This window comes from Butyrivibrio sp. (assembly GCF_015056685.1).
GTDB lineage: Bacteria > Bacillota > Clostridia > Lachnospirales > Lachnospiraceae > Butyrivibrio.
This window is the reverse complement of the sequence record NZ_SVFW01000033.1, coordinates 1-44,075: the sequence shown is the minus strand read 5'-3', so window position 1 is coordinate 44,075 and position 44,075 is coordinate 1. Positions and strand designations below refer to the sequence as shown.

The window sequence follows — 44,075 nt, the reverse complement described above, 5'->3', positions numbered from 1 at the left end:
ACAGCTAAGAAGAACAACATTCCGTTCAAAGCAATCAAGATCCAAAGTAGAGACGAAGCCCAGAATGCGCCTACTCCAATCACAAACTATGCACTGTTCCATGACGGAGAATATATTACCAACGAGCAGATGAACGATAAAAAGTTCCTGAAGCTTGTAAACGGATAAGGCAGTACATCATACAAGGAGCTATTTAGCTTTGCGATAAAAGAACTTCCCGTATGGAACGTGTGCACTAAATTATGATAAAATATTTACATGAAGACGTGGCTTGTTGATTCCCTGAGAAATATACAAAAACGTTTTGTGTCATGGTTATCAATAGTGACAATAGTCCTGATAGGAACAACGCTCATATTGGGACTTTATTTTGCGTCGTCCACAGTCAGGAGAGCTTCTCTTTACTATATTGATGAGCAGAATTTCAGGGACTTTGATATATCAAGCAGTATCGGTATAAAACAGGAAGATGTCGACAAGATAAAATCTCTTCCGGAGGTAAAAGATGCTGAGGGGCAGATTACCTTCTATGGAATCGCAAGCTTTTTAGAAAACAATTCATCAGTTACTATCGTCTCAATTACAAAAAATGTCAGCATACCTACAGTTACATCCGGGGCTCTTCCAACCGCCCCAAATGAATGTGCCATTTCCTACAGCGCAAGCCAAAAAATCGGAGCCGGTATAGGCGATGAGATTGCCCTGGAGGTTTCCTCTGCACGTTTTTCTGATGTTCTCCCAAACAAAACTTATAAGATAACAGGCATTGCATCCCACCCTGATTACATGGTAAATACGTCCACAGACTATGTTGTACTGCCCCCGGATTCTTTTGATGTTGCCGATCTGTCTTTTGACTATTCAAATATCCTTGTGGATGCAGATGTATCTGTGAGTTCCTTTGATCACGCATATCAGGATCAGATACAGGAAATAAAGGAGGTTTTGGAAAAAGAATCTGTGTCAATAGCTGACAGGCGAGCAACGTCCATTCTGTCAGACTTAGAACAGGAATATGATAGCGCTGAGATAAAGATACGTGATGAGCTTGCCAAGGGAAAAGCTGAAATCGACAAGAACAGAAAGACATATGAGGATGCTATAGCAAAGGCTCTTGAAGCATTGCAGTTAGGAGAAAAAGAATTTGAAGAAAAAAAGGCCACTGCAGAAAAAGAGCTTTCGGAAGCAGCTAGAAAGATAAAGGAAGGTGAAGAAGAGTATAACACCCAGATAGCTGATGGACAGGCGCAACTTGAGCAAGGTGAAAAAGATTTGGAAAAAGAGCTTAACGATACCAAATACAAGCTCTTTTATGGAATGCTCGAGCTTGATAAGGCTGAGCGTTTTCTTAAAGAAAAAGAGGAAGAATATAGTAAAGGCCTTGATAAGCTCTGTGAAGCCCAGGACCAACTAAATGAAGGACGCGAAAAATATAATGCGGCAGCAGAAGAAGTAAATAACATATTATCATCTGATGTTATAGATGTCATGATTGTGGTTTTAGAAGAACTTGGCACGGATTCAGACGGTACAATAGCAACCCTTGAAGAAGCGTCTGCCTGCAGTGACCCTTGTGAAAGGTGTAAGCTTGCCATTAAAGCTTATGACGAAGCTCCAAACGATGATATAAAGACAGTGCTCTTTTTAATTGATGAAAACAGATCCTATATGGAAGAATTCATCAGTGGCAAAGAAAAGCTTGATGAAGGCGAGCAGCAGTTTAATGATGGAAAAGCTAAACTTGAGGAAGCCCGCAAGGAACTGGATGATGGGTGGTATTCATTCCATAAGAGTCAGGAACAGCTTGCTCAGGCTGAAGCAGAATTCGCAAAAAGAGAGCCGGAGGCAAGGCAGAAGCTTGAAGATGCCAAGGCTGAGTTTGAGCAAAAAAAGACTGAGGGAGCAAAGCAGCTGGAAGATGCCAAAAAGGCTCTTTCTGAAAAAAGCGTAGAAGTTAAGGAAGCTCTAAAAATTGCGGAAGAAGAGCTTTCAAAAGGAAAAGCTGAATATGATGTTCAGATAGCTGATGGAGAAAAAGCTCTTAAAGAGGCAGATGAACAGTATGCAGAAGCTAAGAAAGAAGCAGACGACAAACTTTCAGAGGTGCGTGACCAGATCGAAGCATTTAAACAAAATCCATGTATATATATGGTCAGAACCAGGGATGTTAATTTTCCGTACGTCCAGACGAACTCATTCATAAAGGCTATTAGTGGGTTCTTTGGGGTTTTCACGCCTTTATATTCCGCGATAGTAGCTATAGTGTGTTTCTTCACAATGACAATCATCATTGAAGAACAGACAAGTCAGATAGGTACCTGTAAAGCCTTCGGAATGTATGAACATGAAATCACGCGCAAGTACATAGTATTCGGCACTACAGGTGCTCTGCTGGGTGCTGTACTTGGTGTGCTTGGCGCGTTCGCCATAGAAAAACTGCTCATAGACACTATGCGTTCCACTCTTGCCTTTTCTTTGGAGGGCATACCTCATGATGTACCGATGATAATACTTCTTCCTGCGCTTGAGGTTTTGATAACTGTCATTGCAGTTCTTTGGTCCTGCCGCAAGTATGTAAAATGCTCAGCAGTGGGACTGATAAATGGAAATGAACCCGCCAAAAGGTATAGAAGTAAGGCTATCGCCTCACCTATTAAGGGCGTTTATTTTAAACTGATATTAAGTAACCTGATGACAGACGTAGGCCGTGAGACAGTTTCCATAGCCGTTATCATTATGTGTGTTTTTCTTGTGGGATTTGGAATTGATATCAAGATGGCTTATGAAGGTGCCTTATCAAGACAGATGACTAGTATCTGGCAGTATGATCTGGCTTTGACAGAATCCGGTATCATAACAGATGAAGAAAGGAAAGCCATAAAAGAAGCCCTGTCCGGGTACGATACTATCTATCTTCCCGTTACTGCCAGCGTGATAGGAACAGGTGATTCACAGATAATCACCACTATCATCTGCGTAAATGACAAAGAAAACTTTAGCAGATTTTATTCAGTTATAGATGAACATGGAAAAGAGATCCAGGTTCCTGACGAGGGCGTTTTAGCCACAAAAGAAATGAGTGATAAAAACCACATTTCTAAGGGAGCTACAATAAATCTCGTAGGCGGAGATCTGCGTGTTTCATCTGTGGATGTAATGGGGAATTTCATGCTCTATGCAGGGAAAACTTTGATAATGACAAGTGAGTTTTATGAGGAAAAGCTGGGTATTGCTCCGACATCGAACACCTATTACATCAAGGCCCAAAAAGAAAGTATAGAAGATATCAGATATAAATTAGAGCAGCTTCCCGGAGTTTCATCTGTTTCACCGGTTAGTGATCTAAGAGAGAGTAATATGGCTGTAGTAACTGTTTATAATGCAGTAGTAGCTATTGTAATTATCTTTTCAATTCTTCTTTCATTTATGATTCTCTTAAATCTGAGCAATATACTGGTTGCTCATAGAATGAGAGAACTTCTTACCATGCGCGTCAATGGCTTTTCAAATATGCAGGTAATCGGATACCTTGTAAGAGAAGTCTTACTTACAACTACGCTAGCCATGCTGATAGCGCTGGCACTTGGAGTTCAACTTACAGGTAAGATCATTCAGAGCCTTGAAACTGATGCCTTCATGTTTGTAAGGGAGCCTTTTGCAATGGCCTGGACTGCGTCAGTTCTGATAAATACTCTTTTCTCAGTAGTGATCAATTACTTGGCCTTTAGTAAGGTTAATAAGGTTCCACTTACAGATATAGCAAAATACTAAGCTGCCCAGATCAGATAAGTCCTGCGAAGACTGATGCAAATATGACAGTCAGGATGCCGGCTACAGCTATTGAAAGTGAACTCATGGCACCTTCTATCTCGCCGATCTCCATAGCTTTGGCAGTTCCTATTGCGTGAGCTGCAGTACCTAGGGCAAGGCCTTTGGATATAGGCTCATGTATCCTAAAGAGTTTAAAGATAATTTCAGCTAAGATATTTCCTAAAACTCCGGTGATGACAATAACTGCAACTGTGATAGTTACATATCCTCCAAGCTCCTGTGAAACGCCCATTCCTATGGCTGTTGTGATTGACTTTGGAAGGAGTGTTACATAGCTTTCATGAGAAAGCCCCATGAGCTTGGCAAGTACAAATACTGTCACAAGGCTTGTTATAACCCCTGAAAAAATACCGATAACAACGGCTTTGGCATTGCTTTTAAGAAGCTCCCATTCTTCATATAAAGGAATGGCAAGACACACAGTAGCAGGTGTCAAAAGCCAGCTAAGATATTTGGCTCCTTCGTTGTAGGTGCTGTAATCGATTCCGCATCCAAGCAAAACCAGCATTGTCACTATCATTGAAATAAGAAGCGGATTAAAAAGTCCAAGGCCTGTTTTCTTTTTAAGGAAGTTTCCAAGACCGTAAGAAATAAGGCTTATTGTTACGCCTGCATAGGCGCTGCTTTGCATAAATTCGTTCATAATGTTTTCTCCTTCTTGTCCCTACGGATGATAAACTGTGATACTAATCCGGTGGCAGCCATTACTGTAAAGATCGTGATCACAGTAATAACCGATACGGGGATAAGAACCGGCTTAAGTACATTCCATGATGACATAAGGCCAACGCCGGCAGGGATAAATAAAACAGGCATGATCTCAATGAGAAATTTACCTGCGTCCTTTACCTGATCGAGTTTGAGGATTCCTGTGAGGAGAAAGACAAACATAAGGACCATTCCATAGATACTGGCTGGTATTGGTAGCGGGAGAAGAGTTTTTAATATCTCACCCAAAAGAGAAATCGCCAGAATAATAAGAAACTGTTTTAAATACTTCATTAATTTTTCCTCGATATTACAAAAAAAGTACCTTCCTATTATACATAATGATCTTAAAGAAGCAAGAGGCGGAATTGACAGTATTTTTCTTTTGTGTTAGTTTGACATAGAAAAAAATAATAGATTTCATGGAGCTTAGGTGTCCATCATTGCGGATGGGTGAAAAGGGAATCCGGTGAGAATCCGGAGCGAAGCCGTCACTGTGTTAGGGAGTCTGTGCTTGTTATCACTGAGAAATTGGGAAGATAGCACAGATGTTGATCGAAGTCAGGAGACCTGCCTAAGTTTTGCAATTTTGATTTGCGGACTTCGAATCAGATTCATGTGAAATATCTTTTGATATATCTATCTGAATTTGAAGACCACTACGCATGTGGTCTTTTTCTTTTTATTGCGTCAAAGTTGCAGAATGAAATCCCTGTAAAGGAGAGGAAAAATGAAAAAGAATCTAGTTACTACACTTGTTCTGACAGCTTTGACAGCACTTGCAGTTTGCGGTTGCGGCAGCAGTCAGGCAGGTAATTCCGAGAGTGCTGCTACAGAAACATCAGCCGCAGCAGAAACACAGGCAAGCACGGAAGCAGCTACTACTCAGGAAACATCTGATCAGGAAGCTGCTGATAAGGTAGCTGCTTTAATTGATGCTATCTATGTTCAGACAAGGACAGATGAGACAGATGCTCAGTGCGCTGCTGCCAAGGAGGCTTGGGATGCACTCACTGATGCACAGAAAGAAATGGTCGAAGGAGAATTTGCTGATCCTGATTATTTTGGAAGAGATACAGGTGATGCTTCATTGGATGATCCGCTTAATCAGGACGAAATAGGTGAAAATGAGATCCTTGTTGTAAGCTTTGGTACGTCTTTTAATGACAGCCGCGTTGAGGATATTGGCGGAATTGAAAAGGCAATTGCTGCAGCAAATCCTGATTATTCAGTAAGAAGAGCATTTACAGCTCAGATCATTATCAACCATATTCAGGCAAGAGATGGTGAGAAGATCGATAATGTGGATCAGGCTCTTACAAGAGCAGTTGATAATGGCGTAAAAAATCTTGTGATCCAGCCTACACACCTTATGCATGGTGCAGAGTACGACGAGCTTGTTGAAACAGTTAATAAATACGCTGATTCTTTTGAAACAGTTAAGATCTCAGAGCCACTTCTTGGAGAAGTTGGCGCTGATGCAACGATCGTCAACGAAGATAAGCAGACTGTAGCAAAAGAGATAACAAATGCAGCTCTTTTGGATGCTGGCTTTGAGAGTCTTGAAAAGGCTGCAGATGAGCAGACTGCTTTTGTATTCATGGGCCATGGCACAAGCCATGCTGCAAAGGTTACCTATTCTCAGATGCAGACTCAGATGAAAGAACTTGGCTACAAGAATGTTTTCATCGGAACTGTAGAGGGTGAGCCTGAAGAAACATCATGCGAAAATGTGATCGCTGCAGTTCAGGAAGCAGGTTATACAAAGGTTATCTTAAGACCACTTATGGTTGTTGCAGGAGATCATGCCAACAATGACATGGCAGGTGATGACGAGGATTCATGGAAGTCAATGTTTGAGGCAGCAGGCCTTTTGGTTGATTGCCAGATCGCAGGTCTTGGCCGAATCGAGAATGTTGAGGCTCTTTATGTTCAGCACACAGCTGATGCAATAAAAAAAAACAGTGATTCAGTAAAATCAGAGGAATCTGGTATAGCTCTTGAAAAAGGTACTTACGAAGTTTCTTTTAACACAGATTCAAGTATGTTCCGTGTCAATGAAGCCAACAATGGAAAAGGCACACTGACAGTAAATGAAGATGGAACAGCGTATGTTTCAATTGCGCTTGTTTCCAAAAAGATAGTTAATCTCTATGTTGGAACAGCAGCCGATGCTGAGAATAATGAAGCAGACTGGCTTCAGCCTTATGACGTTGAGGTTACTTACAGCGATGGAAGCAAAGAAACCGTAAATGGTTTTGATGTTCCTGTAGAGAAGCTTTCAGAGGAGTTCGACCTTGCCATTTTAGGTGAAAAGGGCAAGTGGTACGATCATAAAGTTTCTGTAACACAGTAATATTTTCTAATCCGGAGGCATTTATTTTGAAAAAGACACTTGCAATGATCATAGCTCTTTTGCTCATAATTACGGGTTGTGGCCAGAATACAGAAAACAAAATACTTGCCGACGGAGAATATGTTTGCGAAGTTTCTTTAGAGGGAGGAAGCGGTAAAGCAACAGTTGAATCTCCGACTGAAGTAGTAGTGAAGGATGGAAAGATCAAAGTAGTGGTCACATGGTCCAGTTCAAACTATGATTACATGATAGTTGATGGGCAAAAATTTCTTAACGAGGCTTCGGCCGGAGAAAAATCAAAGTTTACTATACCTGTTCCTGAATTTGATCGGGAATTTACGGTGATTGCGGATACAACTGCCATGAGTACGCCCCATGAGATAGAGTATAGGCTTAACGTTCATGGAACAGGAGAAAAAGACATCTCTTCAAAAGAGAGCACAGCCCCGGTAATAAACTTAGGAAGCGCTTCGACGGAAGGACTAAGTCTTACAGGAAGCCTTGAACTTAAGTATGCAAAAGAGTTTAAGGTCGACTTTTACGAGGATAGCGAGAAAAACAGATACAATTTCATAACTATTGGAAGTGGAGATTTAGAGCAGAGTTTTTTGCAGAGCTGCTCAGATGCGGCTTCCCAATATGAAACAATAAAGACTGATAAAACTTATCTGGTGTCAACATCTGTAATGGACCTTATTGCTTCAATAGGAGCTCTGGACAGTATAAGACTATCAGGCACCAAAAAAGAAGACTGGTCAATAGAAGAGGCAAAAAAGGCCATGGAGAGCGGCAGCCTTCTCTATGCGGGGAAATATTCGGCACCTGACTATGAGCTTCTTTTATCGGAAGGCTGCAATTTTGCAATAGAAAATACGATGATCTATCACAACCCGGAGGTCTATGAGAAACTTAAAAGCCTTGGAATCACAGTTATGATAGAGCGCTCAAGCTATGAGAGTGACCCTCTTGGAAGACTTGAGTGGGTAAAACTCTACGGAGTAATTTATAACAAACTTGATGAAGCAACAGCTCTTTTTGATGAGCAGGAAAAAAGAGTAAATGAGGTTAAAGTAAAAGAAAAAACAGGGAAATCGGTAGCAGTTTTTTCTATTAATTCAAATGGAACAGTGACAGTCAGACAAAATGGAGATTATATAAGCTCCATGATAGATCTGGCGGGAGGCATTTATGTTCCAAAAGGTTTGACTGACGAAGAAGATAGTAATCTTTCCACTATGAATATTACAGTGGAGGATTTTTATGCAGGGGCAAAAGACGCAGACCTGCTTATATACAACGGCACCATCGAGGGAAATATAGACAGGAAAAAAGAACTGACGGAAAAGATGCCGCTTCTTGGAGAGTTTAAAGCTTTTAAAAGCGGCATGTTATATTGCCTTCCGGAGAGCTTTTTTCAGCAGAGCACAAGCGCTGCTGATTTTATAGAGGACGTTAATAATATACTTGAAGGCGATACAAAAAAACTTAGCTTTTTGTACAGGTTAGAGGAATGATTTTGCAAAAAAGAACCGCTGATCAGATTCTTATTATTTTCATATTGGTAGTTCTACTTGTGATCCTTGGGTGTATTTCTGTGCTGACAGGAAGTGCAGATATAGGCATCAAAGAGCTTTATGCTCTTTTTAATGGATCAGTAGATGAGTTTGCCAGGAATATTTTACTGACAATAAGACTGCCAAGGATCCTTGCGGCAGTTATCATGGGCGGAGCGCTGGCTGTTTCAGGCTTCTTATTACAGGTATTTTTTGGAAATCCCATTGCAGGGCCTTATGTGCTTGGTGTGTCTTCATCAGCCAAGCTCTTTGTCGCACTTGTAATGGTCTTTTTATTAAAAAGCGGCAGGGTATTTTCATCTTTTGGAATGATAGCTGCAGCATTTTTGGGGTCACTTCTTTCCATGGGGATTGTCCTGATCCTGGCCGGTAAAGTTCGCAGTATGTCTCTTTTAGTAGTATGCGGCGTTATGATCGGATATATATGCTCTGCAATAACTGATTTTGTTGTGTGTTTTGCAGAGGATTCCAATATAGTTAATCTCCATAACTGGTCCCTTGGGAGTTTTTCGGGAACTACAATGGAGCATGTGCAGATATCATTAGGCTTTGTGATTGCGTGCCTTTTTTTATCATTCATGCTCTCAAAGCCTATTGGCGCATATCAGCTTGGTGAAGCGTATGCAAGGAACATGGGAGTTAATATAAAGGCATTACGAGTAATCCTTATTCTTGCATCAAGCCTTTTGTCGGCAACGGTGACAGCTTTTGCCGGGCCTATATCTTTTGTGGGAATAGCAGTTCCACATATCATGAGAGGCATTTTAAAAACAGCAAAGCCACTTATCATGATACCTGCATGTTTCCTTGGAGGAGCGATTATTACACTTATCTGCGATGATATAGCAAGGACAGCCTTTGCGCCTACGGAACTTAGTATCAGTTCTGTGACAGCTGTGGGACTTGCACCTGTTGTCATCCTGCTGCTATTAAGGCGAGGGGAGAGACGAAGTGAATAAAGTATTAAGAACTTACAAGCTTGATGTTGGCTATCAAAAAGAAGTAGTGACAGATATCACAATGGAAGTTATGCCGGGGGAGATCATCGCCCTCATAGGCCCAAACGGGGCAGGCAAGTCCACAATCCTTAATACCATCACAAGGCAGATTGAGAAACTATCAGGAAATATCTATATAAAAGAAAAAGAGGACAAACTTGTAAATGGCGAAGAACTCTCAACTGTTATGTCTTTGGTCACAACAAAGAGGATCACGCCGCAGCTTATGTCCGCAAGAGAAGTGGTGGCAACAGGGAGATACCCTTATACAGGAAGACTTGGAATACTATCTCCAAAGGACTGGGAAAAAGTTGATCAGTCGATCGCTTTGGTTGATGCAAAAGAAGTAGCAGAGAATGACTTTAGTAAACTGAGCGACGGGCAGCGCCAGAGGATCATGCTTGCAAGAGCAATCTGTCAGGAGCCTGAGATAATGATCCTTGATGAGCCCACTTCTTTTCTTGATATCCAGTTCAAGGTGGATATCCTGTCCATAATAAAGAGGATGGCTAAAAGAGAAAACATAGCTGTTGTGCTCTCTATCCATGACCTTGAATTTGTGGAGGCACTTGCTGATAAAGTGGTAGCGATAAATGATGGAAGAGTAGTAGCTGTTGGAAGACCAGAAGAAATAATAACCGGTGAGATTATAGAAGATATATATCATATGGAAAAGGGTAGTGGTAAGACGCTGATTGACGGACTTAGAGGCTATTCAAACGCTCTTTTTCAGCTTATAAACAGGTAAATATATGAAAACAAAAGTAATAATGGTTCAGGGAACTATGTCCAATGTGGGAAAGAGCCTTTTAGCAGGCGGCCTTTGCCGGGTATTTAAACAGGACGGGTATAGAGTTATGCCCTTCAAATCCCAAAATATGGCGCTTAACTCTTTTGTCACAGAGGATGGATTAGAGCTTGGAAGAGCCCAGGCAATGCAGGCGGAATGCGCAGGAGTAAAGCCTTCAGTGTACATGAATCCTGTTCTCTTGAAGCCCACAAATGACATTGGCTCCCAGGTTATAGTAAATGGCGAAGTTATAGGTAATATGCCTGCCAGAGAGTATTTTAAATATAAAAAGAAACTGATACCCGATATACTTGCAGCCTATCACGAGCTTGAAAAGCAGGCAGACATTATTGTGGTTGAGGGCGCAGGAAGCCCTGCGGAGATCAATCTGAAGGCAGATGATATAGTCAACATGGGACTTGCAAAGCTCATTGATGCGCCGGTCCTTCTTGTGGGGGATATCGACAGGGGAGGTGTATTTGCCCAGCTCCTTGGTACTTTGGAACTCCTTGAAAAAGACGAGAGAGAAAGAGTAAAGGGCCTGATCATCAACAAGTTCAGAGGAGATAAGAGTCTTCTTGATTCAGGCATAGAAATGATAGAAGAGATGGGACATGTGCCTGTTGTAGGAACGGTGCCATATACAAGGCTTCTTATTGATGATGAGGACAGTCTTAGCGAAAGGCTTACGGATCACAGGCAGGAGAGTGGCCCTTCAATAGAGGTTGCAGTAGTAAGGCTTCCCAGGATATCCAATTTTACTGATGTTGCTCCATTTGAAAGCATAGATGGGGTAAACGTAAGATTTATAACAAATCCCAGAGATATAGAGAGCGCGGACCTTATCATCATCCCCGGCAGTAAGAATACTATAGGGGACCTTAGGTGGATGCGTGAGTCCGGAATGGGGGCTTTTGTAAAAAGAAAATCTGCCTCCTGCCCTGTTATCGGTATATGTGGGGGCTTTCAGATGCTTGGAGGAATAATAAGCGATCCTGACAAAGTTGAAGAGGGTGGAAGTATTAAGGGACTTGGCCTTTTGCCTGTAGAAACTATGCTTAAGGATAAAAAAAGAAGAACCCAGTGTGAAGGTACTTTTGACCGGATGGATGGCTTCTTTGATGTGCTCTCAGGAGCAAAATATACAGGTTATGAAATACATATGGGTGAGACTAAGGGCAGAAATGGAAAAGCTCTTTTGTCATACCAGCAGGAGAATGTTTTTGGCACCTATGTTCACGGAGTCTTCGATGAAGGTGACATAGCCCTTAACCTGGTAAAAAAGATAGCAGATAAAAAAGGCATAAAGCTTGGAGAGGCAGTAAATTACAAGGCCTTTAAAGAAAACGAGTATGACAGGCTGGCTAAGGTCGTCAGAGATAACCTGGATATGGATTATATATACAGCATTTTGGGGTGAATATGGAGAATATCGAATTTGTACTTCCTTCTGAAATAGAAAAAAGAAGCTTTGAGATAATAACAAAAGAGCTTGAGGACATGGGCAAGGCTATTCCCGATGAAGAGGCGCCTGTCACAAAAAGAGTGATACATACAAGTGCTGACTTTGACTATGCGGATACTCTTACCTACTCAGAAAACGCCATAAAGATTGCCAGAGACATGATAAAAAACGGCGCACATATCGTCACTGATACCAATATGGCCATGGCTGGCATCAACAAAAACAGACTTTCCATGTACGGCGGAGAGGTCCACTGTTTCATGGCTGATGAAAATGTTGCTAAGGAGGCGAAAGAGCGCGGAGTCACAAGGGCAACTGTAAGTATGGAAAGGGCAGCAGAGCTTAATGTCCCCATAATTTTTGCCATAGGAAATGCCCCGACAGCCCTTATTTCCTTATATGAGATGATGGAAAAAGGTATCTACAGACCTGAATTTGTCATTGGTGTGCCTGTGGGATTTGTAAATGTAGTAGCGGCAAAAGAGCTCTTTTTACATTCAGATGTTCCATACATAATAAACCGCGGAAGAAAAGGCGGCAGTAATATAGCTGCTGCCATTGTAAATGCATTGGTATATGGCCTATGAGAAAAGGATTTACAACAGGGAGCTGCGCTGCGGCTGCATCAAAGGCAGCAACGTACATGCTGCTTTCGGGAAAAGAGAAAAGCACGATTGAGATAGAGACCCCGGCAGGAGTTATGTTTGAGGCTCATATCGTTGATATACAAAAGGGAAAGTCTTTTGTCACCTGCGCTGTTATCAAGGATGGGGGTGATGATCCGGATGTTACAACAGGAAGTCACATTGTTTCAAAAGTAAGTATCATAGAGGATTCTTTTGAAAAAGATATGCATACCTCCTTGAAAGTAATAATTGACGGCGGAAGCGGAGTTGGAAGAGTTACAAAACCGGGGCTTGACCAGGAGGTTGGGAATGCTGCGATAAATCATGTTCCCAGGGAGATGATCCAAAAAGAAGTTACAGAAGTGTGCAGCTTTTTTGATTTTAACGGAGTCTTGAAAGTTGAGATATCAGTTCCTGAAGGGGAAGAGCTTGCGGGGAGGACTTTTAACCCGAGGCTTGGAATTGAGGGCGGAATCTCAATACTTGGGACTACAGGCATTGTTGAGCCCATGAGTACTAAAGCTATCCTTGATACCATAAGGGTAGAGCTTAATCAGAAAAAAGCTCTTGGGCAGAAGGTTGCCATAGTATCTCCCGGCAATTTTGGCCAGCAGTTTATGAAGGATAATTTTGGATATGACCTTGATAAAAGTGTAAAGTGCTCCAATTTCATCGGTGAAACCGTAGACATGGTATGCGATATGGGATTTGAGAAAATGGTTCTTACAGGCCACATCGGAAAGCTCATCAAAGTTGCGGGCGGTATCATGAATACTCATTCCCATGAGGCTGACTGCAGAATGGAGATCCTTGCCTGTTGCGGGATCCTGGCTAATGGTGATTCTGCACTTGCAAGAAAGATACTTGGGTGCACAAACACTGAGGAAGCACTTCGCCTTGTGGAAGAGGCTGGGATACTTAAGGAGACCATGGACATTGTACTTGAGAAGGTTTTGTTTTACCTAAACTTCAGGGCTCAGGGGAAAATACAGATAGAATGTGTCATCTATTCCGGGGATTTTGGGATACTTGCAAAGTCTGCCGGTGCAAAAGATTTACTGATGTAAAAGAAAGAGGAAAAAATGGTTCATTTTGTTGGTGCAGGGTGCGGTGCTGCTGACCTTATAACGGTAAGGGGCATGAAGCTCTTACAAAAAGCAGATGTAATAATCTATGCAGGATCTTTGGTTAATCCACAGCTTTTAGAATATGCGAAAGAAACCTGCGAAATATATAACAGCGCCCTTTTGACCCTGGATGAAGTTATGGAGATAATGGTCCTTTCAGAAAGAAATGGAAAGGAAGTGGTCAGGCTTCACACAGGGGAGCCTAGTATATATGGGGCTGTTATGGAACAGATGCAGCTTCTTGATAAAGAAAATATAAGCTATGACAGCTGCCCGGGTGTCAGCGCCTGCTTTGGGGCTGCGGCTTCGCTTAATCTTGAATACACACTTCCTGATGTAAGTCAGACCCTTATAATCACCAGAATGGAGGGAAAAACCACAGTACCTGTAAATGAATCAATAGAGAGCCTGGCAGCTCATAAGACCTCAATGGCAATATATTTAAGTGCGGGAATGCTTGATGAATTATCAAAAAGGCTGATTAACGGTGGATACAACGCTGATACTCCGGCTGCAATCGTGTATAAGGCAAGCTGGCCTGATGAAAAGAAAATTCTCTGCACAGTGGGAAGCCTTTATGAGAGCGGGCAAAAAGAAGGTATTAAGAATCTGGCAGTTGTTCTTGTTGGAGGAGTGATAGCAAAATCCGGATATTCACAGTCAAAACTCTATTCACCGGATTTTGAAACAGGTTTTAGAGGAATAAAAAAATGAACCAGATCAAAGTGGTACAGGTCTCCTATATTACAGATAAAGGAAGGCAGTTGGCAGAAAAGCTCTTTTCCGAAAATAGTGATATTCTTGCTGAGATAAAAAGTGAGGATGAGAAGCTCTCTGACTTTTTTAAAAGATGCTTTGAAGAACATCAACCTATAGTATTTATCGGAGCTGTGGGAATTGCAGTAAGGCTCCTTTCTCCATGCATTCAGAATAAATTAAAAGATATCCCGGTAGTTGTAATAGATGAGCTGGGACACTTTGTCATTCCGATTTTGTCAGGGCATTACGGAGGTGGCAATGACCTGGCAGCTCTTTTGGCCAAAAGAATAGGTGCTACAGCAGTTATCACAACTGCAACGGATATTAACAGAGCCTTTGCCATAGATGTTTTTGCCAGGAAAAACGGTCTTGTTATCTCTGAAAAGGAAAAGATAAAAAAGATATCTTCCAAGGTTTTAAGGGGCGAAAAGGTTAGGTTTATCTGTGACCTTAAGGAAAAAGAGTTTGTGGGAGAAGCGCCAGTAGAGCTATCAGAGATCAATATGAATTTACAAAATGATGGCACTGGGCTTTTATGCATTCCTGATTTTTATATAGGTGATGAGAAAGAAAAAAAGCTCTTTGATGATGCGCTTTTTCTTTATCCAAAGCGCATGGTCTTAGGCATGGGATGCAAGAAGGGCAAGAGCTTTGAGCAGCTAAAAGCATTTGTGCTTGAGCAGTATGACGAAGAAGAGCTATCCAAAAACCTCTATGCCATCTGTTCAATAGATGTGAAAAGTAGCGAGATTGGTTTACTTAAGCTGTGTCAGTATTTTGGAGTTAAGCTCATCACATTTTCCTCTGAAGAACTTGAAAAGGCCGAAGGGAATTTTGAGGAATCTGATTTTGTAAAGAGCAAAGTCGGCGTGGGAAATGTATGCGAAAGGGCAGCAGTTTTGGGGGCAGGCCAAGGGGCGGGGCTTTTAAAAACTAAGACTTCCAGAGATGGAATGACCCTTGCGGAAGCAAAGAGAAGGATGATCACAATAACATGGTAGGAAAGATATTTATAGTTGGAATGGGTCCCGGAGATAAGAGCATGATGACCGGGCAGGCAATTGAAGCTATGGAAAGTAGCGATATCATTGCAGGCTATACAGTCTATGTGGATCTTGTTAAGGATCTTTTTCCGGGGAAAGAATTTTTTACAACCCCTATGAAACAGGAAATTGAAAGGTGCAGGAAAAGCTTTGAATTTGCCAGGGAAGGGAAAAATGTAGCACTTATCTGCAGCGGCGATGCTGGAGTTTACGGTATGGCATCACCTGTGTATGAACTTTGGGAAGAGTATCCTGAGGTAGACGTTTGTGTGATACCTGGCGTTACTGCAGCAATTTCCGGGGCAGCAGTCCTGGGATCACCCATAAATCATGACTTTTGCGTGATATCCTTAAGCGACTTATTAACTCCGTGGGAGCAGATAGAAAAGAGGCTGAAAGCAGCAATAGATGGGGATTTTTCGATAGTTATCTACAATCCTTCCAGCAAAAAACGAGCAGACTATCTGAAAAAAGCCTGTGACATCATGCTTTCAAGCGGTGTAGACGAAAAAAGAGCCTGCGGTTACGTGGAGAATATTGGCCGAGAAGGCACAAGGGCCCATGTGTGCACTTTATCAGACCTAAAAAACGAGAGTGTAAACATGTTCACCACAGTATTTATTGGTAATTCAAGATCTAAACTTATTGGTGACAAATTGGTGACTCCAAGAGGATACAGGATAAATGAATAAGATAATCATTTTTGGCGGTACAACTGAAGGAAAAGAACTGGCAATAGACCTTGCAAAGGCTCAAATACCATGTATTTATCTTGTTGCAACAGATTACGGGAAAATGGTTATAGATGATGATCCTTTTATTGACGTGCGCATCGGAAGGCTTGACAGTGGTCAGATGAAAGAGCTTTTTGAAAAAGAAAAGCCTCTGGCGATAGTTGATTCAACTCATCCCTATGCAGAGCTTGTGAAAAAAGAAATCGATGATGCAAGAAAGGATCTTTCTGATATTCGTTTTTTTAGAGTGCACAGAAGCAATGAGAAGATCGATGCCTCTGACGCAAGGTTCTTTGAAAGTGCCAGGGACTGTGCCAAGGCACTTCTTGAAACGAAGGGTACAGTTTTTTTGACAACAGGCTCCAAGGATATCCCTGAGTTTTGCCGCGAAAAGAGCTTATTAGAGCGCCTTGTGGTAAGAGTCATCCCAAATAGTGAGAGCCTTAAGATCTGTTACGACAATGGACTTTTGGGAAAGCAGATAATAGCCATGCAGGGGCCATTTTCCTATGACGTAAATCTATTTTTTTTAAAAAACTATGATGCAAAGGTCGTGGTCTTAAAGGAGAGCGGAAAGGCTGGAGGAGAGATTGAAAGGATACAGGCTGCAAGGAATGCGGGAGCTCAGATCTTTATAATAAAGCGTCCGGTCGAAAATGCCGGTGAGGACTATGAAAGAGTCAGAGAGAAAATTATCAGTCTGTTTGGCCAAAACACAGGTAAAAAGCAGGCAAAGAGCCTGCAAGTTACCTTGGCGGGTTTTGGAATGGGGAAAGAAACCCTTACTTTGGAAGTACAAAAGGCCTTAGATGAAGCAGATTACATTTTTGGTGCGGGGAGAATGCTTGAGGGCATAGCTTCAGAATGCCGGAAGTATCCTTATTACCTTGCATCTGACATAGTACCTGCCCTTGAAAAGATAAAAGAAGAAAATGAAAAAGAAACTATTAAAGTGGTAGTTCTTTTCTCAGGTGATACTGGATTTTACAGCGGCGCCGGAAAGCTCCTTGCAGCGCTTAAAAATGAAGGCTTCAGCCCCAAAGTTTTGCCCGGCATATCATCAGTAAGTGCCCTGTGCGCAAGGATAGGTGATAACTGGCAGGATAAAGCTATCATCAGTACTCACGGGGTAGATGAGAAAAAATGGACAGGAGAGCTAATAGCATCTGTAACAGGAAATGCCGGCACCATAGCCATTACTTCCGGTGTAAAAGACATAAATACAATCGGAAAACTTCTGGAAAAACTGGAGGATAACAAAAAAGGTAAGTTTACAGTATATGCCGGCTGTAATCTTTATGGTGATGAAAAGATCTGTGCGCTTGACGCTGCAGGGTGCGCAGAACTTGATGAAGAAGGTCTTTACACCCTCATGATCAAAAATGAGCAGAAGGCAGAAAAAGAGCTTCTTCCGGGACTTAAGGATGAAGAATTTATCAGGGACAAAGTACCAATGACAAAAGAGGAAATAAGGACTTTGTCTGTTTGTAAGCTAAAGCCATGTGATGGAGATGTCATATATGATATCGGAGGAGGAACAGGCTCTGTTTCAGTGGAATGTGCAAGATTATCTCCTAAAATAAAGGTTTACTCAGTTGAGAAAAAGAAAGAGGCATGCGACCTTATTAGGAAAAATGCTGACAAATTCATGCTTTCAAATATCGAAGTAGTGGAAGGCATAGCGCCAGAGGCTCTTGATGCGCTGCCTGCTCCTGACAAGGTTTTTATTGGCGGCAGCAGTGGGAATCTAAAGAGTATATTTGAAAGATTGAGAACTTATGAAAAGAGGATAAGAGTTGTTGCAAATGCAGTTACGATCGAGACAATCTCTGCATTAAATGAACTTATCAAAGACTATGAGATCAAAGATGCAGATATAGCACTTGTCCAGGTAAGTAAAGCAAAAAGCCTTGGACAATACTCCCTTATGGAAGCAGAAAACCCGGTATATATCGTCTCTTTTACGATTGGACATTGAGGAAGAATGAATTATCCAAGAATACTTATAGCAGCCCCTAAGAGCGGAAGTGGGAAAACCACTGTAACCCTCGGAATATTGGCTGCATTGAAAAAACAGAATATAGATGTGTGCAGCTTTAAATGCGGCCCGGACTACATTGACCCCATGTTTCACAGAGATGTGGTGGGTATTCCTTCAGGGAATCTGGACACTTTTTTTACGGCGGATGACCTTACAAGAAAAATCTTTGCAGATGAGTATACGGGAGATATGGCTGTAATAGAAGGCGTAATGGGGCTTTACGATGGCATAGGCGGAGTAGAGGAGCAGGGCTCATCTTATGATCTCGCAAGAGTTTTAAGGACTTCGATAGTTCTCGTAGTTGATGGGAGAGGCGCCGGAAGGTCTCTTATTGCGCAGATACGAGGCTTTCTTGACTATGACAGTGAAAAACTCATAAAAGGCGTGATCCTTAATAAGACATCAAAGAGCTTTGCGGCTGTACTTATGCCCCTTATAGAAAAAGAGCTGGGAATAAGATGCTATGGCTATGTTGAAAATAAGAAAGATATTGAACTATCAAGCAGGCACTTAGGCCTTATTCTCCCCAAAGAAATAGATGGTCTTAAAGAAAAACTTGATATTACAGCCGGGATAATTGAAGAAGGCGTAGATATAAAAGGCCTTTTAGAGCTTTCTAAAAAGGCAGAAGCTATTTCTTTTACCAAAAGTAAGGCTGAACCAAAGGCGTTAAGAGCAAGGATAGCAGTGGCATATGATGAGGCTTTTTGTTTTTACTACAGAGAAAACCTCGAACTCCTAAAAAGTCTTGGGGCTGAGATTGTTTTCTTTTCACCGATCAGGGATAAGGCACTTCCCAAAAACACAGATGGCCTCATTCTTGGTGGGGGATATCCTGAAAACTATCTCAAAGATCTATCAGATAACAGGGATATGCTTCATGACATAAAAGAAAAGCTATCACTTGGGCTTCCTGTTTTGGCGGAGTGCGGAGGATTCATGTACCTGACGAAAAAGATCACGGATCCTGATGGGAATTCCTATGAAATGGCTGGCTTTATTGATGCTGATACAAGCTGGGCCGGGAAAAAGGTACGCTTTGGTTATGTTGAGCTAAGTGACGATGAGTTTCAAATAAAGGGACACGAGTTTCATTATTATGACACTGATAATAATGGAGAGGCTTTTGTGGCCAAAAAGCCAGCCGGAAATCGTAAGTACATGTGTATTCATCATAAAAATGGCTCATATATGGGCTTTCCGCACCTTTATTATCCCTCATGCCCTGATTTTGCTGAAAAGTTTTTAGATGAGGCAGCAAAGCACTGAAAAAAATTCGTTTTTTTTTCACAATTTTTTGCAGATATTTTCACAGGTGATTTGTTATATTTAAATCTAACTTTTTAGGCAGATTTTTAACTAGTTGAAAAAAAGGGTTTTATTAAAGGGAAAACATGTTTTCGAAAGACACGCAGATATTACTTTGTATATCATCTAATGTATCTGAACAAGAGAATATCCGTAATCTGATAAATGGGGACAGAAATTGTGTCTTTGTTAAATCTGAGAGAGAGGCACTGGCACTTCTTAAGTCCAGACTTCGTCCGTCACTTATCCTATTGGATCTTGATTACCCGGGGAATGATTATTTTGCGCTGTTTTCAAGGCTTAAGTCTGATCCGGTATTAGAGAATACACCGGTGATCATCCTTATTCCTGAAGATTCAGGGAAGGAAGCTTTTTTCCTTACCATAGGTGCGGCGGATGTTATCAGAAAGCCTTTGGCACAGGAAGTTCTTAACAGGCGAATAGATAATGTAATAAACAGTCAGTACGTAAATGATTATCTCATTACCAAGATGTATTCATATAGAGACTCTCTTGCAGAGGAGCACAAAAAGCTGGTTATTTACACCAAACAGATCATCAAATCACTTTCTTCTGCAATTGATGCCAAGGATACATATACTAATGGCCATTCAGTGCGAGTTGCCGAGTACGCCTGCGAGATTGCTGAGGCGATGGGCTACGATGACAAAATGCTTGAGATCATCTATCAGGCAGGATTGTTACATGATATAGGAAAGATCGGAGTATCTGACACAGTTCTTCGTAAGCCCGGAGAACTCAATGAAAAAGAGATGGCTGCCATCAGACAGCATCCTATAATTGGCCATGAGATACTATCATCTATTACAGAGATACCGCTTATTTCTTACGGCGCCAGATGGCATCATGAAAGATATGATGGAAAGGGATATCCTGACGGATTGAAGGGCGATGAGATACCGCTTATCCCCCGTATAATCTGTGTGGCTGATGCCTATGATGCCATGACATCAAACAGGTCATACAGAAGGCAGCTATCGCCACTTGAAGCAAGAGAAGAAATCCTTAGAAACTGCGGAACACAGTTTGATCCGGAGATAGGGAAGATAGCAGCTTCCATAATTGAGAAAAATATCTCAGGTGAAATAAGCTTTAAAAACAGAGAGACTACATTTACATCAATTTTCTCACCAAGCAATAATAAAGCGCTTTATGCATAATGAAGTGGATTTTATTGTCATTTTTGATTTTCAATGACAATAAAATCCACTTTTTTTGACTAAAGTCATCTGCTAAAATCAACCTTATGAAAGTAAGAAAAGACTTATACGCAAAAAAAATAAGAAGACAGTATCTGGTGCTGATACTAACGCTTCTTTTTACGCTTTTGACACTTATCTTTGGGTCGCTATACTTTAGATTTTACAGATTAGAGCTTGTTAAACAGGCGGAAGCTCACACCTATGACAAGTATTTTGTGATGATAACTGATAATTACAAGACAGATTTTTGGCAGTCAGTGTATGAGGGAGCGCTGGAAAAAGCCAGGGAATCTGATATCTATGTAGATCTTTTGGGGATGAATCTTTCAAGGGACTATTCCTGTGAAGAACTGATGAAGATAGCAACAGCATCAAAGGTCGACGGGATCATGGTCTGTGCTGATGAGTCAAGTTCCATGACTGCGCTCATAAATGATGCGGTAAGTAATGGGATACCTGTAGTAACGCTCTATGGTGATAACACCCATTCCGACAGGCTGAGCTTTGTGGGGATCGGTGGATATAGCGTGGGCAAGATGTATGCCAAGCAGATCATCAATATTATCAAGGACGCAAGACGTGAAAAGCTTCTTGGAGAAGATGGTGTTGAGGATACCAGAAAGGTTCAGGTCGCAGTTCTTGCAAATGCTGATACCAAAGACGCCGGACAGAATATCATTATTTCTGCCATTCAGGATACTATCAGTGAAGAAAATGTAACAGACGCAGAGTTTGATGTTTCTATTGTCACGGTTGATAACACAAATGCATTTTCGGTAGAAGAATCAATCAGGGATATCTTTTTAAAAGAGGATGTTCCTGATGTAATCGTGTGCCTGAATGAGCTTAATACTACCTGTACTTATCAGGCAGTTGTTGATTTTAACAAGGTAGGAGAAGTCAGCGTACTCGGTTATTACGACTCCTCTGAGATTGTTAAGGCCATAGACAGAGGCGGTGTCTATGCTACTATCTCAATCGATACCAAGCAGCTGGGAGAGTACAGTGTTTCTGCCCTTTTGGACTATTATGAATTTGGAAATACAAGCGAATATTATCTGGCAGACGTAACACTTATCGACAGAAGTAACGTGGCAGATTTCCTGAAGAAGGAGGCTCTTGATGAATAAATTCTTAAACAGCCCCCTTCAGACCAAGATCATAAGCGCCTGCGTTCTTGCCAATATAACCATATTTATCGTTAATCTCTTTTTGATAGTCGGGATCAACAGCATGTCAAAAGACATGGAGATGGTCTATGAAAGTAACAGGTCTTTAAATGAGCTTTCCGTGGCGCTTAACATGGTTCAGGATTCCATGACTGAGTATCTTTCTTCAAAGACCAGTGACTCTCTGGAAAACTACTATATAAATGCTCAGAAGTTCAAAGATCTGACTGATGATCTGGGAGATAAAGTTACCGATTTTTCTTTTAACCGAATGGAAAGAAATATAAAGTACATGTCGGGTGAATACCTTGAGCAGGTTGAGCAGACTATAGAGGCCAAAAGAGGAAGAAATGTAGAAAAATACAGAGCCTACTATGAATCCTCCACGGATCTTTTTGAGAACATACAAAGCTATATTACAAGTCTTAATCTGGAGCTTTTTGTAATAAATTCAGAGGACTTCATAACCCTGATCCAGACCTTTAGAACCTTTGAGATCATAGGCGTTGTGGTAATGACTTTTGTAATGATAGGAAATGTGATCATAATCACAAGCTTTGTTAAGGCGATGATAATGCCACTTAAAAGCCTTGCGGATTCAGCCAATGAGATCGCAGACGGTGATTTCGATGTGACACTTCCGTCGGTCTCCTATAGCGATGAAGTCGGCATTGTTATCGGTGCCTTTAACAAGATGATCGTCAGCATCAAGGACTACATTGAACAGCTTAAGGTCAGCATGGCCAATGAGCGCTATATGCAGGAAAAAGAGCTGATGATGGAGGCACATCTTAAGGACGCACAGCTGCGGTATTTGCAGGCCCAGATAAACCCACATTTTCTTTTTAACACGTTAAATGCAGGTGCCCAGCTTGCAATGATGGAAGGTGCTGACAGAACTTATGAATATGTTCAGACTGTAGCTGACTTTTTCAGATACAATGTTAAAAATCAGAAGGACGCTGTTACTTTAAGGGAAGAGGTCACTTTAGTTGACAACTACATCCACATTTTAAATGTGCGTTTTTCAGGGGATATTGGTTACGAAAAACAGGTGGATGAAAGACTTCTTGATCACAAAATGCCAAGCATGATCCTTCAGCCAATTGTAGAGAATGCTGTAAATCACGGTATAAGGGAAATGGCCGGGGATGGCAGGATTGTTCTTAGAGTTTACAGGCAGGACAAAGATGTCTGCATAAGTGTGAAGGATAACGGAAAAGGCATCAGTAATGAGACTATAGAAAAGATCCTTTCAGGGGATTATGTAAGCGATGAAAACGCCTATGACAACAACGGAATAGGCATGGACAATGTGATAAAAAGGCTCCGTCTTTTTGTGGGGCATGAGGACGTATTGCAGATATTTAGTGAAGGAGAAGGCAAGGGCTGCGAAGTAGTGATTCGTCTGCCTCTTGAGGGAGCAAAAAATGTACAGGGTGATGATTGCTGATGACGAGGGTATCGTCATCGACTCAATGAAATTCATAATAGAAAAAGAGTTCGGGCAGTTATGTCAGGTTGAGTTTGCAAAGTCGGGCCGAAAGGTCATAGAACTTGCAGAGAGTTTCAGACCTGATATTGCGGTTATAGATATCCATATGCCGGGGATCAACGGCATTGATGCCATAAAAGAAATGAAGAGGTTTTGCACTAACACTGTTTTCATTGTTATGTCCGCCTATGATAAGTTCGATTATGCTAAAGAGGCCATAAAACTGGGAGTTTTGGAGTATATCACAAAGCCCATGGAGAGGATAAAGGTAATCACAGTTCTGAAAAAGGCCATGGAGCAGATAGACAGCGATCGTGAAAAGCGCAGCAATGAGCTTTTAATCAAGGAAAAGCTTGAGACAGTTGAGCCTATTATCGAGAACGGACTTATTTATGACATTCTTTTGCAGGAACATTTTGAAGAGGATATAGACAGCTACAGGACTATTCTGGGGATAAATGAGAACTATGGCTGTATGCTTGCCATTGTCTGTGGTGATTCCCAGGAGGGAAACCACATGACCAACGCGGTTGGAAGCTCTGTAAAAATATCCGGTAAATATCAGGAGATAAGAGAAGGTGTCAGGACCTTTTTTGACTGCAAGATTGGAAACGTAATGGCCAATAAGATAGCAGTTCTTTTGCCTCTTGAAAAAGAGAGTCTTGATTACAACGAGAGAACTGAGATCATTGACAGGGCAAGGGAAATGGCCAGGTTTCTTAAGAAAAAGACAGAGATCAGCTTCAGAGTGGGGATTGGCGGAGTTAAGCCCTTAAGGGAGCTTGCAGAGTCTTATAAGGAAGCTTTAAACGCACTTATAGCTACAACAGGCTCAGTTGCTCATGTGGATGACCTTACTATTAGCTGTGGATATGAGGATGATTATCCCAAGGACCTTGAAAAGCCCATGTTTGATGCGGTTACAAAAGGTGACCAGAATGGAACTTTGGTATATGCGGAAAAGTATGCCGACTGGATGTGCCAGAGAGCCAGGGATGGAGACCTGATGTCCATGAGGCTTAAAGTACTGGAGTTTTCTTTATACGCAGAGCATCTTGCATATCAGAACGGCGGACAGACCTACAAGTACTCTGGGAGAAATAACTACCTTCCTGAAATAATGGAGCTTGATTCACCTGCGGAGATAAAGAAATGGTTCATAGATAAGATGTCAGGTGCCTGCAGGAACGTGATCAGCAAGAGGGAAGAGCGCTCAAACAGCATTATGAAAACGGCCATGGATTATATCAAAGACAATTTCCATAAAGACATTTCCCTTGATGATGTCTCAAGAGTCGTTAATATATCGCCTTACTATTTTAGTAAGATATTTAAAGAAGAAAATGGACTTAATTTCATTGAGTATCTGACAAATGTAAGAATAGAAAAGGCCAAAAAGCTTTTGGAGGAGTCGGATCTTTCTATTAAGGAGATATGCATTTCCTGTGGCTATACCGATCCTAATTATTTTAGCCGCAGCTTTAAGAAAAACGTTGGAGTTACACCTACAGAATATAAAGACAGGTTCTAAAGGGTATTTAAAATGGGGAAAAGAATAAGAAGGGTTATTTGTGTTTTTTTACTGGCTTTTTTAACTGTAATGTCCTTTAGCGGATGTGAAAAAGAATCGGCGAAAGCAGATAATAGTGCGGAGAAGGAAAGCGATAAGATCCAGATCGGCATGTGCTTTGACTCTTTTGTCATAGAGCGTTGGCAGAGGGACAGGGATGTATTTGTTTCCACGGCAAAAGAGCTGGGGGCAGAGGTTAATGTCCAGAATGCCAATGGAGATCCTGCCCAGCAAAGGCAGCAAATCGATTATTTTATAAAAAAAGGCATGGATGTGATAGTTATCATTACTATTGATTCCGAGGAAATCTTGGAGAGCGTAGAAAAGGCCAGGGAAGCAGGAATCAAGGTAATCGCCTATGACAGACCTATTGCAGGGGCAGATGCAGATCTCTATATTTCTTTTGACAATGAGAAGGTCGGGGAAATGATGGGAAATGCCCTTATGAAAAAGGGTCTGAGCAGCGGGAAAGTGCTTATGCTCTGCGGATCGCCAACAGACTACAATGTACCTATGGTTGAGAGCGGCTTTGGAAAAGTAATGGAGGAGAATAAGATACTTGTCCTTGATGTCTTTCATGCCGATGGCTGGAGAGCGGAACTTGCAGGGGATTATATCTACGAGCACATGGATCTGGTTGAACAGGCTGATGCTATTATGTGCGGCAATGATGACCTTGCCAGCAAAGTGGTCCATGCGCTGTCTGAAAAGAGACTTGCAGGTAAAAAGCTGGTTGTGGGACAGGATGCTGATCTTGAAGCCTGCCAGAGGATAGTTGAGGGAACTCAGCTTATGACTGTGTATAAGCCAATCGAGAAGCTGGCTCAGAAAGCGGCGCAGTCAGCAGTTAAGCTGGCTAAAGGGGAGGAGCTTTTGGAAGAAGAACTCTCCGTATATGATAATGACGGAAAAAAAATCCCGTATCTAAAGATAGAACCGGTCAGTGTTACAGCGGATAATATCGATGAAGTAATAATTAAGAGTGGCTTTCATTTAAAAGAAGATGTGTACTTAAATGTTCCGGGAAAAATGCCAAAATAATGACAGTAGCATTATTTTGAAAATCAAAAAGCTGTGCTTGCAATAAAATGCTAGCACAGCTTTTTTTATAAAAATTTAATAATAAAAATGTGCTATAAGTCGTAAGTTACTCCTATTCTCCCGATGCTAGAATGACACTCGTAAGGAGCAGAAAACAATCTGCAAAAAACTACTAACAAACTATTGTGGGAGGAAAAGAAATGAAGAGAAAACTATTAAGTGCAGTTCTTTCAATGGCTATGGCAGCATCGCTCATGGTTGGATGCGGAAGTGCAGCACCGGCTCAGACACAGACTGACAACAGCGCAGCTCAGACTGAGACCAAAACAGAGACAAAGACAGAAACACCTGCACAGACAGAGAGCGCAGGCGGCGGAAAAGTCGGCGTTGCAATGCCTACTAAGGATCTTCAGAGATGGAACCAGGATGGTGCCAACATGGAAGAGCAGCTTAAGGCAGCAGGCTATGAAGTTGACCTTCAGTATGCATCAAACGATATTGCTACTCAGGTTTCTCAGATTGAGAACATGATCAGCTCAGGGGCACAGGTTCTTGTTATTGCTTCTATCGATGGTGATTCACTTGGAACTGTTCTTGCTCAGGCAAAGGAAGCAGGAATCTCAGTTATCGCTTATGACCGTCTTATCATGAATTCAGATGCTGTTTCATACTATGCAACATTTGATAACTACATGGTTGGAACAAAGCAGGGCGAGTACATCAGAGATCAGCTTGATCTTGACAACGCAGCAGGCCCATTCAACATTGAAATCTTCACAGGTGATCCTGGTGACAACAATGCAAGATTCTTCTACGGCGGCGCTATGGACGTACTTAACAAGTACATCGACGAAGGCAAGCTCGTTGTTCAGTCAGGCCAGAAAGACTTCGATAACGTTGCAACAGCTAACTGGTCAACAGAGAATGCACAGTCAAGAATGGATGCTATCATTTCTGCTAACTATGCAAATGGAACAAAGCTTGATGCAGTTCTTTGCTCAAATGACTCAACAGCTCTTGGTGTTACAAACTCTCTTGAAGCTAACTACACAGGTGATTGGCCAATCATCACAGGTCAGGACTGTGACGTTGCAAACGTTAAGAACATGATCGCTGGTAAGCAGTCAATGTCAATCTTCAAGGATACACGTACACTTGCAGCTAAGACAGTAGAGATGGTTGACGCTATCATGAAGGGCACAGATGCTCCTGTTAACGACACATCAACATACGACAACGGAACAGGCGTTATTCCTTCATACCTTTGCGAACCTGTATTTGCTGATGTTAACAACTACAAAGAACTTCTTATTGATTCAGGTTACTACAAAGAGAGCGATCTTCAGTAATTAAGCTTTATACAGGCGGGTCTTACTGGCCCGCCTTATATTTGAGAATAGGCCGATACAGATAGAAAAGGAGGAGGGGCAACATTGGAAAAGATATTATTGGAAATGAAAAATATCACCAAGACCTTTCCTGGTGTGAAAGCATTAGACAACGTTAACTTAAAAGTTGTGAATGGTGAGATTCATGCGCTTGTTGGAGAAAACGGGGCAGGAAAATCCACACTGATGAATGTGCTTAGTGGTGTTTATCCATATGGTTCTTATGAGGGCGATATTGTATATGATGGTGAAACTTGCAAGTTTGGAGCCATAAAGGATAGTGAAGAGAAGGGAATAGTTATTATTCATCAGGAACTTGCGCTTATTCCCTATATGACTATTGCTGAGAATATGTTCCTCGGAAATGAGAGAGGAAAGAAAATAAAGATTGACTGGAACGAGACAAACAAGCAGGCGAGAAGATACCTGGATATTGTTGGACTTAGAGAAAGTACACAGACATTGATCAAGGATATTGGTGTTGGTAAACAGCAGCTTGTAGAGATTGCCAAGGCTCTTTCTAAAAGGGCAAGGCTTCTTATTTTGGATGAGCCTACATCATCACTCAATGAGACTGATTCAAAAGCGCTGCTTGATCTTTTGCTAAGGCTAAAGGAAGAACGTGGTCTTACTTCCATTATCATTTCTCACAAATTAAATGAGGTTTCTTATGTGGCAGACAAGATCACTGTCATAAGAGACGGAGCGACTATTGAGACTCTTACAAAGGGCGTTGATGACTTCTCTGAGAGCAGGATAATTAAGGGAATGGTAGGTCGTGAGATCTCAGACAGATTCCCAAAGAGAGTGCCAAACATCGGCGATGTGAGCATGGAAGTAAAGAACTGGAATGTTTACCATCCTTTACATAAAGATAGAAAAGTTGTTGATGACGTAAATATCTATGTCAGAAAAGGTGAAGTTTTAGGAATCTCCGGACTTATGGGAGCAGGAAGAACAGAGCTTGCCATGAGTATTTTTGGAAAGAGCTACGGAGAGAATATCACCGGACAGATTATATTAAACGGAAAAGAAGTACAGCTAAATACTGTTAAGAGTGCGATAAAGCATGGACTAGCATATGTTACTGAGGACAGAAAGGGAAATGGCCTTATTCTTTCAAATCCGATCAAGACAAATACTACAGTTGCAAATCTTGAGGCAGTAAGCCACAGAACAGTAATTGACAAGCATAAAGAATATGCGGTTGCGGTAGAGTACAAGGATAAGCTAAAGACAAAGGCGCCTTCTGTAGAACAGCATGTTGGCAACTTAAGCGGTGGAAATCAGCAGAAAGTTCTTTTGGCAAAATGGATGTTTGCTAATCCTGATATCCTCATACTTGATGAACCTACAAGAGGTATCGATGTAGGTGCTAAATACGAGATTTACTGCATAATAAACCAGCTGGTAGCGGAAGGAAAATCTGTAATCCTTATTTCTTCCGAGCTTCCCGAGGTACTTGGAATGTCAGACAGAATCTATGTCATGAACGAGGGAAGGATTGTAGGAGAACTTGATGCCAAGGAGGCAACTCAGGAAAAGATAATGTCAAGAATTTTGCAGACTGCTGGTTAATAAATAGGAGGAAAGTAATGAATAAGGAACAGGTTTTGGGGTTTTTAAAGAAAAACACCATGGTTATAGTCTTAATTATTGTAGTAGCGTTTTTTTCATGGAGAACAGGTGGAGCAATACTTCTTCCTATGAATGTAAGTAACCTGATCTCACAGAATGCATATGTGTTCATTCTTGCAACAGGTATGCTGCTTTGTATTCTGACAGGTGGTAACATCGATCTTTCAGTTGGATCGGTGGTGTGCTTTGTAGGTGCTATCGGAGCTCTTTTGATGGTAAATGTAGGAGCTCCTGTGTGGCTTACAATTCTGATAATGATTCTCATCGGAACAGCAATCGGTGCATTCCAGGGATTTTGGATCGCCTTTGTAAGAATTCCTCCTTTTATTGTTACACTGGCAGGAATGCTTGCATTTAGAGGTTTATCAAACGTAGCATTAAACGGTCTTACAGTATCTATTAAGGATCAGACAACCTTTGTAAACCTCTTCGGAGGCGGCGCAGATTGCTATATTCCTGATTTCTTTGGAAATGGGAGCCTTAACCTCACATGTCTCTTTGGAGGAATCCTTGCGGCATCTGTGCTGGTTCTTTTACAGGTTCTCAGCAGAGTTAAGAAAAAGCAGAATGGTTACGAACTTGAGCCTGTATGGACCTTTGGAATAAAGCTTGCAGCCTTGGCAGCAGTGATCATTCTCTTTGCTTACAAGCTTTCTCAGCACAAGGGAATTCCTACAGTTCTCATCTGGGTTTTGGTTGTGGTAATTATATATGGTTACATTACAAGCAACACTACAGTTGGTCGTTACTTCTATGCAGTAGGTGGAAACGAAAAGGCTACAAAGCTTTCAGGTATTGATACTAATAGAGTATATTTCCTTGCATATACAAACATGGGATTTTTGGCAGCACTTGCAGGAATGGTAACAATTGCAAGACTTACATCAGCTCAGCCAACCTATGGCCAGAACTATGAGATGGATGCGATCGGATCCTGTTTCATCGGTGGAGCATCAGCTTACGGCGGAATCGGAACAGTTCCAGGGGTTATTGTAGGTGCGGTTCTTATGGGTGTTATCAACCTTGGTATGTCACTTATGGGTGTTGATGCCAACATGCAGAAGGTTGTAAAAGGTGTAGTTCTTCTGGCAGCAGTTATCTTTGACGTAGTATCAAAGCGTGGCGGCAAGATGATCGTGAAGAACTGATCTAAGATAAGTTTGAAAACAGCTAAAAAACCACTTTGTGGATTAGCAAGAGGATTTCTGCCAACCTGTTTGGTTGCGCAGAAATCCAGAGGGAAGACAGAGGGACGGTTCTTTTGACTTATTGTAAGCAATAAGTCAAAAGAACCGTCCCTCTGTCTTCCAGATTATTTATTCAGCATGCCTTTAGCGAGTTAATGCATTAACTTGTTGACATAATATTTTGTAAACAAACATACGTGATTTCGGCAGGAGATTAATTTTGCTCCTACAGTTTAGTGAATTAACTTGATGTATTTTAACAATTCAACGCTTTCTATTGCTAAATTGATACGTATAAAGTATAATGAAAAAATGTAATTTATAAAAATTTAATATTTATAGTAGAAAGTGGGTTTACATAAATGATAAAGTTGTCACAGATGCCTTATGAGCGTCCTGATATGGATGAGATTAAGGCTTTTTATGAGAAATTAATAGAAGACAGTAAGAATGCCAAAAGTGGCGAAGAACAGTTACAACTCCATCAGAAATACAGGGATTTCAGGGCTGATTATTTTACAGAGCTTACTTTGGCAGTTTTTAGACACAATATTGATACAAGCGATGAATATTACTCAAAAGAAAATGACTATGCGGATGAAGTAATGCCACTGATTTCCAATTATGAGAATCAGTACAAAAAGGTTTTATTTGAATCTCCATATCGTGAGTACCTTGAAGAAAAGATAAACAAGATCTTTTTCAAGAACATTGAACTTGCAAACAATTCAATCAGTGAAGAGATACTTCCTCTTATGCAGGAAGAGAATGCGCTTATCAGTAAGTATGACAAGGTAATCGCTTCTGCAAAGATTCCTTTTGATGGAGAAGAGTATAACATTTCACTTCTTCGTAAAAAACTTACAGATGAGAACAGAGACACAAGAAAGCGTGCATGGAAAGCTCTTTCAGAGTACTTCCTCTCAGTCACTGATGAGATTGATGATATTTATGACAAACTTGTAAAGAACAGAACAGAGCAGGCTAAAAAGCTTGGATATGATAATTACGTAGAACTTGGCTACAATCGTATGCAGAGAAATGCATACAGAAGAGCTGAGGTTGAGAATTTCAGAAAGCAGATAAAGGAATCTTTTGTTCCTTTTGTATGTGAGATCCAGGAAAAGAGAAAAGCTCAGATTGGTGTAGATGAGCTTAAATACTATGATAATGACGTTTTCTTTAAAAATGGCAATCCTGCACCTATAGGAACACCCGAAGAAATCATGAAGGCAGGACAGGAAATGTACTCAGAGCTTTCTCCTGAGACAAAAGAGTTTTTTGATTTCATGATGGAAAACGAGCTGTTTGATGTCCTTGGCAGAAAGACCAAGAAAGCCGGCGGATATATGGATTATCTTCCTAAATATAAGGCTCCATTTATCTTTGCCAATTTCAACGGAACAAGCGGAGATGTAGATGTTATAACTCACGAGTGCGGACACGCCTTTCAGGGTTATGTGACAAGAAATGATGAGACTCCTGAAAATAATGATCTTACTATGGAAACAGCTGAGATCCATTCTATGTCAATGGAGTACTTCACATATGGCTGGATGGATAAGTTCTTTGGTGACAGATCAGATGACTATCTCAAAATGCATCTTCAGGATTCAATTACATTTATTCCTTATGGATGTATGGTTGATGAGTTCCAGCATATTGTTTATGACAAGCCTGAGATGACTCCTGCAGAGAGAAAACAGGTTTGGAAAAACCTTGAAAAAACATACAGACCATGGCTTGATTTTGATGGCGATGAGTTCTTTGATGAAGGTGGTTTCTGGCAGAAACAGGGACACATTTTCTGGAATCCTTTCTATTATATTGATTATGTTCTTGCAAGCGTAGTAGCTATGCAGTTTAAAGTATGGATGGACAAAGACTATAAGGATGCATGGAACCATTACTTACAGCTATGCAAACTTTCAACCAGAGATTTCTATGAAAATGAGTTGGCTGAAGTTGGCCTTAAGAGTCCATTTAAGGATGGAACAATAGAAGAGCTTGTCAAGAATATGAAAGAGAAAGTTTGATAGCTCTTTATTATAGGTAGAGATAAGTTTATTTTAAAAAACTTATGTTGCATTTTTAGTTTCGCCGATTTAAAATGGTGAAGTGTTAAAAAGACATATGTGCGCCAGTGACAAACACTGTGCGATTACATATATATTATGCGGGAGGTAGAAATATGAAAAAAAAGACACTTGCGTCTCTCCTTGCTCTTACAATGGTAGCTGGTTCTTTATCAGCTTGCGGTAAGACAACAACAGAGACACCTGCAGCTCCTCAGGCAACTGAAGAGGCTTCTACAGAAGCAACTGCAGAGACAGAAACAGAAGAATCAGAAGAAGTTGTTTCAACTGCTGATCTTCCATCATCAGTTCAGGAACTGAACGGAAAAGAGTATGGTGAGAATGCTGATTACATTTCACTTTACGACAAGTATGGCAAGCAGATCTCAATCGCTGACGTAACAGAGGATGAGGAAACAGGTCTTGCTTACCTCAATGTAGACGGACAGAGCTATGAGCTCGGCCTTGATTTCCTTTCAATGGCTATGGTTTACAACACATCAACAGAGGGAACAGACTTTGCTACAGAAGATGAAGTATATGCTGAGTGGTGGAAATATTACATCACACGTTGGAACTATATGCTTCCTGAAATTCCTCTTTACTCAAACGAGTACTATGATGTTTACAACACACAGATCAAGGGTGTAGACGAATATCCTACAAACCCATACTGGAATCCGGCTCTTGCTCTTATCGACTGGACATCAGAAAAGGAAGATAATTCAATTATCCTTGGTGATACAACAGATCTTTCAGGTAAATTCAGATACGCAGTATTCGGAGCAAGTAACCCTGGAGCATCAGACAATGATATCTACAGACTTACAAACGGTCTTGATATCGTTGCTATGACAAAAGAGGGTGGCTACGAAGTAAATAAGACTGTTGTTGACAGCTTCGATGAAGTAGATAATGAGGATGGTTCAAGAACTTACACAGTTAAGATCAAGGACAACCTTAAATTCTCAGATGGATCTGCTGTAACAGCTAAGAACTATCTGTACTTCCCACTTGCATTTTCAACACCGGTTGCTGCAGAAGCTGCAGGTAAAGATCACGCAAGACTTCTTTATGAAGTAGGCTATAAAGGATTTGCTGCATACGACGGAACAAACGAAGGCACAGATGGCGCAACAAAGGTTATGGCAGGTATTCGTCTTTTAGATGATTACACATTCTCAGTAACAATTGATGCTCAGTATCTTCCATACTTCTATGCTAATACATACCTTGCAAGAGATTACTTTGCTCCTTCATACAAGGATCTCTGGTTTGGTGATTGTGATATAGCTGATGACGGCGAAGGTGTTTATATCACAGGCGACTTCTATGCAAAAGACGGTGATAGCTATGTAATGGCTAAGCACATTACTGAGTCAGCTAACAATACAGATACAACATATCCTTACACAGGCCCTTATGTTGTAAAGAGTTATGATGCAAGCGATAAGTCAGCTGTTCTTGAGAGAAATGAGTACTATGCAGGTAACTATGATGGAGCAGTTCCTTCTATCGACAAAGTAGTTTACAAGAAGGTAATCGCAGAGACTCAGCTTGAAGACTTTAAGTCAGGCGGTATTGATCTCCTTTCAGGTATCACAGGTGGTTCTGCAACTGATGAAGCTGTAGCACTTGCTGATGGTTCAAACGGAGCTTATGCTTATACACACTATTCAAGAGCTGGTTATGGTAAACTTGGATTCAGATGTGACTATGGCCCAGTTCAGTACACAGCAGTTCGTCAGGCTATTGCATACTGCATGGACAGAGCAACATTTGCTAAGGACTTCACAGGTGGTTACGGCGGAGTTGTTGACGGACCTTACTACACAGGATCTTGGATGTATCAGGCTGCTGTAGATCAGGGAATGCTTCTTAACACATATGATACTTCTGTAGATTCAGCTATCGAAGTTCTTGAGAACGATGGTTGGGTATACAATGCAGAAGGTGGCGAGTACACAGAAGGTGTTCGTTATAAGAAGATTTCAGGTGAGTATGCTACAGAGAATGACAAGAACTATCAGTCAGTTGACGGTGCATACAAGACAGTAGAGATCGATGGCGACTACTATATGCCTCTTGTACTTAACTGGTATGGTACTGTTGATAACGAGTTCTCAGATCTCCTTGTAACAGGTTTTGAGCAGAATGATAATATCGCAGCTGCAGGATTTGCTGTTCAGAAGACAACTGGTGACTTTGCACCAATGCTTGATGAGCTTGCTCAGCAGCAGATTTATGGTTACTACAGTGGTACACCTATGTACACATGCTTTAACTTTGCTACTGGATTCAACTCAGCGGTTTATGATTACTCACTTAATATGACTATTAATCCTACAATATATGACGATTATCAGGCATATTATATTAAGGATGAAGCAGATATTTATTGGAACTAATTTTCTACTAGAAGTTTCGGTAGGATTATGGTAATATAGGTAACTGACTGACAATCCACGGTTATGGGAATGGGCCCATAACCGTGGATTATTGTCGGTTTAAAGATGATTTTCGCAATATAGATTATTTGTTATTTGAATTTGAATACTCCTATCTGCAAATTGATTACAGATGGTTTATATATAGAATATTTTTAGGAGGTTTTGGCTGTGGGAAAATATATTCTTAAAAGAATAGGCTACATGTTTATTGTTCTTGTAGTTATGTCAGTTTTACTATTCCTTATATATAATCTGGTGCCAAATAACAGAGCTTATACAGACGCAAAAGCGGATATGACAGCTCAGAAAACTCGTCTTCGTAACGCTTCCGAAGAAGAGAAGGACAAGATGTTTAATGATTTGTATTTGGAATACCAGCGTAGATATGGAACGGATACCGATAATATGGCGGTGAGATACCTTAGATGGGTAGGAATTATGCCTAACTATTATGGTACTTATTCCGGACTTTTACAGGGAGATTTTGGTTACTCATATGAGTTCAAGGATGATGTTATCAATGTCGTTCAGGAACCTTTGAAAAACACCATATTTATAAATATATTTGCAACAATTCTTGCACTTGGAATAACAATTCCTTTGGGAATTGTCTGCGCTGTACATAAAGGAAGCAAAGGCGATCAGGCCATGCAGGTTATTACCATCATAGGCTATTCGCTTCCAACTTTCGTAACAGCAATTCTTTTCGTATGGATATTCTGTTCACTTCTTGGAATATTCCCTCCTAGTGGAATGAAGACTCCAGGAAGTAACTATACAGGATGGAAGTGGTTTGTTGACAGAATGTACTACATGGCACTTCCTCTTATAACAATGACTTTCTGCTCACTTGGTTCTATGACAAGATACGTCAGGGCTTCTATGATCGATGCTCTTTCACTTGACTGCATCAGAACAGCGAGGGCTAAGGGTGTTACAGAAAAGGCAGTTATTTATTCACATGCATGGAGAAACGCGCTTATCCCTATTGTTACTCTTGTTGTTGGATGGTTCCTTGGTATTTTCGGTGGATCACTTATTTTCGAGAATACATTTGGTATCAACGGAATGGGCAAGCTTATGATCGTCTCACTCCGTACACAGGACTTTGATGTAGTTATTTTGATGCAGCTTTTCTATGTTGCTATTTCTCTTATAGGCAACCTGATAATTGATATTGTATACGGACTTGTTGACCCTAGAGTCAGAGTAAGCGCCTAAGGAGCAGTGAGATTATGAAGAAAAAGAATTTTTTTGGCCGATTGAACGGCTGGGTACGCAGAGTATTTTTTGGAGGAAGCAGAGATCTTGCAAACTCCATTGATGTTGAAGAAGTAGTAAGCCCTGTAGGACAGATTGTAAGAAACTTCCTTGAGAGAAGACTTGCAGTTGGAGCTTTAATAGTAGTTATTTTAATGTTCCTTTTGGTTTTCTTTGGACCACTTTTTATGCCTAACTACTATGACTCATATACAGAAGTTACTCAGAAAAATGTTGCTCCTACAATGAGCATGATGAAAGTTCCTTCAGGACTTAAAAATGATATAAAGATGATCGACAGCTATGGTAGTTTTTCAGTAGGTCTTTCCAATTCAGGAGATGTATATGTTTGGGGAGCTACACAGCTTGGAACAACAGGTATTGATATTAGTGAGATTCCGGATGCTGTTAAGAATGATACAATAGCTTATGTTGCAGCCGGTATTGACCATATTATTGCAATCAGCGAATCCGGTAAGGTATATGGATGGGGCTCCAATAAGCACGGTCAGTACATAACAACTGATAAAGAGGTTCTTGAGCAGCTTGAAGAAGCTGAGGAATCAGTAAGTGAAGAGGATCAGGCTATCCTTGAAGAGGCTGGTGCTTCATCTTCTGTAGAGGGTGAAGATACTGAAGCTTTGGAAGAGACTACTGAGGAAACAGAAGTTGCAGCAGCAACATCTGCTTCAGCAGGTGAGAATATCATTGCAATGCCAGATGAGCTAGTGAATGGAACTATTGATGTGGCTAATATCAAAAAGCTCGTTTGTGGATATCAGTGCACTGCAATTCTTATGAATGACGGTAAGCTCTATATTTGGGGTAATGCTAATGCATACCAGAATATCAGCAGCTTTGTTGATAAAGATGACCTTACAGATATTGATTTCACACTTAACTATGTAGTTGGTCTTACTGATGCAGGAACATCTATCTACACAGGAAAGCGTGGTCTCTACGATCAGTATCGTACAAATATAAATGAAGCAGCTAAGTCATCCAAGAAATTCCTTGGAAAGAGAAAGATTGTTTCAATCTATGCTACAAACAATCACCTTTGCGGAATGCTTAGTGACGGAAGCCTGTTCTTTACAGGAAACTTCCCAAATGATTCAGTTGCTATGCCTGCTCTTCACGATGGAGAAACAATAGTACAGCTTGAAGCAGGAACATATCACTACACAGCTCTTACATCAGAGGGAAGAGTTCTTTCATGGGGTGGCTCAACACTTCATCAGACAGATGTTCCAAGTGGACTTGATGGAAAAGTGACAAAGGTATTTGCAGGTGCTTTCCAGAGCTATGCAGTTAATGACAGCGGCAAGCTTATTGATGAATGGGGACTTAAGGGATACCTCTTTGGAACAGACGGTAATGGAGCAGACATCTTCCAGCGTATCATTGCAGGTGGAAAGATGACTATGACAATCGGTGCGGTTGCAGTTATCATTTCAACTATTATCGGTATTGTGGTTGGATGCCTTTCAGGATACTTTGGTGGAACAGTGGATATTATCCTCATGCGTGTAGCAGAGATCTTTGCAGCTATCCCATTCCTTCCATTTGCACTTATTCTTTCAGCTATCATGGCACAGATGGATATTTCAGAGAATAAAAAGATATTTATTCTTATGTGTATCCTTGGTGTTCTTACCTGGACAGGACTTGCAAGAATGGTAAGAGGACAGGTCCTTGTAGCACGTGAGAACGAGTATGTTACAGCAGCTAAGGCTATGGGTGTTAAAGAAGGCAGAATTGCTTTCAGACACATCCTTCCAAATATTGTTTCAATCATCTTCGTTACACTAACACTTGATTTTGCAACATGTATGCTTACAGAATCTTCTCTTAGTTATCTTGGATTTGGTGTTACATATCCAAGACCTACATGGGGTAACATGCTGAGTGGTTCAAACAATTCAACTATTATCAAGAATTACTGGTGGCAGTGGGTATTTACATCTATCTTCCTTGCAGTTACCTGTATCTGTATCAACATTGTAGGTGATACATTAAGAGATGTAATGGATCCAAAATCAGATCGTGATAAGTAAGGGAGTGTAAGAGATGGCTTTATTAGAATTAAAAGATTTACATACCTTTTTTAGGACTAAAAAGGGAATAGTTAAAGCAGTTAATGGCGTTTCTTACTCAGTTGATGAAGGAAAGACCATTGGCGTAGTAGGAGAGTCCGGTTCCGGAAAGAGCGTATCTGCTATGAGTATTTTGCAGCTCCTTGATGGAAACGGATACATAGATAGCGGTGAGATCATGTTTGATGGCAGAGATCTTACAAAGCTTTCAGAAAAAGAAATGTACAAGGTTCGTGGTAATGAGATTTCTGTTATTTTCCAGGAACCAATGACAAGCTTAAATCCTGTCTTCACTATAGAAAGACAGGTAAGTGAGCCTTTCATTATCCACCAGGGTATGAATAAAAAAGAAGCAGCTGCAAAGGTTGTAGAGATGCTTGCAGATGTTAAGATTCCTAATCCTCACATCGTAGCAAAGCAGTATCCACACCAGCTTTCAGGTGGTATGAGGCAGAGAGTCATGATTGCTATGGCGCTTGCCTGCAAGCCAAAGCTTCTTATTGCTGATGAACCTACAACAGCTCTTGATGTTACAATTCAGGCTCAGATCCTTAAGCTTATGAATGATCTTAAGAGTGAGTATAATACATCAATTATCTTCATTACACACGATCTTGGTGTAATTAGACAGATTGCTGATACGGTTGCAGTTATGTACTGCGGACAGGTTGTTGAGCTTACAGACGCAGAGACAATCTTCCACGTATCAGAGTTCTCACATCCATATACTGAAGGACTTATGATATCAATTCCAAGACTTGATACACCTTCAAACCAGAAGCTTGATGCTATTCCGGGCGCAGTGCCTCATCCACTTAAGCTTCCTAAGGGATGTAAGTTCGCTCCTCGTTGTAAATATGCAACAGAGAAGTGCTTAAATGAAGAACCACCACTTATCAAGGTTCGTGAGGGCCAGCAGGTAAGATGTTTCTATGCTAGAAAGGAGGATCGTCATGCCACAAAATGATAAAGTCCTCTTAAAGATTACAAACTTAAAACAGTATTTCCCTGTAGCTAAAAAGGGAATGTATGTAAAAGCCAATGATGGTATCTCACTTGATATCTATGAAGGCGAGACACTTGGCCTTGTTGGTGAGTCAGGATGTGGTAAGTCTACTTTCGGACGTACACTTTTACAGCTCTATCGTCAGACCGGTGGAAAGACAATGTATTATGGAGCATCACTTGATGAGCTTGCTCCTAAATATGTCAAAAAGACAGTTACAAACCTTACAAAGCTCAGAAAGAAGATGAATGAGTATCAGGCTGAGTATGATAAGGCTAAAAAAGAATATGATGAAGCTCCGGATGATAAGAAGCTTCACCTTCATACAGACCTTACAGCCAAGAAAAAAACAGCAGAAGATTCTTATCTCAATATAGTTAATCTTATTGGTGGTTTCATTGTTGCTGATGACCTTGCTCCTGTTGAGAAAATCTATACTGAGAGATATACAGCATGTGAGAAACTCAATAAGGATATTGAGAAGCATAAAAGTGCCAAGCTTGATGCAGATGAGCTTGAGTATGTAGTTAATAAAAAGGCTGATAAGGCTACAGATAAAGAGAAGAATAAGCTTGCTTCTCTTAAGGCAAAGGCAGATCTTATTAAAAATACTATTGATGCTGATAAAGCGGCAATAGCAGCAATTGATGAGAGAATAGAGGCTCTTCGCGCAAACTATAGAAGTAATCCTGATTTTGCAAAGCATGAAGAGAATCGTGATGAGGGTATTGATCTTGCAAGACTTTCATACAACGAAGTTCGTCTTATCAGAAATCAGCTCCAGTATATTTTCCAGGATCCATATTCATCACTTAATCCTAGAATGACTGTTGCATCACTTATCGGTGAGGGACTTATGGCTCATAAGTTCTGCAAGGGCAACAATGAGCGTATGCAGGATGAAGTAATCAAGATCATGGAAGACTGCGGACTTGCAGGATACTTCGTGCACAGATTTGCTCACCAGTTCTCAGGTGGACAGAGACAGCGTATCGGTATTGCACGAAGCCTTGCTGTTAATCCTAAGTTTGTAGTATGTGATGAAGCAGTATCAGCTCTTGACGTTTCAATTCAGTCACAGATCCTTAACCTTCTACAGGAGCTTAAGGAGAAAAAGCACCTTACATACCTGTTTATTACACATGATCTTTCTGTTGTAAAATATATTTCAGACAGAATCGGTGTTATGTATTTAGGAAATCTTGTAGAGCTTGCGTCATCAGATGATATATTTGCTTCTCCTGCGCATCCATATACTAAGGCGCTTCTTGAGTCAATACCTACAACTGACAGCAAAAAGGATCTGGTAGTTCTCGAAGGAGATATACCTAGCCCTGTTAACCCTCCTAAGGGATGTAAGTTCCACACAAGATGTAAGTATTGCACAGAAATTTGTGAGCATGTTGTTCCTGAGTGGGAAGAAATTGCTCCTAACCATTTTGTTGCTTGTCATCATAAGCTTGTTTAATTTCTGAAAGGTTATTGGACTTAATGGGATGGAATAGAAAAGTTGACAGAATATTTAAGGCAAGAGAAGAAAATAAAAAAAGTGAAGAAACGCCTGATATATACGCGGATGAGTATTATGATCCGAAAGAGGACAGGATTCCTTATGAAGTAGGAGATAACCTGGAAAAGGGAGATCTCTTTGCTATGATAGTGTCGGCTTGGATTGTTATCATGCCCATAGCTTTGGGAATACTTCTTCTTATCGTATTACTGGCATGGTTCCTTCTTGGACTCTAAAATAATAAACTTTTCATTAAATAGGCACAAAAGTGTTAACTTTTGTGCCTATTTTACGATATAATAATAGAAAAGCAGACGGGATCTGCTTTCGAATTATTATACTATTTTAGAAAGGAGGAAATATGTGTATGACAGCTACATGTGATGCCAGAATGGAAGTTATGGACTGCATTAGAAAGGATTGTGAGAATGAATATTATCCTGATCCTGAAAAAGTTGCCCATATTACCGGTTTACCTTTGGGGGTTGTGTTTGATCTGTTAATCGAACTTAAAAACCAGGGTTGTCTTGGAAAGAGATAATCTTCACCAATTAAATGGAGAATACCATGGAAGAACAGCAAATTTAAAGGTCCTGTGCAATTAAAGCATAGGACCTTTAATATTTTATGTTTATATTGTTATCAAAGCATTTCTACAGGCTCATGTGTAAAGTCAGCTTTTCCTTCATCGTAAAGAGTCTTTACAAAATCTATAGCTCTCTGGCCTGATTCCTCTATAGGAACGTTTTGACTGTATATGTATTTTAAGTTATCACCGGTTGTAAGTAAGAAGTCAATTTCTGTTCCGCTTATCTTGCCATCACCAAAATCCAACGGCTTTACTTCTACAGAGCTAACTTCTTTTATGATTCCTGAACCAAAAAGAACTCTCATTAAGAAAACCTCCTTTTATATAAGTGATATTATAGTCTATATTTTATCACTAAAATGATGTAATTGCGATAGTCTTTGGCTATTTTGCCTATTTGTGCTATACTAAAACTTGTGTTACAAAAATTGTAATATATTCTTGAAAGGAAGATGACAGGGCCTTTTAGGCGCTTAATATATAAAATGAATACAATAAAAAAGTTACTTACTTCAGTTGCATTAACAGCAACAGCATTTTCACTTCTTACAGGCTGTTCTTCAGCCGATAAGACTGCTATCCAGGATACTGCTGATAAATTTCTTGCTATAGTAAAAAGCGGTACAAATGAGGATATTGAGAAATATGCCAGTGCTGAGGTTTCAGAAGGCGAATTTGTTAAAACATTTGATAGTGAATATCTTAAGCAGAACTTTATGGAAGGTTTTGTAAGCAGCGAGATAGATGATTCTACAATGGAAAGAGTTGAATCATTCTGTTCACTTTTTTCCGATATGATAACAGATTACAAGATATCAGAGGTTTCTGTTGATAAAAACGGTGTTGGAACAGTTGTAGCGATGATCGATACTTCTTTTCCTATTGATGTAATAGACAACGCTGAAGCGCTTGAGCTTATTGAAGAGCAGGCACAGTCCTATTATGCTGAGAACGAAGAGCAGATAGTGGCAATGTATGAGGAAAAGACAGAAGAAGAGGTTGAGGCATATATTTACAACGATATGATCATTAAGATCATTGATGTCTACGAGACGCTTATTAAAGAGGCTTCGCCCGAAACCTATGCAATCACACTTACAGTCGAGAAAAACGCTGAGACAGACAGCTATTATGTGACAGGTGTTACATCTTACGATGAAGCGTCAGAATCTACTACACAGGCTGCCACAGAGACTGCAACAACTGTGGAGACTTCACCATCAGATAGCAGCTCTTCTGAGGAATCAGATGCTTCTTCCAGTTCAGTATCAGAATAAAGCATAAGAAAAAGGCTACGCATTTTGTATGCGCAGCCTTTTATTTTTACTCTGATATTTAATCATTAGTCTGCATATCTTTAAGCTTATTAGCCTGCTGGAATATCTCGCCCAAAATCGTCTTGAAGCCTTCGAATTTTTCTACGGCCATATCAGATGAGCGAACACCTTCATTGGATAGAGAAGCAACTTCCTGGCTTGTTGCTGACAGATTGGAGATACTGTCGTTAATTTCTGTAGTAGAAGATGCAATCTGCTTCATTCCTTCTCCAATCTCGGCGAATCTGTCGAGCATTTCTGTTACATTTTCATTGATACTGTTGAAGTTCTCTCCAACAGATTCGATCATTGCATTCTGTTCAGATACGGATGCAACTGTATCATCAATACTTGCCATAGCTTTCTGTACATCTTCATTAAGCTCATTTATGATATTTGTGATCTTTGTAGATGCTGTATTTGTTTCATCGGCAAGCTCTCGCACGTCGTTAGCAACTACTGCAAAGCCTTTACCTGCTTCGCCTGCTCTTGCAGCCTCTATGCTGGCATTGAGTGCAAGAAGGTTAGTCTGTTTGGAAATAGACATGATAGAACCGACAATCTTTTGGACTTCTTCAACCTTATTTATAACTGCCTGAGTAGCATCAACTGTAACCTGGCTTTGCTTTGAAACATCTTCAGATTTGATCTTAAGATCTTCAATAACTTTTACGCCGCTTCTTACAGCTTCCTGAGTACTTTCTGAAGCTACAGTCATATCTTTTCTGTGCTGCTCAGTAGTATTTGTCTCTTCCTGAATTTCCTGAACTCGTTCAGCCTGTCGTGTTACAGCATTAGCTGTACTTTCCATGCTTGATGCTATGTCCTTCATACCTTCATGCTGTGTCTCGATTATATTCTGCAGAGATGCCATATCTTCCTGAGAAGAATTAAATAGGTCAGTAATAGTATTGGCAATTTCTGCCATTGCATTTCCTGTCTCGAGCGACTTTTCAGCATTCTTTGTTATCTTTTCATTGTTTTCATTATTAAATTTAGTTAAAAGAGTTACCGTAGCAATACAAGCTATGAAAGCCAAAGCCAGGGTAATAAACGCCGGTACATGGACCATATCCAAAGTGCCTTCTGTCACAAAGGCTTTGATACACGTGATTATGAATGAAAGAGATATAGCAGAGATTCCTGCTTTACAAAGCCTTACATTTAAGTAGACAATGCTGCTGAAAAGTATCGGAAGACCAAATGCAAAATATGAAATGCTGTCTTCTGCGATAAGTAAAACAAAATAGAAGAGCGTTGAACCACCCATTATGAGAATACAACCAAGTTTCTGTGTGGCGAACTTAAACTCACCAATACAGATCATTGCGCCACCAAGTACAACATTGGCGAAAATGGCTATTTTACCGAGTGTTAATCCCGTAGAAAATGTGTTGATTATTGTTAGTATAAGTCCACTTAATAATATAACTACACAAACAGAAAAAGAAGTACTGTTAGCACGGCGAAATTGTTCTGGGCTCATATGTTATTTTCCTTTCTTAACTACATCGTGTTTTATGATAATCATATTAATTCTACCATAGCAGGATAGGATATAAACTATTTAACGTATTAAAAACTTATTAAAAAAAGATAAAAAGCGAATGCTATAAAGTGATTTTTTATAGATATTTATACTTTTTTAAGAATACATAATAACAATATATTGTAAAATATAGTTAGCGTTCAGTATACACTT

Annotated in this window: 35 protein-coding genes and 1 riboswitch; of the genes, 31 read left to right on the top strand and 4 right to left on the bottom strand. The window is 40.6% G+C overall.

Going from position 1 to position 44,075, the window contains the following annotated elements; genetic code table 11:
• Positions 1 to 168 (top strand): YoaP domain-containing protein (locus E7303_RS18095; protein ID WP_292145607.1); only part of this gene is annotated, 168 nt, incomplete at its 5' end.
• 90 nt (positions 169 to 258) lie between these two features.
• The gene (locus E7303_RS12230) at positions 259 to 3,771 is read left to right on the top strand and encodes an ABC transporter permease (protein WP_330601674.1); all 3,513 of its coding nucleotides are present in this window, start codon (positions 259 to 261) and stop codon (positions 3,769 to 3,771) included.
• A gap of 10 nt (positions 3,772 to 3,781) precedes the next feature.
• On the opposite strand, the gene E7303_RS12225 is transcribed toward E7303_RS12230, so the two are convergent.
• Both E7303_RS12225 and E7303_RS12220 read right to left on the bottom strand, forming a co-directional pair.
• On the bottom strand, positions 3,782 to 4,474 hold the full coding sequence (locus E7303_RS12225) for an LrgB family protein (protein ID WP_292145603.1): 693 nt from the start codon (positions 4,472 to 4,474) through the stop codon (positions 3,782 to 3,784).
• Positions 4,471 to 4,833 carry a CidA/LrgA family protein gene (locus E7303_RS12220; RefSeq protein WP_292145602.1) on the bottom strand — a complete coding sequence of 121 codons (363 nt, stop codon included), beginning with the start codon at positions 4,831 to 4,833 and terminating at the stop codon, positions 4,471 to 4,473. The genes E7303_RS12225 and E7303_RS12220 overlap by 4 nt, the downstream gene beginning before the upstream one ends.
• Before the next feature lie 120 nt (positions 4,834 to 4,953).
• A riboswitch (cobalamin riboswitch) is annotated at positions 4,954 to 5,131 on the top strand.
• A gap of 138 nt (positions 5,132 to 5,269) precedes the next feature.
• Between E7303_RS12220 and E7303_RS12215 the strand changes: the two genes are divergently transcribed.
• The 28 genes from E7303_RS12215 to E7303_RS12080 all read left to right on the top strand — a co-directional run bounded on the left by E7303_RS12215 (position 5,270) and on the right by E7303_RS12080 (position 41,009).
• A complete protein-coding gene (locus E7303_RS12215) occupies positions 5,270 to 6,895 on the top strand; it encodes a sirohydrochlorin cobaltochelatase (RefSeq protein WP_330601673.1) in 1,626 nt (541 codons plus the stop codon).
• A 26-nt stretch (positions 6,896 to 6,921) separates the two neighbouring features.
• Positions 6,922 to 8,409 carry an ABC transporter substrate-binding protein gene (locus E7303_RS12210; RefSeq protein WP_292145601.1) on the top strand — a complete coding sequence of 496 codons (1,488 nt, stop codon included), beginning with the start codon at positions 6,922 to 6,924 and terminating at the stop codon, positions 8,407 to 8,409.
• Positions 8,406 to 9,428 carry a FecCD family ABC transporter permease gene (locus E7303_RS12205; protein WP_292145600.1) on the top strand — a complete coding sequence of 341 codons (1,023 nt, stop codon included), beginning with the start codon at positions 8,406 to 8,408 and terminating at the stop codon, positions 9,426 to 9,428. Before E7303_RS12210 ends, E7303_RS12205 begins: the two co-directional genes overlap by 4 nt.
• Complete coding sequence (locus tag E7303_RS12200; RefSeq protein WP_292145599.1) at positions 9,421 to 10,215, top strand: ABC transporter ATP-binding protein; 795 nt, start codon at positions 9,421 to 9,423, stop codon at positions 10,213 to 10,215. Before E7303_RS12205 ends, E7303_RS12200 begins: the two co-directional genes overlap by 8 nt.
• 4 nt (positions 10,216 to 10,219) lie before the next feature.
• On the top strand, positions 10,220 to 11,677 hold the full coding sequence (locus E7303_RS12195) for a cobyric acid synthase (RefSeq protein ID WP_292145598.1): 1,458 nt from the start codon (positions 10,220 to 10,222) through the stop codon (positions 11,675 to 11,677).
• Positions 11,678 to 11,679: 2 nt separating this feature from the next.
• On the top strand, positions 11,680 to 12,309 hold the full coding sequence (locus E7303_RS12190; protein ID WP_292145597.1) for a precorrin-8X methylmutase: 630 nt from the start codon (positions 11,680 to 11,682) through the stop codon (positions 12,307 to 12,309).
• Positions 12,306 to 13,415, top strand: coding sequence for a cobalt-precorrin-5B (C(1))-methyltransferase CbiD (gene cbiD / locus E7303_RS12185; RefSeq protein ID WP_292145595.1), 1,110 nt, complete (start codon positions 12,306 to 12,308; stop codon positions 13,413 to 13,415). Before E7303_RS12190 ends, cbiD begins: the two co-directional genes overlap by 4 nt.
• A gap of 15 nt (positions 13,416 to 13,430) precedes the next feature.
• Positions 13,431 to 14,189, top strand: a complete 759-nt coding sequence (cobM, locus tag E7303_RS12180; protein ID WP_292145594.1) for a precorrin-4 C(11)-methyltransferase — start codon at positions 13,431 to 13,433, stop codon at positions 14,187 to 14,189.
• A complete protein-coding gene (locus E7303_RS12175) occupies positions 14,186 to 15,235 on the top strand; it encodes a cobalt-precorrin 5A hydrolase (protein ID WP_292145593.1) in 1,050 nt (349 codons plus the stop codon). Before cobM ends, E7303_RS12175 begins: the two co-directional genes overlap by 4 nt.
• Positions 15,229 to 15,969, top strand: a complete 741-nt coding sequence (gene cobJ / locus E7303_RS12170) for a precorrin-3B C(17)-methyltransferase (RefSeq protein ID WP_292145592.1) — start codon at positions 15,229 to 15,231, stop codon at positions 15,967 to 15,969. Before E7303_RS12175 ends, cobJ begins: the two co-directional genes overlap by 7 nt.
• Entirely contained in the window at positions 15,962 to 17,989 is a 2,028-nt protein-coding gene (gene cobK / locus E7303_RS12165; RefSeq protein WP_292145591.1) for a precorrin-6A reductase, read from the top strand. The genes cobJ and cobK overlap by 8 nt, the downstream gene beginning before the upstream one ends.
• 6 nt (positions 17,990 to 17,995) lie before the next feature.
• Positions 17,996 to 19,321, top strand: a complete 1,326-nt coding sequence (locus E7303_RS12160; protein ID WP_292145589.1) for a cobyrinate a,c-diamide synthase — start codon at positions 17,996 to 17,998, stop codon at positions 19,319 to 19,321.
• A 125-nt stretch (positions 19,322 to 19,446) separates the two neighbouring features.
• Positions 19,447 to 20,541 carry an HD domain-containing protein gene (locus E7303_RS12155; RefSeq protein ID WP_292145586.1) on the top strand — a complete coding sequence of 365 codons (1,095 nt, stop codon included), beginning with the start codon at positions 19,447 to 19,449 and terminating at the stop codon, positions 20,539 to 20,541.
• 86 nt (positions 20,542 to 20,627) lie between these two features.
• Positions 20,628 to 21,713: a sugar ABC transporter substrate-binding protein gene (locus tag E7303_RS12150; RefSeq protein ID WP_292145585.1), complete on the top strand. Its 1,086-nt coding sequence runs from the start codon at positions 20,628 to 20,630 to the stop codon at positions 21,711 to 21,713.
• On the top strand, positions 21,706 to 23,205 hold the full coding sequence (locus E7303_RS12145; protein ID WP_292145583.1) for a sensor histidine kinase: 1,500 nt from the start codon (positions 21,706 to 21,708) through the stop codon (positions 23,203 to 23,205). Before E7303_RS12150 ends, E7303_RS12145 begins: the two co-directional genes overlap by 8 nt.
• Positions 23,183 to 24,778 (top strand): helix-turn-helix domain-containing protein, encoded by a 1,596-nt coding sequence (locus E7303_RS12140; protein ID WP_292145581.1) that lies wholly within the window; start codon positions 23,183 to 23,185, stop codon positions 24,776 to 24,778. The genes E7303_RS12145 and E7303_RS12140 overlap by 23 nt, the downstream gene beginning before the upstream one ends.
• Positions 24,779 to 24,790: 12 nt before the next feature.
• A complete protein-coding gene (locus E7303_RS12135) occupies positions 24,791 to 25,858 on the top strand; it encodes a sugar ABC transporter substrate-binding protein (RefSeq protein WP_292145579.1) in 1,068 nt (355 codons plus the stop codon).
• A gap of 200 nt (positions 25,859 to 26,058) precedes the next feature.
• Positions 26,059 to 27,207 carry a multiple monosaccharide ABC transporter substrate-binding protein gene (gene chvE / locus E7303_RS12130; RefSeq protein ID WP_292145578.1) on the top strand — a complete coding sequence of 383 codons (1,149 nt, stop codon included), beginning with the start codon at positions 26,059 to 26,061 and terminating at the stop codon, positions 27,205 to 27,207.
• An 84-nt stretch (positions 27,208 to 27,291) separates the two neighbouring features.
• Complete coding sequence (gene mmsA / locus E7303_RS12125) at positions 27,292 to 28,824, top strand: multiple monosaccharide ABC transporter ATP-binding protein (protein ID WP_292145577.1); 1,533 nt, start codon at positions 27,292 to 27,294, stop codon at positions 28,822 to 28,824.
• A gap of 17 nt (positions 28,825 to 28,841) precedes the next feature.
• The gene (gene mmsB, locus E7303_RS12120) at positions 28,842 to 30,032 is read left to right on the top strand and encodes a multiple monosaccharide ABC transporter permease (protein ID WP_292145576.1); all 1,191 of its coding nucleotides are present in this window, start codon (positions 28,842 to 28,844) and stop codon (positions 30,030 to 30,032) included.
• Between the two features lie 404 nt (positions 30,033 to 30,436).
• A complete protein-coding gene (locus E7303_RS12115; RefSeq protein ID WP_292145606.1) occupies positions 30,437 to 32,107 on the top strand; it encodes a M3 family oligoendopeptidase in 1,671 nt (556 codons plus the stop codon).
• 155 nt (positions 32,108 to 32,262) lie between these two features.
• A complete protein-coding gene (locus E7303_RS12110; protein WP_292145574.1) occupies positions 32,263 to 34,554 on the top strand; it encodes an ABC transporter substrate-binding protein in 2,292 nt (763 codons plus the stop codon).
• Between the two features lie 210 nt (positions 34,555 to 34,764).
• Positions 34,765 to 35,817, top strand: a complete 1,053-nt coding sequence (locus tag E7303_RS12105) for an ABC transporter permease (protein WP_022774210.1) — start codon at positions 34,765 to 34,767, stop codon at positions 35,815 to 35,817.
• A 14-nt stretch (positions 35,818 to 35,831) separates the two neighbouring features.
• Positions 35,832 to 37,913, top strand: a complete 2,082-nt coding sequence (locus tag E7303_RS12100; protein WP_292145573.1) for an ABC transporter permease subunit — start codon at positions 35,832 to 35,834, stop codon at positions 37,911 to 37,913.
• A gap of 13 nt (positions 37,914 to 37,926) precedes the next feature.
• Entirely contained in the window at positions 37,927 to 38,919 is a 993-nt protein-coding gene (locus E7303_RS12095; protein ID WP_292145572.1) for an ABC transporter ATP-binding protein, read from the top strand.
• Positions 38,906 to 40,426, top strand: a complete 1,521-nt coding sequence (locus tag E7303_RS12090) for an ABC transporter ATP-binding protein (protein ID WP_292145571.1) — start codon at positions 38,906 to 38,908, stop codon at positions 40,424 to 40,426. The genes E7303_RS12095 and E7303_RS12090 overlap by 14 nt, the downstream gene beginning before the upstream one ends.
• Positions 40,427 to 40,449: 23 nt before the next feature.
• On the top strand, positions 40,450 to 40,704 hold the full coding sequence (locus tag E7303_RS12085) for a hypothetical protein (protein ID WP_103869266.1): 255 nt from the start codon (positions 40,450 to 40,452) through the stop codon (positions 40,702 to 40,704).
• 131 nt (positions 40,705 to 40,835) lie between these two features.
• On the top strand, positions 40,836 to 41,009 hold the full coding sequence (locus E7303_RS12080) for a hypothetical protein (RefSeq protein ID WP_022774203.1): 174 nt from the start codon (positions 40,836 to 40,838) through the stop codon (positions 41,007 to 41,009).
• A gap of 101 nt (positions 41,010 to 41,110) precedes the next feature.
• Here E7303_RS12080 and E7303_RS12075 read toward each other — a convergent pair whose 3' ends face one another.
• Complete coding sequence (locus tag E7303_RS12075) at positions 41,111 to 41,362, bottom strand: hypothetical protein (RefSeq protein ID WP_292145570.1); 252 nt, start codon at positions 41,360 to 41,362, stop codon at positions 41,111 to 41,113.
• Between the two features lie 180 nt (positions 41,363 to 41,542).
• On the opposite strand from E7303_RS12075, the gene E7303_RS12070 reads away from it, so the two are divergent.
• Entirely contained in the window at positions 41,543 to 42,334 is a 792-nt protein-coding gene (locus E7303_RS12070) for a hypothetical protein (RefSeq protein WP_292145569.1), read from the top strand.
• 58 nt (positions 42,335 to 42,392) lie between these two features.
• Here the strand turns inward: E7303_RS12070 and E7303_RS12065 are convergent, their stop codons facing one another.
• Positions 42,393 to 43,859: a methyl-accepting chemotaxis protein gene (locus E7303_RS12065; RefSeq protein WP_292145568.1), complete on the bottom strand. Its 1,467-nt coding sequence runs from the start codon at positions 43,857 to 43,859 to the stop codon at positions 42,393 to 42,395.
• Positions 43,860 to 44,075: the final 216 nt, after the last annotated feature.

Excerpts from the sequence above, each read along its gene's own strand:
- E7303_RS12230 (WP_330601674.1), top strand. The coding sequence starts at position 259 with ATGAAGACGTGGCTTGTTGATTCCCTGAGAAATATACAAAAACGTTTT.
- E7303_RS12225 (WP_292145603.1), bottom strand. The coding sequence starts at position 4,474 with ATGAACGAATTTATGCAAAGCAGCGCCTATGCAGGCGTAACAATAAGC.
- E7303_RS12220 (WP_292145602.1), bottom strand. The coding sequence starts at position 4,833 with ATGAAGTATTTAAAACAGTTTCTTATTATTCTGGCGATTTCTCTTTTG.
- E7303_RS12215 (WP_330601673.1), top strand. The coding sequence starts at position 5,270 with ATGAAAAAGAATCTAGTTACTACACTTGTTCTGACAGCTTTGACAGCA.
- E7303_RS12205 (WP_292145600.1), top strand. The coding sequence starts at position 8,406 with ATGATTTTGCAAAAAAGAACCGCTGATCAGATTCTTATTATTTTCATA.
- E7303_RS12195 (WP_292145598.1), top strand. The coding sequence starts at position 10,220 with ATGAAAACAAAAGTAATAATGGTTCAGGGAACTATGTCCAATGTGGGA.
- E7303_RS12190 (WP_292145597.1), top strand. The coding sequence starts at position 11,680 with ATGGAGAATATCGAATTTGTACTTCCTTCTGAAATAGAAAAAAGAAGC.
- cbiD (WP_292145595.1), top strand. The coding sequence starts at position 12,306 with ATGAGAAAAGGATTTACAACAGGGAGCTGCGCTGCGGCTGCATCAAAG.
- cobM (WP_292145594.1), top strand. The coding sequence starts at position 13,431 with ATGGTTCATTTTGTTGGTGCAGGGTGCGGTGCTGCTGACCTTATAACG.
- E7303_RS12175 (WP_292145593.1), top strand. The coding sequence starts at position 14,186 with ATGAACCAGATCAAAGTGGTACAGGTCTCCTATATTACAGATAAAGGA.
- cobJ (WP_292145592.1), top strand. The coding sequence starts at position 15,229 with ATGGTAGGAAAGATATTTATAGTTGGAATGGGTCCCGGAGATAAGAGC.
- cobK (WP_292145591.1), top strand. The coding sequence starts at position 15,962 with ATGAATAAGATAATCATTTTTGGCGGTACAACTGAAGGAAAAGAACTG.
- E7303_RS12160 (WP_292145589.1), top strand. The coding sequence starts at position 17,996 with ATGAATTATCCAAGAATACTTATAGCAGCCCCTAAGAGCGGAAGTGGG.
- E7303_RS12155 (WP_292145586.1), top strand. The coding sequence starts at position 19,447 with ATGTTTTCGAAAGACACGCAGATATTACTTTGTATATCATCTAATGTA.
- E7303_RS12150 (WP_292145585.1), top strand. The coding sequence starts at position 20,628 with ATGAAAGTAAGAAAAGACTTATACGCAAAAAAAATAAGAAGACAGTAT.
- E7303_RS12145 (WP_292145583.1), top strand. The coding sequence starts at position 21,706 with ATGAATAAATTCTTAAACAGCCCCCTTCAGACCAAGATCATAAGCGCC.
- E7303_RS12140 (WP_292145581.1), top strand. The coding sequence starts at position 23,183 with ATGTACAGGGTGATGATTGCTGATGACGAGGGTATCGTCATCGACTCA.
- E7303_RS12135 (WP_292145579.1), top strand. The coding sequence starts at position 24,791 with ATGGGGAAAAGAATAAGAAGGGTTATTTGTGTTTTTTTACTGGCTTTT.
- chvE (WP_292145578.1), top strand. The coding sequence starts at position 26,059 with ATGAAGAGAAAACTATTAAGTGCAGTTCTTTCAATGGCTATGGCAGCA.
- mmsB (WP_292145576.1), top strand. The coding sequence starts at position 28,842 with ATGAATAAGGAACAGGTTTTGGGGTTTTTAAAGAAAAACACCATGGTT.
- E7303_RS12110 (WP_292145574.1), top strand. The coding sequence starts at position 32,263 with ATGAAAAAAAAGACACTTGCGTCTCTCCTTGCTCTTACAATGGTAGCT.
- E7303_RS12100 (WP_292145573.1), top strand. The coding sequence starts at position 35,832 with ATGAAGAAAAAGAATTTTTTTGGCCGATTGAACGGCTGGGTACGCAGA.
- E7303_RS12095 (WP_292145572.1), top strand. The coding sequence starts at position 37,927 with ATGGCTTTATTAGAATTAAAAGATTTACATACCTTTTTTAGGACTAAA.
- E7303_RS12090 (WP_292145571.1), top strand. The coding sequence starts at position 38,906 with ATGCCACAAAATGATAAAGTCCTCTTAAAGATTACAAACTTAAAACAG.
- E7303_RS12085 (WP_103869266.1), top strand. The coding sequence starts at position 40,450 with ATGGGATGGAATAGAAAAGTTGACAGAATATTTAAGGCAAGAGAAGAA.
- E7303_RS12080 (WP_022774203.1), top strand. The coding sequence starts at position 40,836 with ATGACAGCTACATGTGATGCCAGAATGGAAGTTATGGACTGCATTAGA.
- E7303_RS12075 (WP_292145570.1), bottom strand. The coding sequence starts at position 41,362 with ATGAGAGTTCTTTTTGGTTCAGGAATCATAAAAGAAGTTAGCTCTGTA.
- E7303_RS12070 (WP_292145569.1), top strand. The coding sequence starts at position 41,543 with ATGAATACAATAAAAAAGTTACTTACTTCAGTTGCATTAACAGCAACA.
- E7303_RS12065 (WP_292145568.1), bottom strand. The coding sequence starts at position 43,859 with ATGAGCCCAGAACAATTTCGCCGTGCTAACAGTACTTCTTTTTCTGTT.